This window comes from Vibrio genomosp. F6 (genome assembly GCF_005146325.1).
Classification (GTDB): Bacteria; Pseudomonadota; Gammaproteobacteria; order Enterobacterales; family Vibrionaceae; genus Vibrio; species Vibrio cortegadensis.
In genome coordinates, this window is the sequence record NZ_SYUT01000020.1 from 115,343 (window position 1) to 173,013 (window position 57,671).

General features: G+C 42.1%; 49 protein-coding genes and 3 pseudogenes (2 of these 52 running past the window's edge). 22 read left to right on the top strand and 30 right to left on the bottom strand.

What is annotated here, in order from left to right; genetic code table 11:
- The 12 genes and pseudogenes from FCV43_RS07445 to FCV43_RS07495 form a co-directional block, all read right to left on the bottom strand.
- Positions 1–1,350 carry the 5' portion of a lipopolysaccharide biosynthesis protein gene (locus FCV43_RS07445; protein ID WP_136994641.1) on the bottom strand. Its footprint begins 105 nt before the window's first position, so the window shows 1,350 of its 1,455 coding nt (coding positions 1–1,350); its start codon is at positions 1,348–1,350; the stop codon falls past the left edge of the window.
- The gene (locus FCV43_RS07450) at positions 1,347–2,618 is read right to left on the bottom strand and encodes a glycosyltransferase (protein WP_170961619.1); all 1,272 of its coding nucleotides are present in this window, start codon (positions 2,616–2,618) and stop codon (positions 1,347–1,349) included. Before FCV43_RS07450 ends, FCV43_RS07445 begins: the two co-directional genes overlap by 4 nt.
- Positions 2,611–3,822, bottom strand: a complete 1,212-nt coding sequence (locus FCV43_RS07455) for a glycosyltransferase family 4 protein (RefSeq protein WP_136994645.1) — start codon at positions 3,820–3,822, stop codon at positions 2,611–2,613. Before FCV43_RS07455 ends, FCV43_RS07450 begins: the two co-directional genes overlap by 8 nt.
- Positions 3,823–4,022: 200 nt before the next feature.
- On the bottom strand, positions 4,023–5,150 hold the full coding sequence (locus tag FCV43_RS07460) for a glycosyltransferase family 4 protein (protein ID WP_136994647.1): 1,128 nt from the start codon (positions 5,148–5,150) through the stop codon (positions 4,023–4,025).
- A pseudogene (locus tag FCV43_RS20840) lies at positions 5,131–5,301 on the bottom strand (helix-turn-helix domain-containing protein); the annotation flags it as partial. The pseudogene FCV43_RS20840 and the gene FCV43_RS07460, both read right to left, overlap by 20 nt.
- 228 nt (positions 5,302–5,529) lie before the next feature.
- Positions 5,530–6,693, bottom strand: a pseudogene (locus tag FCV43_RS07465) (sigma-54-dependent transcriptional regulator); the annotation flags it as partial.
- 111 nt (positions 6,694–6,804) lie between these two features.
- On the bottom strand, positions 6,805–9,258 hold the full coding sequence (locus tag FCV43_RS07470) for a HAMP domain-containing hybrid sensor histidine kinase/response regulator (protein ID WP_240697137.1): 2,454 nt from the start codon (positions 9,256–9,258) through the stop codon (positions 6,805–6,807).
- Positions 9,259–9,299: 41 nt separating this feature from the next.
- Positions 9,300–10,109, bottom strand: coding sequence for a phosphate/phosphite/phosphonate ABC transporter substrate-binding protein (locus FCV43_RS07475; protein ID WP_017051591.1), 810 nt, complete (start codon positions 10,107–10,109; stop codon positions 9,300–9,302).
- A gap of 10 nt (positions 10,110–10,119) precedes the next feature.
- Positions 10,120–10,809 (bottom strand): CpsD/CapB family tyrosine-protein kinase, encoded by a 690-nt coding sequence (locus FCV43_RS07480; protein ID WP_136994651.1) that lies wholly within the window; start codon positions 10,807–10,809, stop codon positions 10,120–10,122.
- Positions 10,809–12,917, bottom strand: coding sequence for an SLBB domain-containing protein (locus FCV43_RS07485; protein WP_017051589.1), 2,109 nt, complete (start codon positions 12,915–12,917; stop codon positions 10,809–10,811). The genes FCV43_RS07480 and FCV43_RS07485 overlap by 1 nt, the downstream gene beginning before the upstream one ends.
- Positions 12,904–13,764, bottom strand: a complete 861-nt coding sequence (locus FCV43_RS07490; RefSeq protein ID WP_170961620.1) for an OmpA family protein — start codon at positions 13,762–13,764, stop codon at positions 12,904–12,906. Before FCV43_RS07490 ends, FCV43_RS07485 begins: the two co-directional genes overlap by 14 nt.
- A gap of 75 nt (positions 13,765–13,839) precedes the next feature.
- Positions 13,840–14,166 carry an STAS domain-containing protein gene (locus FCV43_RS07495; protein WP_136994653.1) on the bottom strand — a complete coding sequence of 109 codons (327 nt, stop codon included), beginning with the start codon at positions 14,164–14,166 and terminating at the stop codon, positions 13,840–13,842.
- A 339-nt stretch (positions 14,167–14,505) separates the two neighbouring features.
- Between FCV43_RS07495 and FCV43_RS07500 the strand changes: the two genes are divergently transcribed.
- Positions 14,506–15,381: a DNA ligase gene (locus tag FCV43_RS07500; RefSeq protein WP_113795733.1), complete on the top strand. Its 876-nt coding sequence runs from the start codon at positions 14,506–14,508 to the stop codon at positions 15,379–15,381.
- Between the two features lie 89 nt (positions 15,382–15,470).
- On the opposite strand, the gene FCV43_RS07505 is transcribed toward FCV43_RS07500, so the two are convergent.
- Positions 15,471–16,841 carry an MATE family efflux transporter gene (locus tag FCV43_RS07505; protein ID WP_136994655.1) on the bottom strand — a complete coding sequence of 457 codons (1,371 nt, stop codon included), beginning with the start codon at positions 16,839–16,841 and terminating at the stop codon, positions 15,471–15,473.
- Between the two features lie 182 nt (positions 16,842–17,023).
- Here FCV43_RS07505 and FCV43_RS07510 point away from each other — a divergent pair, with 182 nt between their 5' ends.
- Entirely contained in the window at positions 17,024–17,638 is a 615-nt protein-coding gene (locus tag FCV43_RS07510) for a riboflavin synthase (protein WP_017051584.1), read from the top strand.
- A gap of 127 nt (positions 17,639–17,765) precedes the next feature.
- Here the strand turns inward: FCV43_RS07510 and FCV43_RS07515 are convergent, their stop codons facing one another.
- Both FCV43_RS07515 and FCV43_RS07520 read right to left on the bottom strand, forming a co-directional pair.
- Positions 17,766–17,969, bottom strand: a complete 204-nt coding sequence (locus FCV43_RS07515; RefSeq protein ID WP_017051583.1) for a CPXCG motif-containing cysteine-rich protein — start codon at positions 17,967–17,969, stop codon at positions 17,766–17,768.
- A 242-nt stretch (positions 17,970–18,211) separates the two neighbouring features.
- Positions 18,212–19,081, bottom strand: coding sequence for a fructosamine kinase family protein (locus FCV43_RS07520; RefSeq protein WP_136994657.1), 870 nt, complete (start codon positions 19,079–19,081; stop codon positions 18,212–18,214).
- 231 nt (positions 19,082–19,312) lie between these two features.
- Between FCV43_RS07520 and FCV43_RS07525 the strand changes: the two genes are divergently transcribed.
- From FCV43_RS07525 to FCV43_RS07535, 3 genes are all read left to right on the top strand, one after another.
- Positions 19,313–20,278 carry a response regulator gene (locus tag FCV43_RS07525; RefSeq protein ID WP_029203247.1) on the top strand — a complete coding sequence of 322 codons (966 nt, stop codon included), beginning with the start codon at positions 19,313–19,315 and terminating at the stop codon, positions 20,276–20,278.
- Positions 20,278–21,231 carry a sensor domain-containing diguanylate cyclase gene (locus tag FCV43_RS07530; RefSeq protein ID WP_017051580.1) on the top strand — a complete coding sequence of 318 codons (954 nt, stop codon included), beginning with the start codon at positions 20,278–20,280 and terminating at the stop codon, positions 21,229–21,231. The genes FCV43_RS07525 and FCV43_RS07530 overlap by 1 nt, the downstream gene beginning before the upstream one ends.
- A gap of 232 nt (positions 21,232–21,463) precedes the next feature.
- Entirely contained in the window at positions 21,464–21,808 is a 345-nt protein-coding gene (locus FCV43_RS07535; protein WP_113795559.1) for a DUF3802 family protein, read from the top strand.
- A 26-nt stretch (positions 21,809–21,834) separates the two neighbouring features.
- Here FCV43_RS07535 and FCV43_RS07540 read toward each other — a convergent pair whose 3' ends face one another.
- Positions 21,835–22,326: a C40 family peptidase gene (locus FCV43_RS07540; RefSeq protein ID WP_136994659.1), complete on the bottom strand. Its 492-nt coding sequence runs from the start codon at positions 22,324–22,326 to the stop codon at positions 21,835–21,837.
- A 110-nt stretch (positions 22,327–22,436) separates the two neighbouring features.
- Here FCV43_RS07540 and FCV43_RS07545 point away from each other — a divergent pair, with 110 nt between their 5' ends.
- The gene (locus tag FCV43_RS07545; RefSeq protein WP_136994661.1) at positions 22,437–24,494 is read left to right on the top strand and encodes a methyl-accepting chemotaxis protein; all 2,058 of its coding nucleotides are present in this window, start codon (positions 22,437–22,439) and stop codon (positions 24,492–24,494) included.
- A 30-nt stretch (positions 24,495–24,524) separates the two neighbouring features.
- Here FCV43_RS07545 and FCV43_RS07550 read toward each other — a convergent pair whose 3' ends face one another.
- Positions 24,525–25,328 (bottom strand): sterol desaturase family protein, encoded by an 804-nt coding sequence (locus FCV43_RS07550; RefSeq protein ID WP_017051576.1) that lies wholly within the window; start codon positions 25,326–25,328, stop codon positions 24,525–24,527.
- A gap of 76 nt (positions 25,329–25,404) precedes the next feature.
- On the opposite strand from FCV43_RS07550, the gene FCV43_RS07555 reads away from it, so the two are divergent.
- The gene (locus tag FCV43_RS07555) at positions 25,405–26,151 is read left to right on the top strand and encodes a tRNA-uridine aminocarboxypropyltransferase (protein ID WP_136994662.1); all 747 of its coding nucleotides are present in this window, start codon (positions 25,405–25,407) and stop codon (positions 26,149–26,151) included.
- Between the two features lie 145 nt (positions 26,152–26,296).
- Positions 26,297–27,205, top strand: a complete 909-nt coding sequence (gene nagK / locus FCV43_RS07560; protein WP_017051574.1) for an N-acetylglucosamine kinase — start codon at positions 26,297–26,299, stop codon at positions 27,203–27,205.
- A 152-nt stretch (positions 27,206–27,357) separates the two neighbouring features.
- Here the strand turns inward: nagK and FCV43_RS07565 are convergent, their stop codons facing one another.
- The 6 genes from FCV43_RS07565 to FCV43_RS07590 form a co-directional block, all read right to left on the bottom strand.
- Positions 27,358–27,624 (bottom strand): DUF2960 family protein, encoded by a 267-nt coding sequence (locus FCV43_RS07565; RefSeq protein ID WP_017051573.1) that lies wholly within the window; start codon positions 27,622–27,624, stop codon positions 27,358–27,360.
- A 73-nt stretch (positions 27,625–27,697) separates the two neighbouring features.
- Positions 27,698–29,527, bottom strand: coding sequence for a bifunctional molybdopterin-guanine dinucleotide biosynthesis adaptor protein MobB/molybdopterin molybdotransferase MoeA (locus FCV43_RS07570; RefSeq protein ID WP_136994664.1), 1,830 nt, complete (start codon positions 29,525–29,527; stop codon positions 27,698–27,700).
- Positions 29,527–30,111, bottom strand: coding sequence for a molybdenum cofactor guanylyltransferase MobA (mobA, locus tag FCV43_RS07575; RefSeq protein WP_136994665.1), 585 nt, complete (start codon positions 30,109–30,111; stop codon positions 29,527–29,529). The genes FCV43_RS07570 and mobA overlap by 1 nt, the downstream gene beginning before the upstream one ends.
- On the bottom strand, positions 30,089–30,808 hold the full coding sequence (locus tag FCV43_RS07580) for an energy-coupling factor ABC transporter ATP-binding protein (RefSeq protein ID WP_017051570.1): 720 nt from the start codon (positions 30,806–30,808) through the stop codon (positions 30,089–30,091). The genes mobA and FCV43_RS07580 overlap by 23 nt, the downstream gene beginning before the upstream one ends.
- A 9-nt stretch (positions 30,809–30,817) precedes the next feature.
- A complete protein-coding gene (locus tag FCV43_RS07585; protein ID WP_017051569.1) occupies positions 30,818–31,516 on the bottom strand; it encodes an ABC transporter permease in 699 nt (232 codons plus the stop codon).
- A gap of 47 nt (positions 31,517–31,563) precedes the next feature.
- Positions 31,564–32,376, bottom strand: a complete 813-nt coding sequence (locus FCV43_RS07590; protein WP_136994667.1) for a substrate-binding domain-containing protein — start codon at positions 32,374–32,376, stop codon at positions 31,564–31,566.
- Positions 32,377–32,722: 346 nt separating this feature from the next.
- On the opposite strand from FCV43_RS07590, the gene FCV43_RS07595 reads away from it, so the two are divergent.
- From FCV43_RS07595 to FCV43_RS07605, 3 genes and pseudogenes are all read left to right on the top strand, one after another.
- On the top strand, positions 32,723–34,174 hold the full coding sequence (locus FCV43_RS07595) for a sigma-54-dependent transcriptional regulator (RefSeq protein WP_136994669.1): 1,452 nt from the start codon (positions 32,723–32,725) through the stop codon (positions 34,172–34,174).
- A 436-nt stretch (positions 34,175–34,610) separates the two neighbouring features.
- Positions 34,611–36,338 (top strand): annotated as a pseudogene (locus FCV43_RS07600) (sensor histidine kinase); the annotation flags it as partial.
- Between the two features lie 284 nt (positions 36,339–36,622).
- On the top strand, positions 36,623–38,209 hold the full coding sequence (locus FCV43_RS07605; RefSeq protein ID WP_017051565.1) for an ABC-F family ATPase: 1,587 nt from the start codon (positions 36,623–36,625) through the stop codon (positions 38,207–38,209).
- 202 nt (positions 38,210–38,411) lie between these two features.
- On the opposite strand, the gene FCV43_RS07610 is transcribed toward FCV43_RS07605, so the two are convergent.
- The gene (locus FCV43_RS07610) at positions 38,412–40,298 is read right to left on the bottom strand and encodes a methyl-accepting chemotaxis protein (protein ID WP_136994673.1); all 1,887 of its coding nucleotides are present in this window, start codon (positions 40,296–40,298) and stop codon (positions 38,412–38,414) included.
- A 347-nt stretch (positions 40,299–40,645) separates the two neighbouring features.
- On the bottom strand, positions 40,646–41,470 hold the full coding sequence (gene fdhD / locus FCV43_RS07615) for a formate dehydrogenase accessory sulfurtransferase FdhD (protein ID WP_017051563.1): 825 nt from the start codon (positions 41,468–41,470) through the stop codon (positions 40,646–40,648).
- A 229-nt stretch (positions 41,471–41,699) separates the two neighbouring features.
- Between fdhD and FCV43_RS07620 the strand changes: the two genes are divergently transcribed.
- The 11 genes from FCV43_RS07620 (at position 41,700) to cobB (ending at position 53,424) form a co-directional block, all read left to right on the top strand.
- Positions 41,700–42,218 carry a DUF3305 domain-containing protein gene (locus FCV43_RS07620; protein ID WP_136994675.1) on the top strand — a complete coding sequence of 173 codons (519 nt, stop codon included), beginning with the start codon at positions 41,700–41,702 and terminating at the stop codon, positions 42,216–42,218.
- Positions 42,208–42,888 carry a DUF3306 domain-containing protein gene (locus FCV43_RS07625; protein ID WP_136994677.1) on the top strand — a complete coding sequence of 227 codons (681 nt, stop codon included), beginning with the start codon at positions 42,208–42,210 and terminating at the stop codon, positions 42,886–42,888. Before FCV43_RS07620 ends, FCV43_RS07625 begins: the two co-directional genes overlap by 11 nt.
- A gap of 249 nt (positions 42,889–43,137) precedes the next feature.
- Positions 43,138–44,799, top strand: coding sequence for a 4Fe-4S binding protein (locus FCV43_RS07630; protein WP_113796710.1), 1,662 nt, complete (start codon positions 43,138–43,140; stop codon positions 44,797–44,799).
- A gap of 6 nt (positions 44,800–44,805) precedes the next feature.
- The gene (locus FCV43_RS07635) at positions 44,806–45,465 is read left to right on the top strand and encodes a TorD/DmsD family molecular chaperone (RefSeq protein ID WP_170961621.1); all 660 of its coding nucleotides are present in this window, start codon (positions 44,806–44,808) and stop codon (positions 45,463–45,465) included.
- A 73-nt stretch (positions 45,466–45,538) separates the two neighbouring features.
- A complete protein-coding gene (locus FCV43_RS07640; protein ID WP_017051558.1) occupies positions 45,539–45,736 on the top strand; it encodes a twin-arginine translocation signal domain-containing protein in 198 nt (65 codons plus the stop codon).
- A 10-nt stretch (positions 45,737–45,746) separates the two neighbouring features.
- The gene (locus FCV43_RS07645; protein ID WP_136994681.1) at positions 45,747–48,602 is read left to right on the top strand and encodes a formate dehydrogenase subunit alpha; all 2,856 of its coding nucleotides are present in this window, start codon (positions 45,747–45,749) and stop codon (positions 48,600–48,602) included.
- 11 nt (positions 48,603–48,613) lie between these two features.
- A complete protein-coding gene (gene fdh3B / locus FCV43_RS07650) occupies positions 48,614–49,222 on the top strand; it encodes a formate dehydrogenase FDH3 subunit beta (protein WP_017051556.1) in 609 nt (202 codons plus the stop codon).
- 17 nt (positions 49,223–49,239) lie between these two features.
- Positions 49,240–50,244: a formate dehydrogenase subunit gamma gene (locus FCV43_RS07655; protein ID WP_017051555.1), complete on the top strand. Its 1,005-nt coding sequence runs from the start codon at positions 49,240–49,242 to the stop codon at positions 50,242–50,244.
- Between the two features lie 113 nt (positions 50,245–50,357).
- Positions 50,358–50,777, top strand: a complete 420-nt coding sequence (locus tag FCV43_RS07660) for a hypothetical protein (RefSeq protein ID WP_136994683.1) — start codon at positions 50,358–50,360, stop codon at positions 50,775–50,777.
- 474 nt (positions 50,778–51,251) lie between these two features.
- Entirely contained in the window at positions 51,252–52,472 is a 1,221-nt protein-coding gene (locus FCV43_RS07665; protein ID WP_017051552.1) for an ammonium transporter, read from the top strand.
- 214 nt (positions 52,473–52,686) lie between these two features.
- Positions 52,687–53,424 (top strand): Sir2 family NAD+-dependent deacetylase, encoded by a 738-nt coding sequence (gene cobB / locus FCV43_RS07670; RefSeq protein WP_113796721.1) that lies wholly within the window; start codon positions 52,687–52,689, stop codon positions 53,422–53,424.
- Between the two features lie 104 nt (positions 53,425–53,528).
- On the opposite strand, the gene FCV43_RS07675 is transcribed toward cobB, so the two are convergent.
- The 5 genes from FCV43_RS07675 to potA all read right to left on the bottom strand — a co-directional run.
- Entirely contained in the window at positions 53,529–54,566 is a 1,038-nt protein-coding gene (locus FCV43_RS07675; protein WP_113796723.1) for an extracellular solute-binding protein, read from the bottom strand.
- Positions 54,567–54,698: 132 nt separating this feature from the next.
- The gene (locus tag FCV43_RS07680) at positions 54,699–55,733 is read right to left on the bottom strand and encodes an extracellular solute-binding protein (RefSeq protein ID WP_017051549.1); all 1,035 of its coding nucleotides are present in this window, start codon (positions 55,731–55,733) and stop codon (positions 54,699–54,701) included.
- 117 nt (positions 55,734–55,850) lie between these two features.
- The gene (gene potC / locus FCV43_RS07685; RefSeq protein ID WP_017051548.1) at positions 55,851–56,621 is read right to left on the bottom strand and encodes a spermidine/putrescine ABC transporter permease PotC; all 771 of its coding nucleotides are present in this window, start codon (positions 56,619–56,621) and stop codon (positions 55,851–55,853) included.
- Positions 56,621–57,478 carry a spermidine/putrescine ABC transporter permease PotB gene (gene potB, locus FCV43_RS07690; RefSeq protein WP_029203243.1) on the bottom strand — a complete coding sequence of 286 codons (858 nt, stop codon included), beginning with the start codon at positions 57,476–57,478 and terminating at the stop codon, positions 56,621–56,623. The genes potC and potB overlap by 1 nt, the downstream gene beginning before the upstream one ends.
- Positions 57,462–57,671 carry the 3' portion of a spermidine/putrescine ABC transporter ATP-binding protein PotA gene (gene potA / locus FCV43_RS07695; protein WP_136994685.1) on the bottom strand. It continues 909 nt past the right edge of the window, so the window shows 210 of its 1,119 coding nt (coding positions 910–1,119); its start codon lies beyond the right edge, outside the window — the gene reads right to left on this strand; its stop codon occupies positions 57,462–57,464. Before potA ends, potB begins: the two co-directional genes overlap by 17 nt.

Here is a 57,671-nt window from a genome sequence, read left to right on the forward strand (position 1 = left end):
GATAACGATCATTGGCGCAAGAACGCTCATTAGTATTAGCGCTAAAACAGTAAGAGCGTAGCTTGCAATAAAAAACAGGAGTATGCATACAACTAAAAGGATGAGCATCGATTTGAAATCATAAGGAAGTTGGCGAAGACGTTGGCTGACAACGGTTACAATGACCATGCGGCTGACTTGAACCAAAAATACAGCCATCAGTATGCCCCATATGCCAAATGAGCTTAGAGAGTAGGCCAAGGACAAACCGACCAAGGTACAAAGCATGTTGATTCTCAGCAGAACCTGCGTGTTTTTTTCAGCAAGTATTCCAATATTGAACAGCTCAGTAAGCTCTTTGAATACGGCAATACTAAGTGTCGCAACGAGAATTTTTCCTGCAAATAAGTAGCTCTCCGGTAAGGCGATAATAATAAAAGCTTGACCGAAAAAAGCGATACATACGGCTAGAGCGGCGATAAGAACAATGCCATATTGCGTATAAATAGCAGCTTGCTTTGGTCCTTGTTGTTCGATGACATGAAAGCGTTTAGGCATCCACCACATTCCGAATGGCTGGACCAAAATACACATGGCTAAGGTGAATTTTGCTGCAATGGCATACAACCCAAGTTGCTCTAAATTGGTGGCGTATAAGATCAACCAACGTTCTGCTCCATTTAGTCCAAAAGCGAGCAACCCTGATAGCATGAGTGGGAAACAGTAATTTAGGTAACGAGATGAATATTGTAATTTGGGAAGGGAAAAGTTGAGACGTTGAGTTCCCTGAATTAAGAGAAATTGAACAAAATGAGCCACTGTACTCGCGAGTAATATTCGGACAACACTTGGGCCCGTGAACAGCACCCCTAGAATCAAACTGACTTGTAGAGTTGTGGTTGCAATACTAATTAATAGAAAGTGACGGGCTTTGTTTTGCATTCGAATCCAAGCCATGGCCACACCAATTGCGCCTTCTAAAGAGAGAGAGGCAATAACCACGAATAACTCGCTTGATGATAAAGGGGAGATCCAGCCATCAAGATCATCGATGAATAGAATAAAGCCAATCAAAGCGGCTATCATTAAAAACGAAATAGTGAGCGTTAAGCTAAACAGTTGGCTCGCGATGCGTTTTTGCTCCTCATGGGAGGCTTTCTCTCCTGCAAACCGATACAGAGCTTCATGCAATGCAACACTGATAAACATACCTAGGAACGCACTTACTGTAGCAAGCAGTTCCAGTTTTCCAAGTTGTGCTGGTTCAAGGTATTGAGCCATCACAGGAAGCATCAATAATGAAATACCTTTGATTAGGAATATTCCTACTGCGTAAGTCAGCATATCACCCATGGCCGATTTTAATTTCATAGCGATGTCCCTGTGCGTGAACAACGCTCTGAACAGACAGAGTGTGTCATCTCAGAGGTGAATTTATCGCTATCGATGAAACGGGCGATAGGTAGGTAACAGGTCTCAGCTTGGTACTCTTTTGCCAAAATATAAGCTCGAGATTGAATATTCGAACGCCATAATGGGGTAATGGCGAGTGTGTGCAATATGGTTTGTAAGCTCTTTGGGTCTTGAGGTGTGTATTTCATGCAGTTCAGGCCATGAGTTAATTGGGTATCCCAGTACGCGCCATCTTTAGGGATAACGACACACATTCCTGCGGCAAGGGCTTCTAAAATGGATAAACCAAACGGCTCATTGATGCTAGTAGAAACGAAAATACTGTTTTGAGATCGTAGTTGATCCAAATTATCTGGCTGTTCGTGCCACTGAACATTTTGAATAGCGATAGGAGCTTGCGTGATATTGAGATTGATCCCTTGAGGGCGAATATAGCAAACCGTGGTGTGAAGGCAGGTTGTCGCATTATTTGACGAGGAATTATGAGTGTTAGCCTTTAGTACATTGAGCAATAGGTCTAAGCCCTTCCATTTAAGAAGTGATGCAGCCCAAAATAGAGAGGCATGATCGGTTTGGCTTTTTGTTGGCCAACAAGTTTGGGAAATACCATTCACAAAAGTGTGAGCGTGTGGGGAATGCAGTACAAATTCAGCTAACGTCGTTGAGTAATGATCGCCATTCTTAATTGAAAGATAACACGAGAGAGCGTCAATAAGAGATTGTTTGGTACTGGGTAGATAAAACAGAGCGTCACAGCGTGTCAGGCAGAACCCAATGGAGCGAGAAGCTGCGACTGGACCGTGAATGAATTGAATAATGTTAAGTGCGACTAAGGTTCGGCACAGGTATAGGCTCATATCGATTCCAGGACCAGAGCAAGCAACCAGTTTAGTAATAGAGTTGGAAGCGGACACCTTAATACTCAATAGCGTTAAGCAGATGTACATTGATAGATAAAGCTGTTTTACCCAAAATATACCGCCGCATGATGCCTTTGCGAGTGAGTATGGAATATGCAATTTTACTATTGTTACATCATGCTTTCGTGCCAAAGAGCTGTTTGACCAACATTTAGGGCTTGCCGTCAGAATCGTGAACTGACTATTTTTCGCGTTACATAGCGCTAAAGCTTCACTTGTCGCCACTTTTGAACCTCCAGAAAAACCTATTGGATCAAAGACTAAACTGTGTCCATATTCAGCACCGACTTTCGCTGTGTTATCCATGGTGACCTCCTGTAGACGGTACATGATTGATAATGCTTTTAAGTGGTTTTAAGCCATCGAGTAACGAAATTTTCGGGACAGAAGATTGAGCTATCTTCGCCAAATACAGAGATTGGATGGCTTGAGTATTGCGCTCAATAGTTAATTGTGTGCTGACATAGTTAAATGCATTCGTACCGAGTTTTTTCTGTAACGGTTGGTCGTCAAGAAGCGTTTCAATCGCATGGACAATCGGTGCAACCCCACTGTTTTCGTATAGAATGCCAGTATCATTATGAGTAATGAATTCTGGAATACCTCCGGTACTCGGGGCAATTATGGGCAAACCAGCCAGCGCGGCTTCACCGAGAACCAGCCCAAAAGCCTCCGTTCTCGCGCCACTGATAAAGGCATCAACGCCACCACTTAACCAATTCGCTACGTTAGTCTGCTCTCCAACAAAATGAATGCGTTTCATCAAGTGGAGCTTGCCGACTTGTTGTGCGAGTTCATCTCGTTGTTCACCGTCACCAATCACAACCAAATGCAGATCAGGATAGTGGTGTTCAAGCAATTTCACTGCTGAAATAAGCCTATCAACCCCTTTCCGTTCAATGAGTGAACCGACTGTCGCTAAAACAAAATCACTCTCTTTTAAATTGAGTTTGGTTTTTACATTCAGCGGGGCACTTTTTGATATATCCGCTTCGATACCATTATGAATAATAGAGATCCGATTTTGCGGGTAACCTTCGTTAATGAGGTTAAGACTGATCGCTTTACTGACACAAATGATATTCGGTGATAAGTGTAATCCCAGCGACATTCGATCTCGTAGTTGGTAGTCGCTGTGGAGTTGGGTGATTAGCGGGATATTGCAAAGCTTGGCAACCAAACACATCCACTGACAAGGCGCACCACTGTTGACATGAATTAGGTCAATGTTATTGCGACGAATCAGGTTCAAGCCTTGCTGTACCAGATGGTACCAACCATTGACATCACAGCGTGGGCGACTCCAACCAGCGAGTAATGAGAACTCACTATGTTGGCTAAATATGTCACGCTCACTCACATGTGTGTGAAGCGCTTGGCTGTTGGTCCAAAGATGTGGGACAAACAGATCTCGGTCTAAATGTTTGAATAGACGGATGAGGCACATCTCGCTGCCTCGGATCCAGTTATCACCATAATGAACAAATAGGATGTTTTTTTTATTTTTCATTTTGATATACCTAACGTAATGACGATAGGTATACAATTGCAAAGGTGATGCCAAACTCAACTGCTAATTAACCATCTGATTTTAATAGATATAGTTATTGTTGGTTAAGAGTTTTGATGCGCAATTCTCATATTGAGAAACATATTCTCAGTTTGAGATGAGCCTATTGTATGAATATAAGAGCGCTTTTGTTCAGAAAATTAGCAACTAGAACTTTCAGATTTTGTCGGAAGGATTTGATACACATTCAGAAACTGAGGGATCACAGCTTCACTAGAGTAGTGCTTATTCACCGTGTTAATCGCATTTTGAGACATGGAATTTTTTTCACCTTCAGAAGAAGAGAACCAAGCTTGGAGATGTTCAAACAGTTGATCGGCGTTATTCGCGATAAAGCCATTTTCATTATGTTGAATAAGTTGGCTTAGATTTCCAACATTCATCGCTAGTACTGGTATACCACGTGACATCGCTTCTAATGCTGCCATTGGCAAACCTTCAAATCGTGAAGGAATGATAAGCAGCCCAATATTCTGCCAAACGAGTGACATATCATTTTGATGTCCGTGAAACTTAACATTTGAGGTTTTGTTTGCACTCAAATCAGAGTCAAGTGGACCGCTGCCATAAATATCAAAAACAAGTTCTGGAAAGTGTTTGGCTAAATCTAAGATTCGGTCTGGGGCTTTTTCATGGCTTAGTCTCCCAACAAAAGCCAGTTGCTGTCCGTTACTACGCGTCACATTACCTGTGTTGACGAAATTGTTGAGAACCGAAGCTTTAACGGGCAGTTTAGATTGTATCAATTGACTGACTGCGAGGTTGCTATTTGAGACACCAGCGGAATATCGGTCACATAGATCATACAGCTTTACCTTTCCTACTGGGTTTTCTCCAGCGTGAAAAGTCGAGAATTGAGTGATAGGGTGCGACCATGAGAGTAATTTAGTTAATTTGCTTAAGATACTCGCTTTATACCCGTGAGCATGAATGAGTGTCGGTTGATGAATACGATTGGCGAGGTGAAGTTGATGCAGCGGTTGATTCAATAATTGATGAAATCTTTGTGTGGATCTATTTTCCGTATCAACTAACTGGTGAAGATAAGAGTAGGGAATTCCTTCAACATTCAATTTCTGGATGATCGCAGATTCTTCAGGATACTCTGTCAGTAATACCACTCGGACAGAGGGGATTTTACTTTTTGAATGCAATCCAAAATGCTTAAGCCCGATTGCGAGCTCAAGCACATGCGTTTCTATCCCACCAAAAGTTAGGCTATCGATTAACAGCCATATCTCGCCTAATCTAGGCTTGATCGCATTCACTTTCGGATTCCCAAGCCTGTTTCTTCCGATATACGGTAGAAGGACTTAACTCTAATAGTACTGCTGCATTTAGGACGTTACCGTCGCAAAAATCAATCGCATGCTGAATCGCTTCGCGCTCGATTTGCCACATTGGTCTTATGTCTCCATTCGGTTTAGTTAAAACCGAGTTAATCATAGCCGAATCGGCGGCACCCACTGACTGACTATTTGTGATGCTGTCACTTAAAATGGATTGAGCATCGAGATCGCCAGACTGTCCAGAAATGGCCATCGGTTGTTCAGAAGTTTGAGGAACAAAAGTAGGCTGTACTTCAACAGGCTGCTGAATTTTGTTCGCCGCCGAGAGCCCCATTGGCTTAGTGGTGGTTTCTTTGCTATTAATTGGAGGCGGTAGATGTTCAACAGAAACGTGAGTTTCATCATTAAGAACAACAATGTTTCGAATAATATTTTGCAGTTGGCGAACATTCCCAGGCCAAGTGTAGCGTTTTAGAATCGTTTCTGCATCGCGATTAATTCCGATGAATTTCTTACCATCTTGCTTGGCGTAGACCTTCAAAAAGTGCTTCGCTAGAGTCGCAATATCGGAGCCTCGCTCACGAAGTGCTGGCATCTCAATGGGCACGACATGAACTCGATAATAGAGATCTTCGCGGAACCGACCTTCTTGAACTTCCAGTAAGGGATTTCGGTTGGTTGCACATATTATACGCACATCAACTTTTATCTCTTTGCTGCCACCTAGTGGGGTAAAGGTGCCAGTTTGTAAGAAACGCAGTAACTTCTTCTGCATTTCCAGTTCCATTTCGCAGAGCTCATCTAGAAACAGTGTTCCACCATGAGCAAGCATCGCCGCACCTTTGCGATCGGTGGTGGCTCCAGTAAATGCGCCTTTCACATGGCCAAAAATTTCACTTTCCATGAGATCACGAGGTATCGCGCCGCAGTTAATCGCAATAAATGATTTATCTTTGCGGTTACTCTCTTTGTGGATGGCTTCAGCACAAACCTCTTTACCCGTTCCACTCTCTCCATTAATGAAAACACTGGCGGTTGTTGGTGCAACAGAATCAATGGTTTTATACACCGCTTGCATTGGTAAGCATGACCCGATAAAGCCATGAAAGCGAGAACGGTCAAATTTGTTCTGCATATCATCAACTAAGTGCTCTAATTTAGCGCGCTTAAGATGAAGTTGAACAGAGGTTTTAAGTCGATCTGCTTTAATCGGTTTCTCAAGGAAGTCTTCCGCCCCTTTTTGAATCAGGCTGACGGCAATATCGACAGAACCATGCGCTGTGGCAATAATCACAGCAGTCGGTATTTCGTTGCTTGAAATCCACTCTAGGACATCTTCTCCAGACATATCGGGAAGTTTTAAATCAAGAATGACCAATTGTGGAGTGTTGCGTTGTATAAAGTCTTTTGCTTCGCGTCCGGTTTCAACATGAAAGATATCGTAAGGTTCATCTTTCACATATTGTTTATATAGCACGGCCAGCGAGGTCGAATCTTCAACTAGTAATACTTTAGGGCGCATGCATACTCCTTTTAAAATCATACGATTAAAAAATCGCTATAAACAAATTAATAGCACAGCCTTTCATAACTATGAATCTGATTGAATTAAATATTTGAACTCGAATGGTTTTCAAGCATGGCTTTCAAAGCCGAGAGCACTTCGTAATTTAAGCGCTTTAATTGAAGCATTAGCAAGCTCTTCTATTCCTGCACATAATTTGAATGCTTCTTCTGAGTTATTTTGTAGGCACTGTTTTTCTATTGCACGAGCTAAAGTGGACAACTTACGGTTGCCAAGTGCCAGTGAAGAGCTGCCTAATGTATGTGTTTCAAATTCGAGTGAGTCTATATCTTGAGCATCCATCGCCGCATATATCTTTTCTAAACGGACATGACACTCTTCGACATAGTGTTCAATCAAAAGAGGAATGACTTCTGCGCTTGTATCTTCAATCATTTGAATCAAAATCGATTCATCAACGTATTGGTTTATCAGTTCGGAATCCAAACCTTCCGACGCGACAGAGTCTTCAGGTGAGTGAAGGTTAATGTTAGATTGCAGTGCAGCTTCGTTAGTTGTGTCCATATTGCTTGTGTCCATGTCGGTTAAATTCCCCTGTTCTTGAGTCATTACTGAGGTTGATCTCTGTTGTTGGTTTGGCATCATTGCGACTTCGTTATTATCATTACCGCTTGAACCCATCCCCGTTTCATCCATAGACAATCGCTCCGGATCTAAATAGCGGTTTAGCATTTCGATGAGTTGGAACATTCTAACTGGCTTCGAAAGGTAGTCATCCATGCCAGCTTTCATAAATTTTTCTTTGTCTCCAGAAAGAGCATGAGCGGTCAGTGCCACAATTGGGACCGATGATTTCAGCGAAGACTCTAAATTTCGTATATCGCTACATGCCTCAATCCCATCTTTTTCGGGCATAGAGATATCCATGAAGACAAAATCATAGGTGCCATTAAGGACCATTTCCACCGCTTGATTCCCATTTTCAGCGATATCGATATCCATTCCTACGTGAAGAAACATATTTTGAATAACGAGTTGATTCGCTTTGTTATCTTCTGCAACTAGAATCTTACATTTGCGTATTGCTTCCGAAAGAACGGGGGACGTTTTACTGGTTTTATCTGACTTTTCCTCTTCATCTGACAGTTTTAGGTAAGAGGTGAACGTAAAAGTGCTACCTTGATTTAATGTGCTTTTGGCCGTAATACCACCATCCATCATCTCAGCTAGACGTTGTGATATGGCAAGCCCCAAACCGGAACCGTCACGGCTTCGAGAGTAACTTTGGTCAACCATTGTAAATTCATCAAAAAGGTAATCGAGGGCATTAGTTTCTATGCCAATTCCTGTGTCCGTCACCGAGCAGGTCACTTGAATTTTGTTCTGATCTTGGACTTCGGTTTGCAATTGAACGGAGATCAACCCCTCGGAAGTAAATTTAAATGCGTTTCCAAGTAAGTTAAGCACAACTTGGCGGAAACGGTTGACGTCTCCGATAACACTAATGGGTTTAGTATTATCAACCGAACAGACTAACGCGATATTTTTCTTGTTCGCAAGAGCATTAAAACTATCCACGATGTCGATCATGCAAGAGTTAAGAATGAAAGGTTTATGCTCCAGAATCAAGGTATTAGCATCCATTCTTGAGAAGTCGAGAATGTCATTAATAATCGAAAGTAGCAACTCGCCTGATTCAGTTGCAGTATGTAAGAGTTTCATCTGTTCTTTATCTAGTTTGGTTTCCTCAAGAAGAGATAACAAACCAAGAACGCCATTCATTGGGGTACGAATCTCGTGTGACATTGAAGCTAAGAAACGACTTTTAGATTCACTGGCTTGTTCGGCTTCACTTCGCGCGAGTTTTAATTCACCGTAATTTTCTTGAAGGCTACGCGACATCTTATCGAAGGCATTGGCGACTTCAGCTAATTCATCCTTCTGCTCCATTTTAATTTGATAACCGGGGCCATTCTCTGCAACGTTATGCGCGGCTTCGGTGAGTTTTGTGAGATTTCGAGTTAAATACGTGCCTAAAACCAATGAGAAAACAGCCACAAGAAAGACTTCAAGAGAGGCGATAGCAACGATCGATTTTTGGGCACTGGCCAAAAGGTTATCAATGCTTGAGGTTCCAAATCCCATATCGATGTGACCGTAAACCGTGCCGTCGACTTCTATATTAACGCGTGTATCAAAAATGCCGTCATCAATAGTATCTAACCCCTTATCAAAGGTCGGCGTTCGATCTAATAGAGATTTGTCTCCACTGCACGCTAGGACTTTATCGTTACGTATTACTTTCACATACAGAACATCTTCTAGAACAACGATCTCGTTCGTTAAGTCGTCCAGTGTGGCGAGATCCATGGATAAGACAGCATCTTGAGTGGCTTTTGCAAACATGATTTTAGTTGCATCTGCCCGTTGTATTAACTGTTTTTCGTTTGAATCAGCAAGAAATGACATCGAGCTAATCACTAAGATCATCAATAATACAATCTCTATTAGTGCAATGCCGATTACTGTTTTCGCTCGAAAAGTCATAGCTCGAAATGTCATAGTCAAAACCTTTTGTCTAATGAACCTTGTCTATTTTTGAGTTACTTTTTATCACTCATTAGATTGTTGATATGAAGTTCTCGAACGTCATCCCAGTCGTCGTTCACTGCGGCTTCAAATCCAATAATTTTCAGTGGTGTTAATAACTTAGAACCTGAATCTGTTTTCGCTAAATCCGCGAAAATCTCCTGAACTTGTTTTGTAACAGATAGAGGCACTCTAGGGTGAGAGGCAATGGCATGGGGTGTGTAACCTTTGGTGACCCAAATTGGGGTTAATTGCTCTCTGATTTCACTGTTCATCGCTTTGAATGTTCGCATTACCCCACCGCCTGCGGGGTAAAAACCTCTTGCGACGGAAAGATAAACAGAATCATGGGAAGAGACGTATTGAGGGGTCGCGTTAATATTTTGAGCGGCAAGATCGGCTTGAGTCAGTATAGTTGCGGCAAATGCGGCCGGAGCAGGGAAGGCAAGCGTTTCATCTTGCAATTGTTTTAAGTCTGTAATGCCACTGTCTTTACGTACAACGAGTATCCCCTTGATTTGTTTATTCTGAGCTTTTGCAATGGCTTGATAACCGGGCGCTTGATTAAAGGTAACGAAGTGGTAGGGATTCATGTACGAGAAGTCATATAATCCTTCGCTTAACCGTTGCTCAAAAGTCGGAATATCAGCGGCTGTAGTAAAAACAAAATCATGGCCTGTCCGCTTACTTAGTTCATTCATAATAGGAGTCCATTGCTTAGCAAGTCGACTCGCAGATTGTTGCGGCACAATACTGAACGTGTACTGCTCAGCAAAGGTTAACATAGGCGAAAGTGCAAACATCATACAGAGCAGTTTTTTCATAGCAGCCTCATTAAAGTGGTAAATTTAAAAAATCATTGTTATAGATTACCGATTCTAATTTCGCTCTTAATGACTTGGGAATCAGCTTAAATTTATTGAGTTGTCTTACTATCTCTTGAGCCAGCGATGGATGTTGCTGCATGTTCATAACACACCCGAATAAGTTAATTGAACTCGCGGAGAGCAGTGATTTCGCTTTTGTTAGGTGATGCGCTGATGTCACACCTGTAAGCATAACCAGTAGAGTACAATCACATGCACTCGCAACACTTTGAGCCGGGATATTCCCCTTATTTACCTGTAGTAGTGGGGAAGTATCAATAACAATACGCTCATATTCGTTGAGCCACTGTGCCACTTTTCTCTGTAATGTAATTGGATCTTTGTACGCAAGTTGAGTCGACGTCTCTTTTGGCGCGGGTAAGCCTACAAATAATTGATGAGTCTCACTATATTCTAGCCAATGTTCTCCATCCTGTGTGGAACTTAACTCAAGATCCAAGAAAGCGGGGTTAAATAAATTGAGATCGACAAGTAAGGTTTTGTGTCCGGCAAGTAGGTAGCGCTCTGTTAATGCCGCTGCTACTGATGTTACGCCGTCACCTGAATGACAGGCTGTTATGCAAATAGAGCGGCATTTTTCGAGTTCAGCTGATAAATAGAGCTGTTCAATCTCAGCATGAGTAGCAGATATAGCCATTAGAGTGCTCCTATTAATACGATTGTGGTGGCAATTTGTAATACATCACGTAAACCTGAACGAGCTTGTTCGATGTAACTTTCGCTACGATCCGGAATGTAAATTGTGTCGCCAGCTCGTAATACAGGTAGTTGATAAATATTGCCTGTTTTGCTGAATTTAATGAGGTCGAATGTTCTTGATTGTCCTTCACAGCACGACATATTCACCACGCTGATTTTCTCTAAGTATGCCGAATCACTTGGGCCACCAGCTTCAGCTAAAATATCCAGAATTGTCATGTTGTCATCGAATACATAACGACCGGGATCATTAACCGCCCCTAAGATCCGCACTGTTGATTCTTTAGAACGATCTAACCAGTTACGGTCTTTTTCTGGAATATAGATGGTGTCCCCAGTTTTAACTTGTGGAAGTAGAGATTCATCACCCGTTTCAAAATAAAGAGATAAGTTCAATTTACTAACTTGAGAGTAAGTTTTATCTCTATGAGTCACGCGAATATTATGAATGTCGGCATCTTTAGTTGGTCCATCAGCAGCAGATAAGATATCTAAAAAGTGCATTTGATTGGTAAAACGGTACCGGCCTGGAGCGTTAACTTGGCCAAAGACATAAATAGACGAATCTGAGCTTTGGCGAACCCATTGAGATTTATTGTCTGATGGATCTTGAGGAAGATCGTGTACACGTACAATCGCACCCGCTCTGATGACAGGAAGATCACTTCGTTGAGCGCCGTTTATTATGTAGCTATCTAAATCAAAGACTTGCATCTGTCTTCCGCCGGATACCACTTCAATTTTTGTGGTGTCAGCTCGAAGAGTCGGGCCACCTACATGAGCCAGTAAATCCATCAAGTCCATTTCATCAGACCATTCAATACGGCCGGGGCGTACAACCTCACCAATGACATTAACCGCTCTATTCGGTGCAATCTTTAACCACGATTTTTCATTCATATCTGTTTTTTCAGGAACGAAAATGGCATCACCTGATTGAATCGCTGGTGGCTTGATTCCGTTTAAGCCTTCAGTGTATGCCGCTAAATCAAACTTAATGACTTTACCGTTAGCCTTTAAAATTCGAATTTGGCGAGACTCTGCAAATCGAGTAGGTCCACCTGCGTTAGCGAGAATATCCATAAATGTTGCGCCTTTTTTCCCTTCAAAAGCACCTGGTTGAGCAACTTCACCCATGACGTATACGGTATTCGCCCCTGATTTAATCTCTTCTTCTTGCATTGGAACGAAAATAGTCGAACCGGGAAGAAGTGTAGGGAGTAAACTTGAGTCGCCAGAATCGAGATAACGCTTTAGATTAAATAGAGTTGGTGCGTTGTTGCTGATCACTCGAATCTGTTCGACGCCTGCGTAACGAGTAACACCACCAGAACGCATCAGAATATCCACAAGATCGGCATCTTTTGTGTATGAAAATGACCCCGGCGCATTAACTTCACCAAAAACTTTTATTGCTAACCTCGCATCTGAACTGTCACCTGAATTTGCAAGTTTTGAAGCGTCGAACTCTTGCTCAATGTTACCCACAAGTGGAGAGGCTGGAACAAATAAAGTATCAAGGGATTTTAGAGCAGGTAACAGATCTTCATTACCCGTATCTAAGAAGTTCTTATAATCAAAATCTTGTTTTTGAGCACCACGTTTTAGCTGCATTTTATTAAGTTGGGCACCTGAACGAAGGCCGTCCGCAGCGTAAATTGCCATTTGGATGCTGGCACCTTCAGGTAAAGTATATTCACCCGGCTTCTTTACATAACCTTGAATTGAAATAAGCATCTGACGCTTTTTAATGAACACTTTTGCGTTTGTTAGGTCACGGAAAACACTCTTTAGTGCGGACTTCACCGTTTGCTCTAGTTGGGCCTCGTCATAGCCAGCGACAAAAATAGGACCAATCTCAGGCAGCGTTATTCTTCCACGCTTATTTACTTGAAATCCTTTGTTTAGCGTCTCTTCACCTGGTAGGTTAACTTGAATCAGGTCACCTACCTGAACGACGTCTTCTGCAGCATGACTATGAGAAGAGAGTGAAGCACCTGTAAATATAAATACAAGCGTTGTGAGTAGTAGGCTAGTCCATTTCATAACGAACTCCTTGGTAAGCGGCTAGCTCACTTTGCGTTGATGGGCTGTTTTTGTCATTTGATAAAATTTCTATGCTGACTCGTCGATTAGTTAACATCACCCCAGGCGTATCACCTTCAAATAGAGGTAAGCTAGATCCTAATGAGTTAGTTGTAATTCTTTGTGGGTTTAGACCAAAAATGGTTAAGTAACGTTTGACCTGCTTAGCTCGACCAAGTGCCAGAGTTTGATTATGTTCTTCACTCCCAGAGGCGTCGGCATGGCCAGTTACTTGTAATGTGAGCGCGTTATGTTGTTTAAGAATGTTTGCGGCTTCAGCAAGCTTACCCATGTATTTCGGGTTAATCTCAATAGAGTCGAAAGCAAATTGATTGTCGACATTGAGCAAATCGAATAAATGCGAAACAACAGATAATTGAATTTGAAATTGCGCTTCATTTTTAGGTGGGGCACAGCGAGTTTGTGATGTGACATAGTCTAATTGTTGCTCTAATTGTCTCAGTCGCTTTCTTTGAATGACAAGATCATTAGCTGCATCCAGCAATAAACCACCTTGAAGCTCTCGTGCTATACGGTTTTGTTTCTCAATGGCTTGAACAACAGCAGCAGGGAAACACCATTTTGCTCCTTCTTGAATTAGAGCATCCAAATGCAGTTTGGCCAGTTTCCAATCAAACCTTAACCCATGCTCTGGTCCTAAAGGTTCATCGGGCATTACTGGCGAGAAGTCCGCGTTAGTGTAACTCTCTGCAAGCCCACCAGTTCCGCTTTCCGGGTAGCTGGTACAGCCTGTTAAGTAAAATGAAAATACAGCTGTTGCTATGTAAGTCATATATAAGTTTTTCATGCCAACGTCCCTTGTCATTATTCAATTATAGTGAGCAATTAATTATTGTTTTTATTGGAATAATTGCTGGTTCGATTAAGCGTTATTGCTACGAGAGTTCACTGGGATGGCATGTCCTATACGTAAAAGATTCATGATCTCTAGTGGCTGCCCCTGAACATTTTCAATGCGCATGTTTCGTTCACGTTCGACAAGACGTTTATAGAGATAAACAATCGCACCAACACCTGACGAATCGAGAAAATTAACTTGGCTGAAATCAATTTCAATTTCTGGATGGCTGTCGTGTGCGATGACATCATCGATATGTGGTTGAGCATATCGACTTCCTGAAGCATCCATATCGCCGCAGATTGAAAGAGTCAGTATTGTGTCGTTAGCTTCAATTTTACGTAGTTCCATGATGATATCTCCTGTTTGGGTATGCATAGATAAGAGCAGAATCTGTGCCAAGAAATATATTCAACTAAATCATATAGATAAAAAATTCTTGTGTACTTTTCTCAATTTAAGAATCGAGTTTTTCTCAATTTGACAGACGAATGATTGAACAATTTAAGTGCATAAATGGCGAAAATTGACATGGTGAAATCAACAGTTATTTGTGCATGAGTCCAAATTTCATGTAACTGACAAATGGAATATCAGCATGAACTGTTGCCTTACTCGCATGCCACAAGGGGTAGTTTGCTTGTAACGTCATATTGGTTTTTTATAAATCACATATATAAAAAACGTTGGATGAGTACATTGAAAAAAAGAACTGCGGTTTTATTAAGGCTTAACTTGGTCACTATTGCGCTAGCAACAGCATTTCCCTCTAAATCTGAATCAATAGATGAGCGGATACCTCAAGTCGTAAAAGCGAGTCATTACCAGCAGGACATTGATGTGTCTGAATATTGGAAAAGTGAAAAGTTGGATGGGATACGAGCCTTATGGACAGGAAAAATGCTGGTGACACAAAATGGAAATCCTATTTATGCCCCTGATTGGTTTATTAAAAAGTTGCCTCCAATACGTTTCGAAGGTGAACTGTGGGCAGGAAGAGGCAATTTCCATCTAGTACAGCAGACTGTGTTAGACGATATTCCGAATGATGCAGCATGGAAGAAAATCGATTTGATGCTATTTGATATGCCAGATTCAGCCGGTGACTATCAAAAACGCTATTATAATATCTTGGCTTGGGTAAGCCAGTTAGACGTACAACACGTTAAATATATTGAACACACACCGATAAAAACAGAGAAAGAGCTCTTTAGCCAATTGAATAGCGTAAGTGAGAAACTAGGCGAAGGCTTGATGTTGAGGAAGGTGACCAGTCGATATCAAGCAGGACGAAGTAATGATTTGCTCAAACTAAAAAAGCATCAAGATGCTGAAGCCTTGGTGATTGGCTATAAATCAGGGACGGGTAAGTATAAAGGTAAAATGGGCTCTATTTTAGTTAGAACGGGTGAAGGAGTAGAGTTTTATATCGGGAGTGGTTTTACTGATGAGATGAGGCTATTGCCACCAACGTTAGGCTCAACGGTTACGTATCGTTACAACGGATACACCCAAAATGGCGTACCAAAATTTGCAAGGTATTTACGTGAGCGTCCAAATCGATAGGTAACATTTTGCTAAGAGCTAAGAGCTAAGAGCTAAGAGCCAAGAGCTAAGCGGAAGCCAACCATACGATCGACTTCCAATTTAGTTCTTTATTGGGAAGCAAATTTCAGCTGAACTGAATCTTCCTGGCTGTGCATCCAATGTAATCTGATCCCAAGCATAACAGCAGCAGAAGATAGGCCAAGAATAAAACCAATCCAAAAACCATGAGCACCCATAGGCTCAACAATCCAATCGGTTAACCCCAAAATACAACCAATTGGTAATCCAATTAACCAATAGGCAATAAAGGTACGATTGAAGATGGCTTGCATGTCTTTATAACCACGCAAAGCACCTGCTGCAATAACTTGAACGGCGTCTGTACATTGGTACACCGCAGCAAATAGCAATAGTTCCATCGCCAGTTCAATAACATCGCGATTATCGGTGTATAGCAGTGAAACTTGTTCACGAAACAACGTGGTTAAAATGGCAGTACCAAAGGCCGTTACTAAGCCAACGATTATCCCAACATGTGACGCAATTCTTGCCCCTTCAATGCTCTCTTCGCCTAGCTTGTGTCCCACACGAATACTAACAGCCGCACCAATACTCATCGGGAGCATAAAAACAAGTGATGAGAAGTTAATGGCAACTTGGTGCGCTGCCACAATTGTCGGGCCTAAAGGCGCAACTAATAGAGCGACAACCGCAAATAGTGTTACTTCAAAAAATATAGAAGCCGCCACAGGGAAACCAAGCTTGAAGAGTCGAATTTGAGCTTTTAATTCAGGTTTATGAAATTGACTAAACAAGCCTACATGTTGGAGTCTCTTAGCGCTGATTACATAGAGAAGCATCAAAGCAAACATCACCCAGTAGACAATTGCGGTCGCCACGCCACAACCGATACCTCCTAATGCAGGTGCGCCTAACTTACCGTAAACGAACATCCAATTGAGTGGGATATTTAATAGTAAACCGATAAAACCAATCACCATGGCTGGTTTTGTTAAAGCCATACCGTCGGTGAAACTTCTCAATGTTTGGAAAAACAAAAAGGCAGGAACGGCGTACATTACAGCATCCATATAACCGATAGTTTTATCGGCCATAGCGGTTTCAATGTCCATCAATCCTAAAATCCACTGCGTTTGAAATAGCACGGCAAGAATGGGTAAGGAGATGATGACGGCAAGCGTAAACCCTTGCTGAATCTCAAATGGAATTCTCTCTTGCTTACCTGAGCCATTCAACTGAGCAACGACAGGAACAAGTGCCATCAACAAACCAACACCAAATAGGATAGACGGTAGCCAAATACTTGCCGCAATAGCAACGGCAGCCATATCAATAGCACTGACGCCACCCGCCATTATAGTGTCAACGAACCCCATTCCTGTCTGAGCAACAGAAGCAACAAGAACAGGCGTTGATAATTTAACTAAATTAACCGCTTCTTTTTTATAACGATGCACGAAATTCTCCAAAACAAGCATGGCTTTGTTACGTTCTAGCCCTGTGTTCAGTATAGGTAAATGTTCGACATATTATTGGGTTCAGGATAATCCTTAAATGCTAATAATATGTACAGATATATTGTGGTGAATCATAAAGAAATGTCACAATAAGCACCATTAAAAATTGTCGGAATCAGCAAATGTTTACAGGTATTGTTCAAGGTATGGCAACGATTGTTGCAATAGATAAGAAAGAGAACTTCCAAACCCACACTATTGAGCTATCTGGTGAAATGAGAGAAGAACTTTCAATCGGCGCTTCAGTTGCTCATAACGGGTGCTGTTTGACCGTTACCAAGCTTGATGGAGGACGAGTGTCGTTTGATTTAATGCAAGCAACGTTAAAGTTGACCAACCTTGGCGAACTTAGCGTGGGTAGTGCGGTGAACATTGAGCGAGCGGCAAAGTTTGGGGATGAAATTGGTGGCCATAGTATGTCAGGGCATATTCATTGCCTCGCTGAGATAACTGAAATAATCGATACACCAAATAATCGAACCATTTGGTTTAGCTTGCCGAATGAGCAGAGCAAATATGTTCTTACTAAAGGTTATATTGGTATTGACGGCTGCTCGTTAACCATTGGGGACGTAGAAAAAAATACATTTTGTGTACATTTAATTCCTGAAACCTTGAATCGTACTCTTTTTGGCCAACGCTTAGTGGGGGAAAAGGTGAATATTGAAATTGATCCACAAACACAAGCCATCGTCGATACGGTAGAGCGAGTACTTGCTGCCAGAATTGATCAATAGGACAGGGCTGTATCTAGAAGCTAATCACTTAGTCGCTTCATTTAGTAACTAAAGTGCCAAAAAATACAGACAAAGCAACGGGTAACCAGTCGCTTTGTCTGTTTATTTACTGAATCGTATATAGCACTTAGAAAACTTGCTCATCATCGGAATCGACCAGTAAATCGACTCGATCATACTGCTCATCCACCGTCATATTTAAATGGATCGCATGACAACAAGCAGGGCAATCATCGTAAAAATTTTGACTTCCTTGTGAAGCATCAAGAGTGATCCCAATTGAGTGTCCACAGTGTGGGCATTGAACTCTTCGTTCTGTGTAGTTACGCATAAATTTCCCTTACACCTTATATACTGAGGTTCTCTTTACTCCTTATACTTTAGATGGTTTGGTTACTTATTGGCGCTAAATAAGTACAAAATTAGCTCTGTCTCATATATTAGAAACTGTTACATTTAAGGGTTTGACGTAAATTCTAAATTACCTGAGTTTAAAGTAAATATTATGTTTCATATAAATACTAAAGCTCTGATTATCAATTTAAACCGCTTCGCCTTTTGCGAACGTGACAATTACGGTTGAGATTGTATTTTTGTAATAAGTAGCTGAGCTTGTTCAACATAATGGCCACCAAACTGATTACAGTGGTTCAGTATATGATAGAGATTATAGATGTCTTTCCTCTCAGCGTAATGAATGTCTAAAGGGGTAACACTTTCGTAGCCCTGGTAAAACTCTGGTTGAAAACCTTCAAACAATTCAGTCATCGCAATATCACACTCTAAATCCCCCCAGTAAGAGGCCGGATCATAGCAGATAGGGCCTGACACTGAATTAGAGACGTTGCCATACCATAGATCACCATGAATCAATGATGGGCGAGGGTGATGATTGGCTAAACGTTGGTGAATACTTTCTACAAAAGCATCAATATCGCAAAACTCGATACCTTTCTCTTTTAGAAGTTGCAACTGCCAGCCGATTCGTTGCTCTGAAAAAAAACGACTCCATTTTTTACACCACTTATTCGGTTGGTGTGTAGCGCCTATGAAATTATCTCGATCAAACCCAAACTCTTTTTGTTCACCCCATTGGTGCAATTTGGCGAGTTTAACGCCAAAGGCATAACTGTTTTTAGCATCGTCTAACGTTTTGGTTGGCAAATAGTTTAAGACAATGAATGAATTTGTTTTTGATTTACCAATCAACACGAGTTCAGGCACGAATATGGTGGAAGTTTCCCGCAGTAAGCGTAGATTTTCTGCTTCTGCTTCGAATTTAGAAAAAAAATCACGACTATTGACCTTAACGAAATATCGCTGCTCACCATCGCTGATCATGTAGCATTCGCTAATGTCCCCTCCGGAGATTTTGGTTTTTTCGACTAAATTGAAGTCAAACAATAAAGTATCTGATAATTGCTGAGAAATGGCTTGCCACATAATCACCCTCACTAGGTCATTGCTTTATTTACTTTCTATCTTAGGCCATTAATTTAACAATGATTGCTAAGTTCTGCATACTTTTTACAACAAGTGGCTGTAATTGCTCAGAGAACTGAATAAGTGTGATATCGGTCGCCTACATGAAGTCATCCATAGAATTTAACAGTATGAAATACATGTTGGTATGAGTATTATGTATGTTACGAGTATAAAAATTAAAAATGACTTATGAAAATTCTTATTTGTGATGATTCCTCGGTCGCTCGGAGGTCAATCGCCAAATGCATAACACAGACAGACAACGTACAAATAGTATTTGCCAAAGATGGCCTTGAAGCACTGCAAGTTTTAAAAGAGCAAAATATAGACATTTTGTTCTTGGATTTGACCATGCCGGTAATGGATGGGTTCGATGTACTTGCTTCACTTCCCGTTAGCAACTATCAAACTAAAACGGTCGTAATTTCTGGTGATGTACAACAAGAAGCTAAGACAAGGTGTCGAAATCTTGGGGCGTATGACTTCGTATCCAAACCATTTACCGCTGAAATAGCCAAGCCACTTTTTGATGAACTAGGCATTGTTTTCTACACAGCAAACAAGCCTAAACCCGTTCAAGAAGCAGAAACGATCGATCCTTTAACTAAGTTTAAAGAGTTAACCAACATAGCACTTGGTCAAGGGGCTGCGGTTCTTGGCGATCATCTGAGTGAATTCATTCAGTTACCCATTCCTAACGTCGGTCCATTAACCTATGGCGAATTAAAAATGACCATGGAAGACGTGATCAGTCGTGATAACTCAATCGCAGTGTCTCAACGTTTTGTTGGTGGTGGATTACACGGCGAAGCTTTGGTCTGCTTAAGAGGATCGCATGTTAATGAGATCGGAATTCGTCTTGGTTATACGCCTGAACACTCAACCTACAACGAAATTGTACTAAATATTGCAAACTTATTAGTTTCTTCCTATTTAGTCGCCCTGGGGGAGCAATTAGCAAAACGAGTCGCTCTCAGACAGCCTACCGTTTTGGGTCATATTCAGAAAACGCAATCCAGCATTTCAGATTCTGAAGAGATCTTTACTATCGAATATACCTACTCAGCGGAAACACTCGATTTCCAATGTGAAGTGCTTTTCTTGCTTGATAATAAGTCGGTTGCTGAAATTTATAAACTAATGGAGATGATGTAATGTCTGATTTAACTGTCGATATGACGGATTTTCATTGGGTTATGCAGCTAATGGATACACTTGATTCTGGCCTTGTAGTGATTGACCGCCAATATAACGTGTGTGTCTGGAATAATTTCATGCAGTCATACAGTGGTATTCAGTCACAAAACATTATGGGTAAGAATCTTTTTTCTGCCTGTCCAGACTTACCTGAATGTTGGATGCACACCAAAGTTGAAGCCGCGATAGCACTAGCGACAAAGTCATTCTCAAGTTGGGAAGATCGCCCGTATTTGTTCAAATTTTCAAACTTCTCACCAGTGTCGAGAGGCGTTGAATACATGTATCAAGATGTCGTCATCACACCTCTGCGTTCATTGTCTGGAGAAGTGACTCATATTGCATTGATGATCAATGATGTTTCTGATATTGCAAAGAATAAGATCGAACTTCGAGATGCGAACCATGACTTAGCCAAAATCAGCCGTACTGATGGCTTAACAGGCTTATTTAATCGTTCTTTTTGGGAAGAGTGTCTTAAAGAGCAATTTGATCATGCTCAAGTGGTTAACTCACCTTGTTCGCTGGTGATTTTCGATATCGATCACTTCAAAAGAGTGAATGACACTTACGGGCATACCGTGGGTGATGATGTTATTCGAGAAACCGCCTCTATTTTACTGAAACAAGCACGTAAAACCGATATGTGTGGGCGATATGGTGGTGAAGAGTTCACTGCGGTCTTACCCGATACCACGGCAGATCAAGCCCTTTACTTTGCAGAAAGGCTGAGGAAACGAATTGAAGCAGAGGTGGTGAAATCTTGTGGGGTGGAAGTCAAGTTCACAGTAAGTTTGGGTGTGTGCCAATTTAATCCAAAATTAGGTGACCATTTGGAGTGGATCCAACAAGCTGACGAAAACTTGTACCACTCGAAACAGAACGGAAGAAACCGAACAACAGCCAGTTAGTGGATGGTTGGTGCGTGTTTATTAGCCTGTTTTTGGTGATAAAAACGACACTCAACCAAAAACGCAGCATAACACTTACCGATTAGTGTGAAAATGTGACGACATGTCTTAGTATTAGATTTGATATTGTATTAGTTTAGATACGTTTTCACACTATGTTATAAAGTAGATATGTTGCTTGAACAGGTTGCCGTTTAGCAAATTGTTGTAAGCACCAATACGGAGAAGAAAAGTGGTTGTTGAAACCGATGGATATTTAGCGCTGATTGAGCACCTTTCCTTTAACTTGTCAGTCTTTGCTAATGAGCAAGGAGATACGGGAGAGGAGAGTATTGAAGATATAGTTACTGATATGATTTCATCCAATATCATGGCTATTTTCGAACAAAACCCGGAACTGCATTCAAGTGTACGTTTCCAACTGCTTAAAGAAGCTGATGCGGTAGTTGAAGATCTTGGAGAAGTACTTGCTGGTGCTTGGACTAAGAAAGCAACGAATCAACAGATCGAATTCTTAGATGAATACATTGCATTAGTTAAAAACCTATTTGATACAGCAGTAGCGAAATACGACTGATCAAAATAGACGAGAGTTATTTCGATTTAACTCTCGTTAACTCGTCTTATTTGCCAAAACGCAGAAGCCCAGTACGGGTTATCCAATCTTGAAATAATCACCCCTTTTGATGTTGATGCATGCATGAATCTATTGTTATCTAAATAAATGCCAACATGTCGTGTTTTATACGACGTCTTAAAGAATACTAAATCACCCGTTTTAACCTGTTGGTACTCAATACTTCTACCACGTTCACTCTGTAACGCTGTTGTTCTTGGAAGGGCCAAACCAAGCGCACTACGATAAACCTCTTGAACAAAAGCTGAACAATCAACACCATTCAAGCTGTTTCCACCAAGCCGATAGGGCGTCCCTGACCATTTATTAAATTGAACCATTAGAAGATGATTATCGGGCAGTTGTTCTTCAAATGGCACCACTCTATTTTGACTTCCAATAATATGGCTCGGCGCATTCGAACAACCTGTTATGACTAAACTGATGATTATTGGAAATAAAAGCTGATTTTTATACATAGCAGACCGTCACATAAATGATTTAAAAATGAAATATTGGCGTCATATCCACTTACTAGCATTGCTCTCAATAAATGCAAATGATTGCATCAGTGCTTTAACGGAGAGATATGAAATATTTAATTGGTGTATTTAAATCGCTTTTTCCACGGAACCCATCCATTACTCAAACGATCAGCTTTATTTTTATTGCGCTCATCTCACTAGTTCTTGCACTCATTATCGCCAGTAATAAAGGGCTTGAGAAAATTACGGTTCAATTTAACAATCTTTCGACTCAAGCTCTACCGCTTGCATTTAATAATGCAGAGCTAACACAAAATATTCTAGAACAAGTAAAACTCATAAATTATGGGACTCAAGTTGAATCAGAAGCCCAACTAAAACCTGTGCAAGAAAGAATTCAGCAGCTAAAAAGCCTCAGTAATCAAAAGCTGTCATCGTTGGTAGCCATCGCAAAAAGTGCGGACTCAACAATATCAATCGATCAACTTGAAGAGCTAAAACACAGCTTGCAGCAACTACATCAAATCACCGAGTCCGTGATGCAAGGTCAAAGAAATATTGTTGCGCAGCAGGCTCTCATATCCTCGAACGCCACCGCTTTTCGTTACGGTTTGAATTCCATTGGGCCAGAAATGAACCGCATTAGTATGTTCCTCGTAAGCGAAAACCCTGAAGCTTCGGATTCAGCGAACCGTTTTATTTCAAGTGCAACGTCTATGGAAAGTTCGTTTCTTCTAATGATGATGGAAACAACAACAGAAAGCGCATTAAAGTTGTATAAGGAGATGCGAAATCGACAAGCTGGAATTAAGCTTGCTTTTGATGATTTCTCACATTGGCACCCTGATATTGTCGAATATGCCAGCTTGGTTGCACCACTTCAGATGGTGAATGAGGGGTTCGAACCTAACGGTGTCCTAAAGCAGATCCTCAGCAAACTTGAATTCATAGAGAAACAAAATAACGAGCTACAAAAGGCTTCGGTTATCGCCAAAAGTACCATTGGGTTACTTAATCAAACATCAACGATGGCAAGAGATAATATAGCCCAAAGCGAAAAAGTCGTTCACAACACCATGCAGACCGTCTCAAAAGAGTTGATTATATTCGGTGCATTTATCGTTACCATTGTTGCAATGTCATGGATCATTTTGAGGGCATGGATCGATAAAGGATTGAATAACCTCAAAAATGGCTTAAATGAAATCACCACTCATAATTTGACCCAACAGCTCGAACAAGTTGGGCCGTACGAGATGCGAGAACTTGCGGTAAAACTGAATCAAGTTATAGATTCAACCAATCAGTCTATTTCGATGGTGACGCGTAACTGCGAAATGCTATACCAAACAGCTGAAATCAGTCACGATGCCGCAGAGCGTTCCAATCGAAGCCTAAATAAACAAAATGAAGCGTTAACTTGTATCGTAACTACTGTGAGTGAACTTGAGGCTTCAATTCAAGAGATTGCAACCGTAACGAATGATTCATACTCGGATTCTCAGACTGCTTCGGGTCAAGCAACGACTGGTGTTAAGGTTGTTGATAAAAACAGGCAACGTTTAAAGTCATTGGAACAATCTTTAGATTCTAGTGATCGCGCGATGCAAGAATTGGATATGAAAGTCACAAAAATTCAAGCAATGGTCGACTTGATTAGTGGTATTGCCGAAAGCACCAATCTACTTGCACTGAACGCAGCAATTGAAGCGGCAAGAGCAGGAGAGCAAGGACGTGGTTTTGCCGTGGTTGCGGATGAAGTCAGGGCATTGGCTAGTGGAACCTCGAAACAGACGTCAAACATTCGAGTGATGATGAATGATCTTGTGAATGCGGCCCAAGTGTCGCGCAGTGCAATATCAGACTCTAGAGTAGAGATGGTAGAGGCGTTGATATCCAGCGATGAAGTTAAAACCACTTTTGGGGATATTCAACAATCAGTGAACCACATCAGCCAAAGAGTCGAACAGATCACCGTAGCCACAGAAGAGCAAGAACGAGCAACCGCCGATGTCAGTCGTTCTATCAATCAAATTAGTGAGCAAGGGGAACAGACTAAGGTTAGGCTAGAGTCTATGGTTGAGAGTTCTGAGCAAGTGGCTGATATTGCCGCCCAACAGCAAACAATGTTACATAAGTATCAGTGTGCAGTTCAAGCATAAACAAACTCACACTGATATATGGATATTGCCTTAATTATTTCTAAACGGCTGAGTAAGCATATTATCCAACCTTTGTTCATCTGGCGTATTAAAGATAGGTAACCCAATAATCACCTTATCATGGCCAAGTTGCGGCTGAGAAATATAAGTACCAAAGCTTCTGTCCCATATCGAAAGGAAGAAGCCAAAATTAGAATGGGTCTCTTTGACGACCACAGAGTGATGGACTCGATGCATATCAGGAGTAACGATTAGGCGTCGCAAAAATGCATCAACCTTGAGTGGGAGTTTAGCGTTACTGTGATTGAACATCGCACTTCCATTCAAAATAATCTCAAATGCGACAACAGCCAGCGGTGAAATTCCAAGGGCCATTACACATATCATTTTGATCCACATAGATAGCACGATCTCGATAGGGTGAAAACGAGCCCCTGTTGTGACATCTATATCCTGATCAGCATGATGAACTCGGTGTAACCGCCATAAGAATCCAACACGGTGAAATATCATGTGTTGAAAATAAATGATCATATCCAGCAAGATGATACTAAATATGATTTCTAGCCATAGGGGTATCGCGATGGCATTCTGTTCGAGAAGATTGAAAAAGCCCCAACCGTGGTCATGAGCGACAATGGCAACCTGAAAAGCTAATACCGGCATGAATAAACTGAGCGTGACACTGTTTAGAACAATTAAGCCCGCATTATTTAACCAACGAAAGCCTTTACTTTGCGTTAATTGTTTACGTGGAGATCGCCATTCCCAAATTGCACATAAACAAAAAATGACGATAAAAAAGCTAAAACGAACTATTGATGGGTCTTGCATGACATCACTTCCTCTATGAATCTGTCACTACTGTAAGTACAATCGAGCCAATTTTCTATAGTAGTAGCTTATATCAATGCGAATCCACGCTTTTCACCGCTTATTTGAACATCGAATGTCCCTTTCAACCAAACCTTTCAACGCTCGTGGCTCAAAAGTTGTACGTTGTAAGTTCTGTCAAATCATGGTTGATCACTGCATGTGTGAACATCAACCCGATCTTGACACCAACCTTGCAGTGATGTTGATTGTTTCAGACAACGAAGTGATGAAACCAAGTAATACAGGCCGCTTAATACTGGACGTCGTTAAAGAAGGGTTTGTCTATCAGTGGAATCGTACTGAACCTGATGATGAGATGCTCTCACTGCTTAATAGTGATGAATACCAGCCCGTGATTGTTTTCCCAAGTGATTATGCTGATGACAAAACACGTGTATTAGAAAGTTTAGACACGCCATTGAAAGGTGAGAAGAAGTGGTTACTGATTTTCATTGATGGCAGTTGGCGTGAAGCGAGAAAAATATTCCGCAGATCTGATTACTTGGCTCATTTACCCGTGCTTTCCATTAACCCAGAATCTGTCTCTCAGTACATGATGCGAAAATCGGAGAATGAACAGCACTTGTCTACCGCTGAGGTTGCAAGTTTAGTCTTAAAGCAGGCACAAGAACCGCTGGCCGCACAAACACTTGAGCTATGGTTTGAAGCATTCAGAGAAAGTTACATGTTAAGTAAGACTCGTTATCGCCCTGACTTAACAAAACCATCCCTAAGAAAATTTATTGAGTTTAAAAAACCGAGAGATGCCTCTAATCTTTAACCACTATGTGCAGACATGTTGTTCAACTGATTCTAGTGAAGAGATAAATTCGCACTAGGTCACGGTTTGTAGGGTGGAGGATATGGATAATGCCAATAGTTGATTATTTACGCTCTGGATTTGGAGCGGTTTTAGGAGAGATTTCATGTATTACGGCTTCGATGTTGGCGGCACTAAAATTGAATTTGGTGCTTTTAACGAGAAACTTGAACGAGTAGCGACAGAACGAGTGCCTACACCGGGCGACGATTACCAAAAGTTGATCGACACCATTGCAGGGCTTGTGGCTAAGTATGACGCGGAGCTTGGCGTTGAAGGTAAGATAGGCCTCGGTTTACCGGGCATGGAAGATGCGGATACTAACGCGGTATTAACCGTTAATGTTCCTGCAGCGAAAGGCAAACAGTTACGTGGAGATCTAGAAGCGAAAATTGGCCGTAGTGTAAAAATTGAAAATGATGCTAACTGTTTTGCTCTTTCAGAAGCATGGGATGAAGATTTAAAAGATGAACCGTCAGTGATGGGGCTGATTCTTGGCACCGGTTTTGGTGGCGGCTTAATTTATGATGGCAAGGTTTTTTCTGGCCGTAACCACGTTGCTGGTGAAGTAGGGCATATGCGTCTTCCTATCGATGCATGGTTCCATCTAGGTGATAATGCACCTCTACTTGGCTGTGGTTGTGAAAAGAAAGGCTGTATGGATAGCTACCTATCTGGTCGTGGGTTTGAGCTTATCTATGAGCACTACTACGGTGAGAAGAAGAAAGCGATCGATATCATTACCGCTCATGCGGAAGGTGAAGCGAACGCAGTAGAGCACGTAGAGCGTTTTATGGAACTTCTGGCTATCTGTTTTGGTAACCTATTCACGGCTTGTGACCCACATGTTGTCGCGCTTGGCGGTGGTTTATCTAACTTCGATCTTATCTATGAAGAGATGCCAAAGCGTATTCCAAAGCATCTGTTATCTGTTGCAAAATGTCCGAAGATCATCAAAGCAAAACACGGTGATTCAGGCGGTGTTCGTGGCGCTGCTTTCCTTAACATTAAGTAATCAAATTCGTTAGATACCGAAGTAAGACGGGACTGGCTAGGTTAGGTTAGGCAATACAAAACTGCACAATAAAAAAGGGCTGATGGCATTTCTCTTCCTAGTAAAGAGTAAAGCAATCGGCCCTTTGTGTTTTTGCAAAATAACCTGTTAAATTATTCTTCTTTCTCGCCAACACCACGGTTTACTTTTGGCTTCATGGTGATTTTACCAAAACCAAGTTTTCTGAAGTGATTATCACGATAGTTTCGTACTGATTTAGTATCAGAGATAGCTTCGATTTGCTGTTCCATTTTTAGAAACTCAGTTAAATCGATGCCTTCTTCTTCTGCTACCGCTTCATGGATATTGCGGTGATGTTCGTATGAAAATGTCAGTGTTTTTTCTTCATCTTTATAAGTGTAGATAATGGTACGAGCCATTGAATATTCTCTCTAAATATTTAAACAAAAATGCTAAACAGCATCTTTAAACAAGTTCTTTGAATGATATTGGCTAGATTCTGCCTTGTAGTGGGATGATTGTCACGCTTTCTCCCTCTTTTACTGTATCAATCGCTGGGCTAATCTCAATCAAACAGTTCGCCTCACTCATTGAACGAAGGATCCCAGAGCCTTGCTTGCCTGTGGTTTTTACTTCTAATTCACCATGTTCATTCATCGTATAAACACCACGGCTGAACTCAGTTCTTCCTTGACGAGAACGAAGTTGTTCACTCGCAATCGCTGCAACTTTCAATGGCGTCCAATTGGACTCACCCTGCATTTTACGAATCGCAGGCTCAACAAAATTAATGAACGATACCATTACCGCCACAGGGTTCCCCGGCAAACCAAAGAAAGGCTTCTCATCAATTTGTCCGAAGGCAAGTGGGCGTCCCGGACGCATGTTAATACGCCAAAAATCAATTTGCCCTAACTTTTCAAGAGCGAGCTTAATGTAATCCGCATCACCAACAGATACACCACCAGACGTAATCACTACATCCGCTTGTTGCGCTGCATTTTTCAGTACTTCCATCATGCGATTTTCATCATCTTCAATGATGCCTAAATCAAGCACTTCACAACCTAATTTTTGCAGCATACCCATGATAGTAAAGCGGTTAGAGTCGTAAATAGAGTTCGCGCGTTGTTCTGTCCCTGGGGCTTGAACTTCATCACCAGTAGAGAAAACTGCCACTTTAACTTTGCGCAGTACAGGGCATTCACCAAAGCCAAGTGATGCCATCATCCCCATTTCCGGAGATTCAACGCGTGTACCTTTAGCAAATACAGTTTGACCAATAGAAATGTCTTCACCTGCTTGACGAACATTTTGTCCTTGCTTAATCAGCGCATCAGGAAAACTTACAGTGTCACTTTCTTCAATCGCTTGCTCACGCATGACCACAGTATCTGCGCCCATAGGGACGGGGGCTCCGGTCATGATTTTAACAGATTCACCTAGTTGGAGTTCTTTGTCATAAGCGTAACCCGCAAGAACTTCAGCTACAATTTTGTAAGAATTGCGTTCCAGATCATCCCCTCGAATCGCGTAACCGTCCATTGCCGAGTTTGTGTATTGCGGAACATTTATCGGAGAGACAATATCTTCATTTAATACACAACCATAAGACGCCATTAACGGAGACGATGTTGTGAGGGTTTGCTGAGAAATAAGAGAGAGGATTTTCTCTTGTCCTTGACTAACCGAAAGTGCGGCTGGGGCCAAAGTGTCACAGCATGACATCTCTCTCTTTTTGGATGTTGATTTGCAATCAAGTGCTGATTTGCAGTCTAGAGAAGTCGATTGGCCATTGAACTTAGCAGCATATTGGATGACGAAATCGGCAATAGCATCAAGGTCATTAATCGACATTTGTGGCAGTTCAGTTTCAACACGGCTATCCGCTGCAATCGCGATGATATTAGTGTCATTAGTGTATAGCCACGGTTTACCCACTTCTTCCCGATGTAATTCAATCTTAGGGAATGCGATATTCTTACAGCCTTCAACTAAAATCAAATCAAGTTTATCAGTATCAAATCGGGTCAACAAGTATTCGAAATCGGCCTCAGCTTCAGGAGTCTCAGTCATTAAAGCATGGCGGTTGCGTGAGGCAATTAACATCTGTGATGCCCCTGCTTTTCTCAAGCGGTGGCTATCTTTTCCAGGCTTGTCGACATCAAAGTTGTGGTGAGCATGTTTAAGTACGCCAATTTTTAGCCCTGCATCGGTCAGTTTCGGCAACAGCATCTCTAAAAGGGTCGTTTTCCCAGTACCGCTGTAGGCAGCAAAACCAAGCAATGGGAGTGTAGGTACTTTTATATTTGAAGTCGTCATTATCGAATAGTTCCAAATTGCTTAAGTTCTTCAGGAGTATTTAAATTAACAAAGCAGGTAGGCGAATCACTAAAATCGACATAACTGGTTTGACACTCTTTATACAACAAGATGATTTTACGGTCTCCGCGCTGTAAAAAAGCTTCAAGCTTAGGCAATACGCGCTTATGAAAAAGGGTAAATACTGGTTGTTTATAGTCACCATCGTGTGCGACTAAAATGTCCGAATCCACTTGAACATCAGCACAAAAACGAGCGACTAGGTCACTGTTAATTTGTGGGCTATCACAAGGAACGAAACCAACCCAATCAGTGCTCGCATGCAAAAGACCAGCATGAATCCCACCTAGAGGACCGGGATAATCAGGAAAAGAGTCAGAGACAACCGGAGCAAGGGTGCTGTACTGTTCTACATTACGGTTCGCATTAATAATAATGCTATCGGTTTGAGTGGAGAGTTTATCGAAAACGTATTGGATGAGTGGCTTACCATTGAGCTCCACTAATCCTTTATCTTTACCGCCCATGCGACTTGCTTGCCCGCCGGCTAAAATGACCCAACTAGTTTCCGTTGGTTGCAACATATGAATTCTCTTGTGCTTGTTCTTTAGAAATAACGTGTAACAACGGTGATTCAACCATGGTTGTCTCTTTAATCCACCACTGTTTTTTGCATAAATCAGTTAGCGCATTTGTTTGATGACTGGTAATGACCAGACTTGATCCTCTCTGTAACAGATCTTTTGCCATGACAACTAATCTTTCAATGGACTCTTGGTCTAAGGAGGCACTTGGTTCATCCATCAGAAGTATTGATGGTTTTATGATCCAAGCTCTTGCCATTGCGACACGTTGTTTTTCGCCCCCAGATAAGACTGAAACGTGCTCGTCTGCGAGGGTCTCTAATCCTACCATTCTTAAGGCATTAATAACCTGTGCTCGTTTGTCTTTTGTCGCTTCTTTTTGAAAACGAATGGCATAAACAACGTTTTGATACACTGAACCATCAAATAGATAGGGTGATTGATGCAGATAAATGACATCTTTCCGGCCGGTTTTTCTAAACATCGTCGAAAACAGAGAGCGGTTAGGGCAATCGACTTTCCCCGTTGTTGGTTTAACTAAACCTGACAAAATTTTAAGTAAGGTCGTTTTTCCTACGCCATTGTCGCCTTTCAAGTAGATAGCGTCATTTGGGCCAATCGATAGCTCAGGAATGTGGAATAAAACACGATCTTTAAAACGCATCGAAAGCTGTGTAGCGGTTATTTTTATCGTCATTCCGCGCACCTAAGTCCGTAAATAACCTTTTCCTCTCATACTAGAAAGGAAAAAATTGAGAATAAGAGCCAGTGTCAGTAAAACAATACCGAGAGCGACACCTTGAGCAAATGCACCTTTATGGCTTTCCATTGCAATAGCTGTTGGAATATTTCGAGTCATCCCCATGATATTACCACCCACCATCATTGAACAACCAACTTCGGTCACGATACGAGAGAACGCTGCAATTGTCGCAGCAAAGAGTGGAAAACGGGTTTCCCATATTAAAGTCGCCGCCACTCTCGGGACAGAAACACCCAAGGTAATGGCTGTTTCTACTGCACGGCGATCACTCGATTGTAATGCGCCATGCATCATGGAGACTAGAATAGGAAAACAGATGAGCATTTGGCCCAAGATCATCGCTTTTTGGGTGAAAAGCATTTGCCAATCACCTAATGGTCCCGCCCGTGAGAGGAGCATATACAGCAACAAACCAATCACAACCGTAGGAACGGCTTGAAGTGTATTAATGACAGACAGCAGCAGCCATTTCCCAGTAAAGTCAGTGTAAGCAAGAATGAAAGACAACATAATTGCTGGCAACAGAACCAGAGAAATAGCGGAAAGTGAGACACTGGAAGAGACCGCAACGATCTCCCATAAATTGGTATCTAAACTCACCAGCAGATGTAATGCTTCTAACGTAGTTTGCCAAAGGCTCATATTGGTTTCCGTTAAGACCTATTTTCTTGAGAACAAATCGTTTAGAACTATTTTGCTTGTGCGTTTGCTACGAACAGTTGTTTACCGTTTAATTTAAAATCACTAATTAGCTGCTGAGCTCGTGGGTTAACTAACCAATCACTGAATGCCTTCGCGCCTTGGTAATTGATGCTAGGGTAACGTTCAGGGTTGACTAAAATCACTTGATACGGGTTAAACAGTTTCTTATCGCCTTGGAAAAGAACAGAAAGCTGAATTTTGTTTTTATAAGCCAACCACGTACCACGGTCAGTCATGGTGTAACCTTGCATTTCTGACGCCATATTCAATGTTGGGCCCATACCTTGTCCAACAGAGCGGTAACCTCCGAAGTTCGGTTCCATTTTCGTTTGCGCCCAAATGCCCATCTCTTTTTTATGAGTGCCTGAATCGTCGCCACGAGACACAAAAGTCACGTCATTTGAGGCGATCTTTTTGAACACTTCGGTCACATCTTTTTCAGATGCTATTTTCGCTGGATCTGATTGTGGGCCAACGATAACAAAGTCGTTATACATTAATTTACGTGGCAGAACACCGTAACCTTTCTCAACAAAGTTCGCTTCCGCTTTTGGTGCGTGGGTCATCACCAAATCAACATCACCATTTTGGCCCATGCGAAGGGATTTACCAGTACCTGCCGCTAACACATCTACTTTTAAACCAGAATCTTTCTCGAATTCAGGCAATAAATAATCCAACAGACCAGAGTGATAAGTGCTGGTTGTTGTCGCCAAACGTACGTGAGTTGCATCATCGGCACTCATTGCGGAGTAACTGACGAGAGAAAGAGCGGCAAAAGTAACTGTAATCGCTTTCATTATGTAATCCATTATGTAGTTATTAAATTTAACGCAGAGTGATTATCTGCATATGCTCATGTATGACGATAACCGAAATTAAATTTCGAATCTGATAAGCCACGAGCTTATTGCAAACCTAATGCCAAGTTATTTGATTGCGTAAAGTATACCAAGATGCTGTTTTTAAACTCGATTTATAGAGATAATTTAAGAAAACAGACAAAATGTCTCACATTAGTTAGGTTGAATATAAGAAGTATTGGTACACTCTGTCCCATAAGATTCAATAATCTCGAAATCAACCGTCAATATACTTATTCGGTTCTCTCCCCAATGATTAACAGATTCATATTTAAGGCTTTCTATGTCCAAACTGACCGATTACAAAAATACATCTCAGTACCAAGCATTCTCTGTTTTAGTTGTCGATGATGAAGTGGGGATGCAAACCATCTTAAAAAAAGCCTTAGGAAAATGGTTTGCCAAAGTGGATACCGCGGGATGCATTGATGACGCAGAATCTCTGAGAATGAGTAGTCATTACGATCTTATTATTTTGGATATCAACCTTCCTGGTCGTTCAGGCATTGAGTGGGAAGAGGCGTTTAATGATTCAGAAAAACGCGCTGATGTGATTTTTATGACGGGTTACGCCGATTTAGAAACCGCAATTTCAGCCTTAAAACTGGGCGCATCGGATTTTATTCTCAAGCCATTTAATTTAGAACAGATGCTACAAGCGGTGCAGCGATGCATGGATAAGCGTTTGAGCGAAAGAATGCAATACGCGCTACAGCATGACTTTAACCGCTACGTGACAACAGAGATTATTGGTGGCTCAGATAAAACGAAACAGCTCCGCCAATTAATCACTCAATTCGCACCGTCAAGAGCCTCCGTTCTGATTGAGGGAGAATCGGGAACGGGAAAAGAGCTAGTCGCCCGTGGTGTGCATGAAGCGAGCCAACGCACTGGGCCTTTTGTCCCCATCAACTGCGGTGCGATTGCACCAGAGTTGCTTGAAAGTGAATTGTTCGGGCACACATCCGGAGCATTTACGGGAGCTAAAAAAAATAGAGAAGGGCTATTTAGAGTCGCAAGTGGCGGAACACTATTTTTAGACGAAATTGGTGAAATGCCACTTTCAATGCAATCTGCACTGTTACGTGTATTAGAGCAGCGAACCATTCGTCCTGTTGGCTCAGAAAAAGAGGTGAGTATTGATGTTCGAGTTGTTGCGGCCACGAATCGCAACTTGCTTGAAGAGGTTAATAAAGGCAATTTTCGTCGAGATCTCTATTACCGACTGAACGTGCTCAAAATCGAAGTTTCACCCTTGCGCGAACGTCGTATCGACCTGATGGACTTAGTACCGTATTTCACGCGCATGTTAGCGGCTGAATTGGCGATGCCAGAGCCTAAATGGGCGCACGAAGATATACTCGCAATGGATGAGTACGAATGGCCAGGGAATATACGTGAATTAAAGAACCTGATGGAACGCTGCATATTGTTAGGGAAACCGCCTGCTCACTACTGGCGTGAGCTTAACGGCACATCTACGCCAACTCACGTTTCAGTGACGGTGTCACACAGTATGGAAGTACCATCCATTCCAGAAGGAAAACCCGACAATATTATCGGTTACCCAAATTCATGGACGCTAAAAGATGTCGAAAAGTCTCATATACAACAGCTTGTCGACTATCACGATGGCAATAAATCAGCTGCGGCAAGAGAGCTAGGCGTCGCGAGAAAAACACTAGAACGTAAATTTAAAGAGTGGGACACCGATGGCTCTGAATATGTTGGCTGAGACAGGTTTTATCTCTAAATGGCGCTTTCGCTTTAAGACGATGGTGCGATATAGGTTACTATTTTTAACTTCAGCGCCTATATTTCTGACTCTATTTGCACTGGTTGGAATTACCATCTATTGGTCGATCCATTACACGTGGCAGCAAGCGTTGGTAAATATCTCCGAGCGCCTAGATGTGGCTGATAACAGCATTAGTCTGCTTCAACAAAAGCAGGCTAATCATGTTAATGCGCTCTCAAATTCTTATGACTTTAGAGTATTAGTCAATAAGCAAGCAACAAATACCGAGATCTCGCAATGGGTGACTAAACAAAAAGTACGCTATAACTTAGATTTTCTTCATTGGCACCCAAACGATGTTGTCGTGCATCCGTGGCAGTTAACGGGCGTTCAAAACGAAACTGCTTTTTTCGATTTACTAGATAAACAACAACTTGAGCATTTAGATCCCGATCTAGCGAATAGAGCTCAAGTCCCAATTTTGGGTACAGCTCAGGTAGAAACGCAAGGGCTAGTGAGTAGGACAATTATCCCTGTCCGGAATCAAGAGAAAGAGATCATAGGCTTTCTTGATGGTGGCCTGTTGTTAAATAACAGCACGAAACTTGTCGATCAGATTCGGGATCTTATCTACCCACCAGCACACAAAGCGTATTCGGCGCAAAGTCACCAAGCAACTGAAGTAACAAGCAACGAGCTGATGACTGAGAGTGATTCAAGTAATAACAATAATACAGACCATCTGCTGGCAGAAAAAAATGAGCCACTCGGTGGAAGCATAAATAAGAAAAGAACGTCTAGTCGTCCTGTTGGAACCGTGACCATTTTTCTTAACGACCTACGTGTCTCGACGAATGTTCCACTTAATAGCGATATTAGAGAAGGACGCGCAATCGGAACCCGTGTGTCTCACTCTGTTCATCAGAAAGTGTTAAATGATGGCAAAGAGTGGATTGATCGGGCGTATGTGTATGACGCTTGGTATATCACTGCTTACCGACCACTTAGAGATCAACACAACAATGTCGTAGGGATGCTCTATACCGGGTATTTAATCTGGCCACTATTGAAAACCTACCTAACTAACTTAGGTGAAATAACCTTTACCATTCTTAGCCTACTGCTTATTTCAGGTTTCATGGTGTATCGAGGCTCTAGAGACCTCTTTAACCCAATCGAACAGATCCATAAAGTGGTGAAAGAAGTTCAAATGGGCAAGAACACCCGCATTGGTAAGATTGGGTTAGATGACCAACATGAACTGACGCAACTCGCAAAACAGTTCGACACTATGCTCGATCTACTCAGGCAGAGAAATGCTCAAATCGAACAAGCTGCAGCAGAGCTAGAGTGTAAGGTACAGGTCAGAACCGCAAGTTTGCACGAAAAGACACAACAGCTTGAGCACCATATACAACTGCTTAATCAGACACGTGATAAATTGGTTGTGAATGAAAAACTGGCCGCGCTTGGTGAGTTAACGGCCGGTATTGCCCATGAAATCAACAACCCAACCGCAGTGATTTTGGGGAATGTTGAATTAATGAAGTTCGAGTTAGATGAAGATGCAGAGCGCGTAGAGGAAGAGATTACCGCCATCATGGATCAAATAGATCGCATCAGAAATATTACTCGCAGCCTTTTGCAATATAGCCGTCATGGTGGCGTTCAAGATGAGATCACTTGGCAACATGTGAACCCTATTCTCGATGAAAGTATTACGTTGGTAAAAACGGGAGCTAAGAAACGAAACATTACCTATAAAACGGATTTACATGCCAAAACATCCGTCGAAGTAAATCGAAACCAGCTGTTGCAAATACTAGTCAATTTACAGATGAATGCTATCCACTCAATGAATGGAGAAGGGCAGTTGACCGTCATCAGTGAGGATTGGATCAAAGGAGAAGAGAGTATAGGGGCGATAATTCATGTTGAAGATCAGGGGTGCGGAATCAAGCCTGAAAACCTGAAACGTATTTTTGATCCCTTTTTCACCACTAAACGTGATGGCACCGGGTTAGGGCTCTCAGTATCTCAAAGTATTCTTAGCCAGACTGGTGGAGAGATTCGAGCAACGTCGACCTTCGGCAAAGGAAGCCGTTTTAGTGTTTATTTACCCAAGAAATCTGATACCAACCTGCTCATTACTAGCAAGTAAACATCGGAATGCTTTTCACTCATCCCGATACTCGGCTGGTAGATATCCGGCCGAGTATAGGGATAAAACCTAACGAAGCAGGTGTTTATACAGACAGTGAGCCGAGCTCAACATACAAGCAAGCCCTTTTGATGAAATAATCATCAATTATTCACCATATTCCCTTCCCTTAAGAGTGATGTACTTCACGAAAGCTGCTATACTCGCCCCGCTTTTAACGCTAGAGCTGTCTATTTGATGGCTTTTTTAACGTTTGATAACTATACGACAATTGGAAGAATACATTGATATCTACCGCAAACATTACCCAACAATTCGGCGCTAAGCCTCTTTTTGAAAACATCTCAGTTAAATTCGGTGAAGGAAACCGCTACGGTCTCATCGGTGCTAACGGCTGTGGTAAATCGACGTTTATGAAGATCCTTAGCGGTGAGCTAGAGCCTTCTGGCGGTAACGTAAGTGTTGATCCAAATGAGCGTGTAGCAAAACTGAACCAAGACCAATTTGCTTATGAAGAATTCACCGTTCTAGATACGGTAATCATGGGTCATAAAGAACTTTGGGCAGTAAAACAAGAGCGTGACCGTATTTACTCTTTGGCAGAAATGAGTGAAGAAGACGGCATGAAAGTGGCGGATCTAGAAGTTGAATTCGCAGAGATGGATGGTTACATGGCTGAATCTAAAGCCGGTGAACTTCTTCTTGCTGTAGGTATTCCTCTAGAGCAGCATTACGGCCTAATGAGCGAAGTTGCTCCTGGTTGGAAACTTCGTGTTCTATTGGCTCAAGTACTTTTTGCTGACCCACATATCATGCTTCTTGATGAACCTACCAACAACTTGGACATGGATACTATCCGTTGGTTGGAAGAAACACTAAACCAACGTAACTGCACAATGATCATCATCTCGCATGACCGTCACTTCCTAAACAGCGTTTGTACTCACATGGCGGATCTAGATTACGGTGAACTTCGTCTTTACCCTGGTAACTACGATGAGTACATGTTCGCAGCGACACAAGCTCGTGAACGCCTACTCTCTGATAACGCGAAGAAAAAAGCGCAGATCGCAGAACTTCAAACGTTCGTATCTCGTTTCTCTGCAAACGCATCAAAAGCGAAGCAAGCAACATCTCGTGCTAAGCAAATTGATAAGATCCAACTTGATGAAGTTAAAGCATCAAGCCGTCAGAACCCATTCATCCGTTTTGAGCAATCTAAAGAGCTATTCCGTAATGCTCTTATTCTTGAAGGCATTAACCAAGGCTTTGAAGAGGATTTATACGAGAAGTTCGACGCGATTTTCGAAGTGGGTGAGCGTGTTGCTATCATCGGTGAGAATGGCGTGGGTAAAACAACGCTGCTGAACACACTTGCTGGTGTACTAGAGCCTCGTAACGGTTCTTACAAATGGTCTGAGAATGCAAACATCGGTTACTACGCGCAGGATCACGCACATGATTTTGAGCAAGATCTAAACCTATTTGATTGGATGAGCCAATGGCGTCAAGAAGGCGAAGACGAGCAAGTTGTTCGTAGTTTCCTAGGTCGTATGCTTTTCGGTCAAGACGATATCAAGAAATCCGTTAAGGTGATCTCTGGTGGTGAGCAAGGTCGTATGCTTCTTGGCAAGATCATGATGCACAAACCAAACATGCTTCTTATGGATGAACCAACCAACCACATGGATATGGAATCAATCGAAGCATTGAACCTAGCACTTGAGAACTACAAGGGCACACTGTTCTTCGTTTCTCACGACCGTCAGTTCGTTGATTCACTAGCAACTCGTATCCTTGAAATCAGAGATGGCAAAATCAATGATTTCCGTGGTACGTACGCAGAGTTCTTAAAATCTCGCGAATCATAATATCGTTTAAGCTCGTAGAGTCACAGGTTTACTACTTTTGCTATTGATGGCATCGAGGTGAACTGGAACTAAAAACGAGATTAAAACGAAAAAACGCTCCGCAAGCCGGAGCGTTTTTGTATCTGCCACTTACATATCGGCATTAAGCGAATTTCTCTCTATTATTCCTTACTTGTTAATCGCACTATTCATTATCTTGGTATCAATATTTAAATTGACCGACAACGCGTTCTAGTTTCTCACTGACTTCTGTTACATGCTCACTGCAATGCACGGATTTTACTACAAGGTTTGATGTATCACCTGCCAGTTCCGCAATTTGCGTTATGTTACGGTCAATTTCTGCTGACACCATCGATTGTTCTTCTGATGCAGTCGCAATCTGTGAATTCATATCAAACATCTCACTAATTTGATCGACGATCTTTGTGATAGAACTCGCTGCGTTTTTGGTTTGTTCGTTCGTTTCATGTGCTTGACCTAAGCTGGTTTGCATCAAACTCACCGTTTGCTCGACGCCATCTTTTAAGCCTGAAATGGTGGATTCGATCTGCTTAGTCGAATCATTAGTCATATGAGACAGCTGGCGAACCTCATCCGCGACCACCGCGAAACCTCGTCCATTCTCACCAGCACGAGCCGCTTCAATCGCAGCATTCAATGCGAGTAGGTTAGTTTGTTCGGCAATGCCTTGTATGGTGGTTATTACCGAGTAAATATCACGGCTTTGCGACTCTAATGTTTTAATCAATATCTGAGATTGTTCGATATTACGAGTGAGCTCTTGAGTGCTTGCCCCCGCAATATTGGTTAAGCGCATGCTTTCTTCCGCTTCAAGTTTAACATTGTGTGCTGTATGAGCCGCGCTTTCGATGTTTGCTGTTATCTCGTTGCTTGTCATAACCAATTCATTAACCGCCGTTGCAACGGATTCAGACTCCGCTTTCTGCTTACTCACATTATCAAGACTTTGAGTGGCGGCTTGCTGAGATGTCTCTGAACATTCAGTCAGGACATTCATCACTTGAGCGATATCGGTAATATTCATCTGCAATTTAGAAATGAATAGGTCGAACGAATTCGATAGCTGCGCCAACTCATCACTGCCTTTAGCATTCATTCGAACGGTTAAGTCACCACTACCATGAGCAATGTCGCTCATCAGTGTATTGATATCATTGATTCGCCTTGTGATCATATTCGACACAATGATAATCATGCTCGATACAATCAAGACAATGGCACCTCCCATTAACGCCATATCACGTTTTATTTCCGTTGAGAGTACTTCAACGCTGTGATTGATTTGAGTGAGCATATCTGAAAGCGCTTGCTCTGTTTGATGGACATTGGCACGTAGCTTGCCCCGCATCCCTGAATTTGGAGAGAGGCCGAAAACGACCATCGCATCGGCAAAGGTTTCAAAATGATGTTGGTAATTCGTGAGGTTATCACTAGCGATATCAAATTCAGCAAATAGCACACTCAACTCGTTCAATGCTTCAATGAATGTTTCCCGACTCTCTGCGCTTGGAGAGCTAACAAATGTGTACTCTTGCTCAATAAGTTCAATAAACTGAAGCGTGAGAGAAACATTGCGCTCTTGCTCTAGTTGTTGGTGCAATAACTCCCGAGATTGGCCGAGCTTTGCACGATAACTGTGTTCGCTTTCAGAATTTATCAACAGTGCATGCTGGCTTAAATTCTCAAATTGGTTTTTATAACTCTTCAGCGAGCCGAGTAGCTCATCAATCTCATGATGGGGTTTAGAGTCTATCGACATCAGCAAAGGCTGGAGGGATGCGATATGGCTCTCTAAATCAATATAAGTATTGTCGAACTTAGATAAGTACTTTTCATCCTTACGCATCAAAAAGTCTTTCTCATGACGTCTAAGCGTTAAAAGCTCAGCTTTACTGGAAAGGTTTAGCTCTGCGGCATGATGAACGAGCTCAAGCTTTTGCAAACTATAGAACTCATAGATGGCATAACTCGCGATACCAGAGAATAGCGTCATCGTGATAAGTAATAATTTAACTTTTATCGATAATGAACGCGATGGAGCAGCGTTTTTTGGTGACCCATTCATAGGCACCTCCTTGTTAGCTAACGTCGACGTTGACCACTATGTTTTGGTTTAAACCAATTTATAATTAACTTCTTTAGTGGATATACAACTAATAGCTGTGAAACATATTATTACAAGTTTGTATAAATAAAAAAAATGAATGGGATTCTGCTTATGAAGAGTTCGAATAGTAACTAATTGAATTTATAGAACTTAAGAAAGTAGTGATGGAGGGGAGCTAGATAAAAAAAATACTGCATTCACCAATATTGGAAAATACAGTATTTATGATCTAAGGGAATATCATTTCAACCATAGATTGTGGCGTAACGTATTGCGATGTACAGGGTAATCATTAACAGTTTAGGCTATGCGTTGCCTTTAACATCAAACTCAATTTTATCTGCTCCAGTAAAGACTTGGAATCGTAAACCTTTTGCACGAGCAATGGTCGTAATCCCAAATTTCTGCGCCAAATCGAGGCCCATTTGAGTAACACCAGATCGAGAAAGAAGAACAGGAATGCCCATCTGCGCCACTTTAATCACCATTTCTGAGGTCAATCGACCTGTGGTATAGAAGATCTTATCTTCGCCGCTCTCTTTGTTAAGCCACATCTCACCAGCCAAAGTATCAACGGCGTTATGTCGCCCAACATCTTCTACAAACGACAAAACCTGATCGTCTTTACAAACGGCGCAACCATGTACTGCGCCCGCTTTTTTATAAGTATCGTTGTAGTGTGTTAAGGCTTCAAGCGCAGTATAGATTTGAGATTGCTTAATCTTGGTTTGTGGAACCTGATAGTTATCCAACTGCTTCATCACATTGCCATACATTGTGCCTTGCCCACAGCCAGATGTGACGGTTTTCTTCTTTAATGCTTCATCAAGTTCGCTGGTGTCTTCTTTTGTAATAACCGCAGCAGAGTGAGTTTCCCAGTCAATAATCACGGAATCAATCGCTTCAGGATCGCTCAAAAAACTCTGATTCTTAAGATAACCCAGAACTAAAGCTTCTGGTCTTGAACCAAGAGTCATTAAGGTGACAATTTCTTTCCAATTTAACATCACTGTAAGAGGGCGCTCACAGGCGATTTGTTTCGTTAGTTTTTCACCATATTCATCGAATACTTCAACTTCTAGCGTTTGAAATGGGTTTGCCCCAGTTTTAATGATATTCGGCTTGGTCACTAAATGATCCTTACATTGTTTGAAATGGTCATAGTTTGAAATGGTCATACAGAGTTGTGAGTCAGATAAAGTCTGTTGCCTCTGTCGTAATACCTTATACGTTATAATTGATTAACATAGCAATTCTTGTTCCAAAAAACGTTAATCAATAAAACGACTTAAATGTGGCTGGCGTGAAAATTGCTTTAGTAACAACAAAGAGAGAATGAATAAAAGGTATGCAACGCTTATGACTCACGAGAAACAGGTAAACGTCGATGACTCTAAAAGCCAAACACCAACGGTCGAGAAGACAGAGTCTATTTGGCATATTGAGTGTCAGTTAATTTCAGAGCAGATCGTTAAGAAGCTTTGGACGACCACCCAATGGCAACTTAAAGGGTTCAATACCCGTCCTCAAATATTGCAGAAAAATGTAGGTCTATTAGAGCTTCATAGAGATGAGCGTACGGATTACCGATTCAACTTGAACTCTCAGATGCCTAAACTCTTTGTCGTACTCGAAAATTTAGATGACGAAAGTCTTGAAGAGAGTAGCGAAGCTAACGTTATCGCACCTAACATTGTCACACTAACCGCGTCTCAGAGCGTTGCAGGGCAATATATGGACGGTGATTACTTGGTGCTTTCCGATGACATGCCATTAGCAGTACAAGCTTGGATGGAAGCGTATATAGGGCGCCATGGTGAATTAATCGAAGTTCGACGTAAGAAACGTAAAGGGGCGGGGCGCGCAAGTGGCAACTAACTTTCTTTCACGCTGGTCTCAACGAAAGCTGAGTAACAAAGAAGAGTCTGAAAATGAAGTCGACCTTGATGTCAGTAGTGAGCCTGCGACCGATGCACCGAGTCCGAATGAATCGGATTCTGACCTTATAGCGACAGAGCCTAACACGATAACTACAGGCCCTAATACACCCACAGAGAGCGGTGTTAGCGAAACTGGTTATCTAGAATCTGACCCTCTCGAAACAGAAAGCTCGGCCGATGTTGTGGACTCTTCCGTTACAGATCTTCCCGTAGCTGAACTATTAACTGCAGGTGCTGAGGCCAGTGTTAAGAAAGCTGCGCTGAGGAAGCTATTTCTGAGTGGCGAATTTAGTGAAGTCGATGCGTTGAATGATTACGATCATGATTACAAAGCCGTTAAAACGCTCTCAAAAGAGGTTGCTGAAACACTAAGAGGCTGGGCGAAAGAGATTATCGAAGATGATCCTGAGGGTATAGACCAGCACCAAGAGAGTGCGTTGAATGATGAGGCGAATACTATCGCCAGCTCAGCAGAGCCCAATATAAACGAAACTCATCAATATGTTACTGATGCCAAAGTCGCTGATGAGCATCTCAATGATGACCAAGTTGAGCATAATCAAGATAGTATGAAACAATCGCCACTTAATGAGAATAATTACCAATAGAAACAATCACTAAATACCTCATTAGGGCTAGGACAAAATATACCACACAACAAATAGGTACATTTTGACTGATGAATCAATTGAAAGAGTGAGACAAATTGTCCCGCTCTTTTTTTTTGTTTGATGAAACTGAACTTTTAAGATGCAATTTATGTGTATCTAACTGTTATTTAATACAAAAGTAAAAATGGAACACTATTTGCTATACAACGTCTATCGCATGAATACGTTCTTTGATGGAACCAAGCAATGTTAAAACAATTTTTACAACAAGCAGAATCGGACAATGGAAAAGCAAGAGCCTTTGCCATTGAGAATACGGTTGAGTTAACCAACCTTATTCCACCGACAGTCAGTTATGAAAGTGGCGGTAATACGCTAATTATTGGTCCAACCGCTATCATTGTGAGCGCATCTGAACAGCTCTCTCAAATGAACTCTTTGACCCTTCTGTCTACTGATGGCGAGAGATCTGAGCATTCCAATCTTTATTTCGCTAATTCAATCGAACTAAGTGGATTTTTAGGCACATTTGAAGTTGTTATCGAAAATCATGGTGTTCGCTCTAATCTTGCAAAAATAGCCGTTCACAGTGACTGTTTTGATGTAGTTTTGGACTTATCTCTTAATGGTTGTATGACGGAAGAAGTTCCAGTCCCTGGTTATTACCCGGTAGGAAGAGGTTATCCCTCACTCGCTGAAGCGCTAGAAGAGATCCCAACGCTAATGGGAACCTTTGATAAGCCAAAGTACTTCCGTTTGGATACCGATCTTTGTGCGCACAGTTCACGTGGAGTCAAAGGGTGTGAGCGATGTGTTGATGCTTGCCCTGCAGGTGCTCTTTCTAGTGAAGGAAACGATAAGATTGGTCATAAGATCGAGATCAACCCTTATTTATGTCAAGGCGTGGGGACATGTGCGACAGCTTGTCCTACAGAAGCCATTCATTACGCACTTCCAAATCCTCAAGATACCCAAAAATTCATCGAACGTACGCTGCTTAATTACGAAGAGGCGGGCGGGCGAGATCCTATTGTGCTGATCTGTAGTGCTCGTCATGAAACTTATAATTTGATGGCGCTGAGAGTACTACCAGATAACGTTGTTCCAATTGTGGTTGAAGATTTGGCTTCTATCGGTATTGATACTTGGTTTGCAGCCTTGACCAATGGCGCGACTCAAGTCTTGTTTGCGGCGAGTAAGCACATGCCTCAAACCATTCAACGCGTACTGAATCATGAAGTCGGAATTGCTCAAGATCTTCTTGATCAGCTTGGTATCAACAAAGAGTGCGTTGATATCTTGTATCTGGAAACCCTAAGACATCAAACGCCATCACTACAAACTCTTCCTTTTGAACTTTGGATAGGAGAGTTAGAAGGGAATAAGCGAGAAAGGCTATTCACCGCACTTGATGCTTTAGCCAGTAATCGAATTCCGGTTGAAACCATTCAAGAGATGCCTTCAACAGCTCCATATGGTTCTGTTTCGTGTAGTGAGAAAGATTGCACACTGTGTATGGCGTGCGTTGCGGTTTGTCCTACAGCGGCTCTACATAATGATGGTCAATCTCCAAGCCTTAAATTCATCGAACAAGATTGTGTTCAGTGTGGCTTGTGTGAAAAAGCCTGTCCTGAAAAAGCATTGAGTTTAGAACCTCGTATGAACTGGGATAAAGAGACTCGCCAGTCTGCTATTTCACTTTATGACGAACCCGCAGCAGAGTGTTTACGCTGTCATAAGCCGTTTGCCCCGCAATCTATGATTACCATGTTACAAGACAAGTTACGTGGTCACTCTCATTTTTCTGATGCTGCCTCTCTTAACCGTATTGCGATGTGTGAAGATTGCCGTGTGGTTGATGTTTTTGAGTCGATGGCGGAAAAGCCAGAAGATCAACTGACTTACTAGAAGGGAATGAACGTGGAACTAGAACAAGATCAATCCTTAAGAATCGATATCTATCTGCTGATTGCGCAGTTATTAAGAGAATCACCAAGCCAAGATTTACTTCATTTCCTTACGGAGATTGAACTGAATCAAGGTACTCAGCCAATGGCTATCGCGTGGGCTAAATTGAAATCGGCGGCTCAAGCAGGTGATGTTTCCAAAATCGAAGAGGAGTTTCAAGATCTCTTCATTGGTGTTGGGCGCGGAGAAGTCGTTCCATTTGGTTCATGGCATATTGCTGGTGCATTAATGGAAAAGCCACTATCCGATCTCCGCCAAAGTTTAGCGGAACTTGGCTTTGAACGAAATGAGGATGTGAAAGAGCCAGAAGATCATATGGCAGCACTTTGTGAAGTGATGTCTCTATTGATCGAGTCTTCGAATGATGAACCTAAAGCTGCATTTGCGATTCAGAAGAAATTTTTCAACCAGCACATATCGCCTTGGTACCTGTCGTTAGTGAATCACATTCAACAATCAAAAAGTGCGGATTTCTATCTAGCTGTTGCCGCTTTAATTGAAGGTTACTTGAGCTTAGAACAAGTGAACTTTGCAGAAAACCCGATGAATAAAAGAAATAACTCAAAAATTGACGTGAAGAACGTTGTTGATTCAGCAACGAATTAACCAGAACTCCACATATTAAGCAAAAGAGATGCACAAGCATCCACTGATGCCAATTTGGCAAAGGACGCAATGTATGAAAGACAAAAACGAAGTAAACACCAGCCGACGAGATTTACTTAAAGGCATAACAACAGCGACAGTAGCAGGTGCTGTGATTGCTGGCACGACTAAAATCGCTGCGGCATCGGATACTGAACAACCTAAAGTTGAAGTTAAAACAGAAGGTTACAAAGAAACTCAACATATTCGTGATTATTACGACACGCTTTAGGAGCTAAATAATGAAATTAATGAAACGCTCCGATAGCGTATCAAAGGCTGAAAATCAGTTTGGTATTAGCCGCCGCGCATTTATGAAGAACTCTTCACTTGCTGCTGGTGGTGTAGCGGCTGGCGCTTGTATGTTTGCGCCGGGCATGATGAAAAAAGCGGAAGCAAAAACAGTAGATGCTGATGCTAAAACTGAGATAAAACGTACCATCTGTTCACACTGTTCTGTTGGCTGCGGTATCTACGCAGAAGTACAAAATGGCGTGTGGACGGGTCAGGAACCCGCTTACGATCACCCATTTAACGCTGGTGGACACTGTGCGAAAGGTGCTGCGTTACGTGAACATGGTCATGGTGAACGCCGTCTTAAATACCCGATGAAGTTAGAAAACGGCAAATGGAAGAAGTTATCGTGGGATCAAGCGATCGAAGAGATCGGTGAGAAAGCGTTGCAGATTCGCAAAGAGTCTGGTCCTGATTCGGTTTATTGGCTAGGCAGTGCAAAACACAGCAATGAACAGGCCTACATGTTCCGTAAGATGGCATCGCTTTGGGGTACGAATAACGTCGATCACCAAGCGCGAATTTGTCACTCAACCACAGTTGCTGGTGTTGCCAACACTTGGGGTTACGGGGCAATGACAAACTCTTTCAATGATATGCATAACTGTAAGTCGATGCTATTCATTGGTTCAAACCCTGCAGAAGCTCATCCCGTTGCCATGCAGCACATCTTAATCGCTAAAGAGAAAAACAACTGTAAGATCGTAGTTGCTGATCCTCGCCGCACTCGTACTGCAGCTAAAGCGGATCATTACGTATCGCTTCGTCCTGGTTCGGATGTCGCCTTTATCTGGGGCGTGCTATGGCATGTGTTTGAAAATAAATGGGAAGACAAAGAGTTCATTCGTCAGCGTGTATTTGGTATGGATGAAATCCGTGAAGAAGTGGCGAAATGGACGCCAGAAGAGGTTGAACGCGTAACGGGCATTTCACGTGATGAAGTGTACCAAACGGCGAAACTGCTTTCTGAAAACCGTCCTGGTTGTGTGGTTTGGTGTATGGGTGGTACTCAACATACAACGGGTAACAACAACACTCGTGCTTACTGTATTCTTGAGCTTGCTCTTGGCAATATGGGTAAATCAGGTGGCGGTGCAAACATCTTCCGTGGTCACGATAACGTTCAAGGCGCAACAGATTTAGGCGTTTTGTCTCATACACTTCCGGGCTATTACGGCTTATCTGAAGGCGCGTGGAAACACTGGTCTAAAGTATGGGAACTTGATTACTCTTGGGTTCAAAACCAATTCGACCAAAATAAATATCGCGGTAAAAAACCAATGAACAACATGGGTATCCCTGTGTCTCGTTGGATTGATGGTGTATTAGAAAATAAAGATAATATCGAACAGAACGATAATATCCGCGCGATGTTCTATTGGGGTCATGCCGTTAACTCACAAACTCGCGGCGTCGAAATGAAAAAAGCGATGCAGAAGCTCGACATGATGGTCATTGTCGATCCATACCCAACCGTTGCGGCTGTCATGAATGACCGTACGGATGGCGTGTATCTGCTTCCTGCAACCACGCAATTTGAAACGTCGGGTTCAGTTACGGCTTCAAACCGTTCATTCCAATGGCGTGAGCAAGTGATACAGCCACTGTTTGAATCGAAGGCCGATCATGAAATCATGTACTTACTGACGAAGAAACTTGGCTTTTCTGATCAACTTTTCAAAAACGTTGCCGTGAACGGAAATATTCCCGTCATCGAAGACATCACTCGCGAATTCAACCGTGGTATGTGGACGATTGGTTACACAGGCCAAAGCCCTGAGCGAATCAAATCACACACTATGAACTGGCACACTTTCCATAAAACGTCATTAGAAGCGGAAGGCGGCCCTGCGCACGGTGAAACTTATGGTCTTCCTTGGCCATGTTGGGGCACCCCTGAAATGAAGCACCCGGGTTCGCATATTCTTTATGATACATCGAAACCAGTAGCTCTTGGTGGTGGTAACTTCCGTGCTCGCTTTGGTGTTGAATTTGAAGGTAAAAACCTACTTGCAGAAGACAGCTTCTCAAAAGATTGTGAGCTCGAAGATGGCTACCCAGAATTTAGCTCTAAACTGCTAAAACATCTAGGTTGGTGGGATGATCTTACTGAAGCTGAGAAAGCCGCTGCTGAAGGCAAAAACTGGAAAACAGATACGTCTGGTGGTATCCAGCGCGTCGCGATTAAGCATGGTTGTATGCCTTACGGTAATGCTAAAGCTCGTGCGGTGGTTTGGACATTCCCAGATCGCGTTCCGTTGCACCGTGAGCCACTGTATACACCGCGCCGCGACCTAGTTGCTGATTACCCAACCTGGGATGACAGTGAATCGATCTACCGTCTACCTACGATGTACAAATCAATTCAAGATCAAGACAAGTCGAAAGAGTATCCGATCATTCTAACGTCTGGTCGTCTTGTTGAGTACGAAGGTGGTGGTGAAGAGACACGTTCAAACCCTTGGTTAGCGGAATTACAACAAGAGATGTTTGTTGAAGTAAACCCGAAAGATGCCAATGACATCGGATTCAAAGATGGTGACATGGTTTGGGTTGAAGGCGCAGAAAAAGGACGTATTAATGTGAAAGCAATGGTGACTCGCAGAGTGAAACCGGGCTTAGCATTTTTACCTTTCCATTTCGGCGGTAAATTCCAAGGTGAAGAGTTACGTGATAAGTACCCAGAAGGCACCGATCCTTATGTTATTGGTGAATCTGCAAACATCGCAACGACTTATGGTTATGACCCTGTAACGCAAATGCAGGAAACCAAAGTTACTCTCTGTAAAATTAGTAAAGCGTAGGAGTCATAAAGATGGCTAGAATGAAATTCCTTTGTGACACCAAGCGTTGTATCGAATGTAATGGCTGTGTCACAGCATGTAAGAATGAAAATGATGATGCTCTAGAGTGGGGTATTCAACGTCGACGTGTTGTCACTTTGAATGACGGTGAACCGGGTGAAAACTCAATCTCAGTGGCTTGTATGCACTGTACTGATGCACCTTGTATGGCAGTTTGTCCAGCAGACTGCTTTGAGCATACTGAAGATGGCATCGTGCTGCATAATAAAGATTTATGTATCGGCTGTGGCTACTGCCTGTTTGCTTGCCCGTTTGGTGCACCACAATTTCCTAAGCAGTCTGCTTTTGGTGAGCGTGGAAAAATGGATAAATGTACTTTCTGTGCTGGCGGTCCTGAAACGGAAGCGGGTTCTGAAGAAGAGCGCAAAAAGTACGGTGCAAACCGTATCGCTGAAGGCAAACTGCCAATGTGCGCGTCACTCTGTTCAACGAAAGCTTTGATTGCGGGTGATGCTGAGAAAGTATCTGAGATTTTCCGTCAACGTGTAGTTGAGCGCGGAGCGAAAGGCGCAGGCTGGACAAACGGCGAAGATCTTTCTTTTGATGCGACTAAGAGCTAATGATGACGGAGAGAGTTATGTTTCAACGTCTTAAACGTGCGACTCTCGTGATGCTGCCTTTATTGGCAGCATTCCTACTCGCGTTTAGTTTTCCTACGTCGGCACAAGAGCAGAGTGCATCTTCTGCTGAGAAAGAGATGACTCAGTTAGCGGGAGCAGATTTTTGGCGTCAAGTTAAAGATGGAGAAGTCGGGTATACCACCTCTCAATTTCCTGAGCATGGCATGCTTATCAGTACCCCGGGACAAACATGGTTCTTATTAAAAGAGAAATGGATGTCACCTGCTGGCGCAATCGCTATTTTTGGTAGTATCGCGATGGTCGTCTTGGCTTACATTGCCGTAGGGCCGTTAATGCTGAGCGCACCGAGAACAGGTAAGAAAATTAAGCGTTGGTCTCGTTTAGATCGTGCTTTGCACTGGAGTATGGCGTTTACTTTCTTAACGTTGGCTTTTAGTGGCTTGATGTTGGTTTACGGAAAACACTTCCTAAAACCCTATATCCCAACCGATTGGTGGGGAAATATCATCTATCTCGCTAAGCAGTATCATAACTATGTAGGACCACTGTTCTTCATTCTACTGACTTGTATCTTATTGAAATGGTGGCGTAAGTCGCTATTTAACAAAACAGATATATCTTGGTTTATGAAGATGGGCGGTATGGTAGGGAAACATAAAGGAACCCATCCATCAGCAGGGTTCTCCAATGGTGGTGAAAAAGCGATCTATTGGTTGCTGATCGTATTTGGTGCCGTTGCAGCGGTCAGTGGCCTAGTGCTCGACTTCCCAATTTTTGACCAAACTCGCCGAGATATGGAGCTATCGAATCTGGTTCATATGTTCTCTGCACTGATCTTGATTTGTGGTTTCATCTTCCATATCTATATCGGTTTATTTGGCATGGAAGGCGCACTAGAAGGTATGGTTACTGGTGAAGTCGATGAAACGTGGGCAAAAGAGCACCATGATCTTTGGTATGAAGAGGTGAAGTCGGCTCAACACTCAGAGAAGAGTGATTAGCAGATCTCTTTTATCAGTAACATCAACCAAGGTGGCTTAGTCATCTTGGTTGATAACACGATACTTGAGTCAAGCTTACATAATGTTAACTAGTTCAGAGAGTAAATAGTTCCATGAACGCAACCAACAAAAATGGCATCTGGTTTGCCTATATAGCCAGCCTTTTAACCCCATTTACGTTTCTTATATCAGGCATTATAGCCATTGTTTACGCAGGCTATCGACTTGATAAAAACGAAGACGGTGACATGGTGAATTCCCATTATTATGGGCTGATCCGTAGCTTTTTCCTTTTTCTAACATTTTTTGTCGTGTTAATTGTAACTGTTGCGACATCGAACGGTGTGTTAGCTGGAATGAATGACTACTGGTATCAATCGACTTGGATTGACTCAATCGCTTACATCATTCCCTATATTGGAGCTGGGTTTGCTGCAATGGCTATTGTGGTATGGATTTATCGCTTGATACAAGGGATGAGACAACTGCAACAAGGCATTTCGCATGCGCCTTCGACAGGGCCAAACTTATAAACCTAAAGAGCGGTATTCGCCGCTCTTTAGCTACTGCATCCTTTCTTAGTCATGTATTGCTGGTCATCACCGCCATGTGAACTAGAACTTGTAGACTGACACCCCATTGTAAATAAAATCACCAGTGACAAAATTATCCACTTCATGATAACTCCTCATCAATTTACGTCCGACTGCTATAAATCATAGCTCAATAATTTCAGCTCAAAGACATTTAATATCTTTGCCTTGTTTTGGGGCTCTATCACCAAAGTGGTGCACAAACATCATGTTACTCCAAATGATGAATCTACATGATTGTCACCAATAACATTGTAAGCCTTTAAATATTAATAGCTTTTTATATTTTTAGTGGTTTTTCATTTAACTGGAACAGATATTGCTGAAAGCTAGACAGTATTGAAATTCACTGTTTTGGTGAATGAGCAACAAAAAGCACAGGATTAGTGCAATATAAAAAATGGAGAGATAATAATGAGCCAAACCGTAAGTCAAGTGCATGGAGCCGTTCAAACCTTGACTCAAAGCTCAGACACACTTTTTTTGCTTCTGGGGGCAATAATGGTGTTCTTAATGCACGCTGGATTTGCATTTTTGGAAGTGGGTACGGTACGTAAAAAGAACCAAGTGAATGCCTTAGTAAAAATTTTAGCTGATTTTGGAGTTTCCGCTATCGCGTATTTCTTTATTGGTTACTGGGTTGCCTACGGTGGACACTTTTTTGCCGATGCTGAGACGTTATCCCAAGGTAATGGCTATGAATTAGTTAAGTTCTTTTTCCTATTAACCTTTGCTGCCGCCATTCCTGCGATTGTTTCTGGAGGTATCGCGGAGCGGGCTCGATTCTACCCAATACTGATTGCCACTTTCTTTACTGTTGGACTGGTTTATCCATTGTTTGAAGGCATCATTTGGAATGGTAACTTTGGTATCCAAAACTGGTTTGAAGTGACATTCGGTTCAAGTTTTCATGATTTTGCAGGCTCAGTTGTCGTACATGGTGTAGGGGGCTGGATTGCTTTAGTCGCAGTCCTTTTTCTAGGGATGCGAAAAGGGCGTGTAAGAGCAGGAAAACACACCAACTTTGCGCCATCCAATATCCCATTCTTAGCATTGGGAGCTTGGATATTGTGCGTGGGTTGGTTTGGATTCAATGTCATGTCGGCACAAACCTTAAATGGTATTAGTGGACTGGTCGCAATGAACTCATTGATGGCAATGGTAGGTGGCATTCTTGCTGCGTTAATTGCTGGGAAAAATGACCCAGGGTTTATCCATAATGGTCCCTTGGCTGGTTTAGTCGCAGTATGTGCAGGATCGGATTTGATGCATCCTCTCGGCGCGTTAATAACGGGTGCAATTGCCGGAACTCTATTTGTCTACTTGTTTACCTTCTTACAAAACAGAACCAAAATTGACGATGTACTCGGTGTATGGCCACTTCATGGTGTATGCGGAGCTTGGGGTGGTATCGCTGCGGGTATTTTCGGTCAACAAGCTCTCGGGGGGCTTGGTGGTGTAAGCTTTACCGTTCAACTGCTTGGGACAGGATTCGGTATTATCGTTGCATTTGGAGGTGCTTTTATCGTCTACGGTGCTTTAGATAAAATGACAGGACTGCGATTGTCAGAAGAGGATGAATTTAATGGCGCCGATCTTGCGATTCATAAGATTTCATCAATTAATGAAGATTAATTGTCTAGAACAGAAATAGTTACCACTAAAGAGCGGCTTTCGGTCGCTCTTTGTCATTGGGTATCTCATCTCGAACATTGAGCTTGCTACCTGTTTCACATTTTAACTTATTAGCTTGTATTCTAAGACTATTGTCTAATCCTTATAACTATTGTTGATTTTTGAACAGTGCTAAGCTGATAAAAGGATCGAATAATGTATATAAGGATATCCCATGAACTTTCCATATAAAAATATTGTCATTCTAACTGGTGCTGGGATCTCAGCTGAGTCGGGGATCCAAACTTTCCGAGCTCAAGATGGCTTATGGGAGAACCACCGTATTGAAGATGTTGCCACCCCCGAAGGTTTTGAACGTAATCCGGACTTAGTTCAGGAATTCTATAATCAACGACGGGCTAAACTCCAATCTGACATTATAAAACCAAATCCAGCGCATCATGCTCTTGGCAAGCTTGAATCTGAACTGGATGGCAAAGTCACCATCATCACTCAAAACATTGACAATCTTCACGAGCGAGGCGGCAGCAAGAATGTCATTCATATGCACGGTGAGCTATTAAAAGCGCGATGCAGTGAATCTAATCAGGTGTTAGAGCATTCGGAAGATATTCTAACTGGTGAGCTATGCCATTGCTGTCAAATCCCGGCTCAAATGCGACCACATATTGTTTGGTTTGGTGAGATGCCACTGCGAATGGGCGATATATACTCAGCCTTAGAAGAAGCGGACCTGTTTATCTCAATTGGCACGTCTGGTGTGGTTTATCCTGCCGCTGGATTTGTACATGATGCAAAAATGCATGGTGCACATACCATCGAAATCAACTTAGAGCCGAGTGCCGTTGAGAGTGAGTTTGAAGAGAAGCGATATGGTAAAGCGGGGCTGGAAGTACCTAAACTGGTCGAAGAGTTGCTGCTCATGGGCGATGACACGGAATTAAGCGCCTAACAAATAATAATGCTCAGATACAAATAAAGCGGCCAACGCCGCTTTATTTTTTATATTAACTAAAGATATTTATCATTAGTTAAAGCCTGAGACTAGTTGAAGACTTAGTTGTCTACTTTTAATCTTTGGAAGTATTCATCATAGATAGCACTTGCTGCGCCAACTTCATCTTGCCATACACCAGAATCCATAACTGATTGAGGTGGGAAGATGTTTTTATCTTCAGCAAACTCTTTTGGTAGTAGTGGGTAAGCAGTTTTAACTGGCGTTGGGTAGCCAATCTCAAGTGCAATTTTCGCTGCATTTTCTGGGCGCAGTAAGAAGTTAATCATCTTATGTGCCGCTTCTACATTTTTTGCGCCAGCTGGGATCGCTAAGCTATCCATCCAGAAAATTGTGCCTTTTTCTGGCCAAATCATATCAATAGAAGCGCCTTCTTGGCGAGCCATGTAAGCAGAGCCATTCCACAACATACCAAGTGATACTTCGCCCGCTAAATATGGGTTTGCAGGGAAATCAGAGTTGAAAACCAATACGTTTGGCATCAATTTACGTAGCTCTTCGTATGCCGCTTTGATCTCATCTGGGTTCGTTGTGTTAGGTGAGAAACCTAATTTACTAAGAGCAATATGGAAGACTTCACGTGAGTCATCCATCATCATGAGTTGACCTTCCCACTGATCATCCCAAAAATCACCCCAGTTTTTAACGGAAGCACCATCTAGCATATCAGAGTTGATACCAATGCCTGTCGCGCCCCAAATATAAGGGATAGAGAAATTGTTCGCTGGGTCGAAAGGCTTATCCAAATAGTTTTTATCAAGATCTGAAAAATGAGATAGTTTGGTCTTATCGATCTCTTGAAGCATGTTCTCTTTGCGCATTTTAGAGACAAAGTAAGTTGAAGGCACGACTAGATCGTAACCTGTACCTTGAGTCTTTAACTTCGCATACATGCTTTCATTCGATTCGTATGTCGAGTAAATGACTTTGATGCCCGTTTCTTTACTGAAATCTTCAAGCACTTCGGCTGGAATGTATTCAGACCAATTATAGAAATAAAGCTCTTGGTCAGCCGCGAATGAAGGGGTAGAGAGCAGAGTTGCAGCGCATAATGCACCAGCGTACAGTTTACTTTTCATTACTAATCCGTTCGTATTGTTAGAGAGCCCATAAGGGCAATGAATGGAAATTATTTATCGCGACAAAGTATATCAGCCCAAACGAAAAATAGGCAGCATAAGCCACCTATTTTAAAATAAATACAGTTTGAATTATTGGCCAGCTTTCAGTTTCAAGAAGTATTCTTCATATTTGATGGTTTTATCACCAACTGAATCTTGCCACTCAACTCTATCGAGATCGTCTTGCGAAGGGAATAGAGCGGAAATGCCTTTGAATTTCTCATTCGATTCTGCAACCGCAGTTAAGTAACCGGTATCACGAGAGATTTGTTCTGCTATGTCAGCTCTAAGCAGGAAATCAATCATCTTATGTGCCGCTTCTACATTCTTAGCCCCAGAACTTATGGCAAAGTTGTCAACCCAACCAATCCCACCTTCTTCAGGGAAGATCAGCTTTAGTGGTAAACCTTCAGCTTGTGCCGCTGCAGCCGAGCCATTCCATAACATGCCAACACCTACGTCACCTAACATATACGGCGCTCCAGGGTTATCAGAATTGAAAACGAGCACGTTCGGCATCAATTTTTTCAACTCCTCATACGCTTCGTCGATCTGCTGTTCGTTTGTGCTGTTACCTGAATAACCCAATTTACGAAGAGCAATATGGAAAACCTCTCGGGTATCATCCATCATCATCAGTTGACCTTCTAAGTCAGGGTTCCACAAATCCCCCCAGCTAGTGAAATCATCAGGGTTATACATATCGGTATTCACCGCTAAACCCGTAATCGCCACCACATGTGGAATAGAGTAATCGTTGTTTGGGTCAAATGGCTTATCGAGATAGTTAATATCAAGCTTGTTGAAATTACTCAGTTTGGTTCTATCTATTTTTTGTAGCATGCCTTCATCACGCATTTTCGCAACGAAATAGGTCGAAGGTACTACAAGATCATACCCTTTATTATGCGTCTTTAACTTCGCATATAAAGTTTCATTCGATTCATAGGTTGAATAGATAACTTTGATGCCAGTCTCTTTAGTGAATTGTTCCAATAAGGCACCATTAATGTATGGCCCCCAATTCATGAATACTAGCTCTTGATTTTCGTCCGCAGACGCTGTTCCGATGAACATAGAAAGCGCACATGCACTACTAGCAAATAAAGTAGCCCATTTTTTCATTGAGTGTAACTCCAAAAATACCTACAGATAGAGTAGGTGATAGATAAAAAAACAGAATGACAATTGCCATTCTGTTTGGTGTAAAACTGATATAGAACCGTTACTGCTTGTTTGCGATCACTTGATCTTTTCACGAGCAAGGAACTGTGAGCTCATGACTAAGGTAAGTGAGACAATTAACATCACAGTCGCCAAAGCATTCACCTCTGGGGAAATGCCAACTTTAACCATCGAATATATTTTCAATGGTAGAATTTCGTACGTCGGTCCCGTCACGAAAGAGCTGATAATCACATCGTCCAATGAGAGTGTAAAACTCAGCAGCCAACCCGCAGCAACCGCTGGCTTCGCTAATGGCAATATAATCTGTTTAAGGATTGTCCACTCGCTCGCACCAAGGTCTTTTGCCGCTTCTAGCATCTTCACGTCAAACCCATTAAGACGACTATAAACCGTTACCACAACGAAGGGCAGGCAGAACGTAATATGAGCAACCAACAGAGTAAAGAAGCCGAGCTGAACCCCCATAACCAAAAACAGCGCCAGTAATGAAATAGCCATCACAATATCTGGCGACATCATTACGATGAATAGCATGGTATTCACGGCACCTTTTCCTCTGAACCGATAGCGAAATAGTGCAACGGCTGTGAGGCTACCAATAATGGTTGCAGCGGTGGCAGAAAAAATCGCAATATTAAGCGAGTGCCATGCGGCTTGCATTAAACTATCGTTATTAACTAAAGCTTCGTACCACTTTGTCGTAAAGCCTCCCCATTTCATCCCAAACTTGTTGGCATTAAATGAATTAGCAATGAGCACAATAATTGGCAAATACAAGAAAGCATAAACCAGTGCCATGAAACTGAATCTAATTGAGCGTCCCATTAGTCAAGCTCCACATTTCTGTTCATCATTTTACCTGCACGATAATAAGCATATAACATCACCGCCATCGCTGCGGTAAGGGCAATACTTGTCGCAGCACCGAATGGCCAGTCTCTTGCATTCAATACTTGACTCTTGATTACGTTCCCGATCAGTAAGTTTTTCGCTCCGCCTAATAAATCGGCAATATAGAACATGCCTAATGCTGGAAGCAGAACCAAAAGACACCCACCGATGATTCCCGGCATCGTTAATGGCAAAACGACTTTAATCAAGGTTTGAAGCTTGTTAGCACCAAGATCTTTTGCTGCTTCGATGTATGTATTGTCCAATTTTTCAATCGCAGAGTAGAGCGGTAAAATCATAAAAGGCAGTAGAATATAAACTAAACCTATCATGACCGCTGTCTCTGTATACATAAGACGAATTGGCTTCTCTATGATGTCCATGGCAATAAGGCTTTTATTTAAGATGCCTTGTGTACCAAGAACGATTTTCAAACCGTAAGTACGAATCAGTGAGTTTGTCCAAAAGGGAACAATCACTAAAAACAACATAATTGGTCGCCATTTTGCGGGCATTTTTGCCACAATATAAGCAAATGGATAACCTATGAAAAGACACAACAACGTCGCAACGATAGCCATATAAAAGGAATGCCATAGCACTTTAATATATAGCGGATCCATTAAACGCAAATAGTTATCGAAGGTGAATGTCATCTCGATAAGATTAGCTTCATCGCGGGTTAAAAAACTCGTTCCAATAATCATTATGTTAGGGATCATGACGAACAGAACTAACCAACTAACGATTACAGTGATGATTATTTTTTGAAGATTAAATGTCTTGCTCATCATCGCTTAATACCACTTCCCAGCTTTCAACCCAAGTAACGGCAACTTTTTGACCTAATGAGTGATCCACATCTGGATCATCTTCATTGAAGAATTCGCTAACCATGACACGCATACCTGATTCTAATTCAACAACCGAATCTAAAGTCATACCTTTATATGTTCGATCTCGAACATGACCGACAATGCCGCG

Excerpts from the sequence above, each read along its gene's own strand:
- FCV43_RS07570 (WP_136994664.1), bottom strand. The coding sequence starts at position 29,527 with ATGACGACTTCAAATATAAAAGTACCTACACTCCCATTGCTTGGTTTT.
- FCV43_RS07680 (WP_017051549.1), bottom strand. The coding sequence starts at position 55,733 with ATGAAAAAATGGGCTACTTTATTTGCTAGTAGTGCATGTGCGCTTTCT.
- FCV43_RS07640 (WP_017051558.1), top strand. The coding sequence starts at position 45,539 with ATGAAAGACAAAAACGAAGTAAACACCAGCCGACGAGATTTACTTAAA.
- fdh3B (WP_017051556.1), top strand. The coding sequence starts at position 48,614 with ATGGCTAGAATGAAATTCCTTTGTGACACCAAGCGTTGTATCGAATGT.
- FCV43_RS07470 (WP_240697137.1), bottom strand. The coding sequence starts at position 9,258 with ATGACATTTCGAGCTATGACTTTTCGAGCGAAAACAGTAATCGGCATT.
- FCV43_RS07585 (WP_017051569.1), bottom strand. The coding sequence starts at position 31,516 with ATGAGCCTTTGGCAAACTACGTTAGAAGCATTACATCTGCTGGTGAGT.
- FCV43_RS07665 (WP_017051552.1), top strand. The coding sequence starts at position 51,252 with ATGAGCCAAACCGTAAGTCAAGTGCATGGAGCCGTTCAAACCTTGACT.
- FCV43_RS07475 (WP_017051591.1), bottom strand. The coding sequence starts at position 10,109 with ATGAAAAAACTGCTCTGTATGATGTTTGCACTTTCGCCTATGTTAACC.
- FCV43_RS07515 (WP_017051583.1), bottom strand. The coding sequence starts at position 17,969 with ATGCGTAACTACACAGAACGAAGAGTTCAATGCCCACACTGTGGACAC.
- FCV43_RS07655 (WP_017051555.1), top strand. The coding sequence starts at position 49,240 with ATGTTTCAACGTCTTAAACGTGCGACTCTCGTGATGCTGCCTTTATTG.
- FCV43_RS07500 (WP_113795733.1), top strand. The coding sequence starts at position 14,506 with ATGAGTACATTGAAAAAAAGAACTGCGGTTTTATTAAGGCTTAACTTG.
- FCV43_RS07595 (WP_136994669.1), top strand. The coding sequence starts at position 32,723 with ATGTCCAAACTGACCGATTACAAAAATACATCTCAGTACCAAGCATTC.
- FCV43_RS07590 (WP_136994667.1), bottom strand. The coding sequence starts at position 32,376 with ATGAAAGCGATTACAGTTACTTTTGCCGCTCTTTCTCTCGTCAGTTAC.
- FCV43_RS07550 (WP_017051576.1), bottom strand. The coding sequence starts at position 25,328 with ATGCAAGACCCATCAATAGTTCGTTTTAGCTTTTTTATCGTCATTTTT.
- FCV43_RS07645 (WP_136994681.1), top strand. The coding sequence starts at position 45,747 with ATGAAATTAATGAAACGCTCCGATAGCGTATCAAAGGCTGAAAATCAG.
- FCV43_RS07565 (WP_017051573.1), bottom strand. The coding sequence starts at position 27,624 with ATGGCTCGTACCATTATCTACACTTATAAAGATGAAGAAAAAACACTG.
- FCV43_RS07480 (WP_136994651.1), bottom strand. The coding sequence starts at position 10,809 with ATGGCTATATCTGCTACTCATGCTGAGATTGAACAGCTCTATTTATCA.
- potC (WP_017051548.1), bottom strand. The coding sequence starts at position 56,621 with ATGGGACGCTCAATTAGATTCAGTTTCATGGCACTGGTTTATGCTTTC.
- FCV43_RS07630 (WP_113796710.1), top strand. The coding sequence starts at position 43,138 with ATGTTAAAACAATTTTTACAACAAGCAGAATCGGACAATGGAAAAGCA.
- cobB (WP_113796721.1), top strand. The coding sequence starts at position 52,687 with ATGAACTTTCCATATAAAAATATTGTCATTCTAACTGGTGCTGGGATC.
- FCV43_RS07510 (WP_017051584.1), top strand. The coding sequence starts at position 17,024 with ATGTTTACAGGTATTGTTCAAGGTATGGCAACGATTGTTGCAATAGAT.
- nagK (WP_017051574.1), top strand. The coding sequence starts at position 26,297 with ATGTATTACGGCTTCGATGTTGGCGGCACTAAAATTGAATTTGGTGCT.
- FCV43_RS07580 (WP_017051570.1), bottom strand. The coding sequence starts at position 30,808 with ATGACGATAAAAATAACCGCTACACAGCTTTCGATGCGTTTTAAAGAT.
- FCV43_RS07490 (WP_170961620.1), bottom strand. The coding sequence starts at position 13,764 with ATGAAAAACTTATATATGACTTACATAGCAACAGCTGTATTTTCATTT.
- FCV43_RS07455 (WP_136994645.1), bottom strand. The coding sequence starts at position 3,822 with ATGAAAAATAAAAAAAACATCCTATTTGTTCATTATGGTGATAACTGG.
- FCV43_RS07660 (WP_136994683.1), top strand. The coding sequence starts at position 50,358 with ATGAACGCAACCAACAAAAATGGCATCTGGTTTGCCTATATAGCCAGC.
- FCV43_RS07610 (WP_136994673.1), bottom strand. The coding sequence starts at position 40,298 with ATGAATGGGTCACCAAAAAACGCTGCTCCATCGCGTTCATTATCGATA.
- FCV43_RS07540 (WP_136994659.1), bottom strand. The coding sequence starts at position 22,326 with ATGTATAAAAATCAGCTTTTATTTCCAATAATCATCAGTTTAGTCATA.
- FCV43_RS07545 (WP_136994661.1), top strand. The coding sequence starts at position 22,437 with ATGAAATATTTAATTGGTGTATTTAAATCGCTTTTTCCACGGAACCCA.
- FCV43_RS07635 (WP_170961621.1), top strand. The coding sequence starts at position 44,806 with ATGAACGTGGAACTAGAACAAGATCAATCCTTAAGAATCGATATCTAT.
- FCV43_RS07620 (WP_136994675.1), top strand. The coding sequence starts at position 41,700 with ATGACTCACGAGAAACAGGTAAACGTCGATGACTCTAAAAGCCAAACA.
- FCV43_RS07485 (WP_017051589.1), bottom strand. The coding sequence starts at position 12,917 with ATGAAATGGACTAGCCTACTACTCACAACGCTTGTATTTATATTTACA.
- FCV43_RS07520 (WP_136994657.1), bottom strand. The coding sequence starts at position 19,081 with ATGTGGCAAGCCATTTCTCAGCAATTATCAGATACTTTATTGTTTGAC.
- FCV43_RS07525 (WP_029203247.1), top strand. The coding sequence starts at position 19,313 with ATGAAAATTCTTATTTGTGATGATTCCTCGGTCGCTCGGAGGTCAATC.
- potB (WP_029203243.1), bottom strand. The coding sequence starts at position 57,478 with ATGAGCAAGACATTTAATCTTCAAAAAATAATCATCACTGTAATCGTT.
- FCV43_RS07495 (WP_136994653.1), bottom strand. The coding sequence starts at position 14,166 with ATGGAACTACGTAAAATTGAAGCTAACGACACAATACTGACTCTTTCA.
- FCV43_RS07450 (WP_170961619.1), bottom strand. The coding sequence starts at position 2,618 with ATGGATAACACAGCGAAAGTCGGTGCTGAATATGGACACAGTTTAGTC.
- mobA (WP_136994665.1), bottom strand. The coding sequence starts at position 30,111 with ATGTTGCAACCAACGGAAACTAGTTGGGTCATTTTAGCCGGCGGGCAA.
- FCV43_RS07555 (WP_136994662.1), top strand. The coding sequence starts at position 25,405 with ATGCGAATCCACGCTTTTCACCGCTTATTTGAACATCGAATGTCCCTT.
- FCV43_RS07675 (WP_113796723.1), bottom strand. The coding sequence starts at position 54,566 with ATGAAAAGTAAACTGTACGCTGGTGCATTATGCGCTGCAACTCTGCTC.
- FCV43_RS07530 (WP_017051580.1), top strand. The coding sequence starts at position 20,278 with ATGTCTGATTTAACTGTCGATATGACGGATTTTCATTGGGTTATGCAG.